Origin of the sequence: Flavobacterium silvaticum, assembly GCF_012911565.1 — a bacterium.
In the GTDB taxonomy this organism is placed as follows: Bacteria; Bacteroidota; Bacteroidia; order Flavobacteriales; family Flavobacteriaceae; genus Flavobacterium; species Flavobacterium silvaticum.
The window spans coordinates 1-57,443 of sequence record NZ_JAAMPU010000103.1 but is presented as its reverse complement, the minus strand read 5'-3'; the positions used below and the strand labels follow the sequence as shown (position 1 = coordinate 57,443).

57 protein-coding genes, 1 tRNA gene and 1 rRNA gene (1 of these 59 running past the window's edge) are annotated in these 57,443 nt (G+C 44.2%); 23 read left to right on the top strand and 36 right to left on the bottom strand.

Annotation, left to right across the window (positions count from 1 at the left end; all coding sequences use genetic code 11):
• The 5 genes in view from G6047_RS07330 to G6047_RS07310 are tightly spaced (at most 50 nt apart) and all read right to left on the bottom strand, a layout consistent with a single transcriptional unit that may run on beyond the window.
• Positions 1-1,647 carry the 5' portion of a tetratricopeptide repeat-containing sensor histidine kinase gene (locus G6047_RS07330; RefSeq protein WP_169526877.1) on the bottom strand. It extends 282 nt beyond the left edge of the window, so 1,647 of the gene's 1,929 nt are visible here — the first part of the coding sequence; it begins with the start codon at positions 1,645-1,647; the stop codon falls past the left edge of the window.
• Positions 1,648-1,697: 50 nt separating this feature from the next.
• A complete protein-coding gene (locus G6047_RS07325) occupies positions 1,698-2,411 on the bottom strand; it encodes a YqjF family protein (RefSeq protein ID WP_169526875.1) in 714 nt (237 codons plus the stop codon).
• On the bottom strand, positions 2,411-2,851 hold the full coding sequence (locus G6047_RS07320) for a hypothetical protein (protein WP_169526873.1): 441 nt from the start codon (positions 2,849-2,851) through the stop codon (positions 2,411-2,413). Before G6047_RS07320 ends, G6047_RS07325 begins: the two co-directional genes overlap by 1 nt.
• A gap of 20 nt (positions 2,852-2,871) precedes the next feature.
• Positions 2,872-3,384 carry a hypothetical protein gene (locus tag G6047_RS07315; protein ID WP_169526871.1) on the bottom strand — a complete coding sequence of 171 codons (513 nt, stop codon included), beginning with the start codon at positions 3,382-3,384 and terminating at the stop codon, positions 2,872-2,874.
• A gap of 6 nt (positions 3,385-3,390) precedes the next feature.
• On the bottom strand, positions 3,391-4,455 hold the full coding sequence (locus G6047_RS07310) for a DUF3810 domain-containing protein (RefSeq protein WP_169526869.1): 1,065 nt from the start codon (positions 4,453-4,455) through the stop codon (positions 3,391-3,393).
• 835 nt (positions 4,456-5,290) lie between these two features.
• Between G6047_RS07310 and G6047_RS07305 the strand changes: the two genes are divergently transcribed.
• Both G6047_RS07305 and G6047_RS07300 read left to right on the top strand, forming a co-directional pair.
• A complete protein-coding gene (locus G6047_RS07305; protein ID WP_317168279.1) occupies positions 5,291-6,751 on the top strand; it encodes an aminoacyl-histidine dipeptidase in 1,461 nt (486 codons plus the stop codon).
• Between the two features lies 1 nt (position 6,752).
• Positions 6,753-7,127: a hypothetical protein gene (locus G6047_RS07300; protein ID WP_169526867.1), complete on the top strand. Its 375-nt coding sequence runs from the start codon at positions 6,753-6,755 to the stop codon at positions 7,125-7,127.
• Between the two features lie 7 nt (positions 7,128-7,134).
• Here the strand turns inward: G6047_RS07300 and G6047_RS07295 are convergent, their stop codons facing one another.
• The 8 genes from G6047_RS07295 to G6047_RS07260 all read right to left on the bottom strand — a co-directional run bounded on the left by G6047_RS07295 (position 7,135) and on the right by G6047_RS07260 (position 12,085).
• Positions 7,135-7,722, bottom strand: coding sequence for an RDD family protein (locus tag G6047_RS07295; protein ID WP_169526865.1), 588 nt, complete (start codon positions 7,720-7,722; stop codon positions 7,135-7,137).
• Positions 7,723-7,739: 17 nt separating this feature from the next.
• Positions 7,740-8,498, bottom strand: a complete 759-nt coding sequence (locus G6047_RS07290; protein WP_169526864.1) for a TlpA family protein disulfide reductase — start codon at positions 8,496-8,498, stop codon at positions 7,740-7,742.
• 92 nt (positions 8,499-8,590) lie between these two features.
• Positions 8,591-9,403: a T9SS type A sorting domain-containing protein gene (locus G6047_RS07285; RefSeq protein ID WP_169526862.1), complete on the bottom strand. Its 813-nt coding sequence runs from the start codon at positions 9,401-9,403 to the stop codon at positions 8,591-8,593.
• Between the two features lie 27 nt (positions 9,404-9,430).
• Positions 9,431-9,940, bottom strand: a complete 510-nt coding sequence (locus tag G6047_RS07280; protein ID WP_169526860.1) for a DUF6265 family protein — start codon at positions 9,938-9,940, stop codon at positions 9,431-9,433.
• Positions 9,941-9,946: 6 nt separating this feature from the next.
• A complete protein-coding gene (gene gloA2, locus G6047_RS07275) occupies positions 9,947-10,339 on the bottom strand; it encodes an SMU1112c/YaeR family gloxylase I-like metalloprotein (protein WP_169526858.1) in 393 nt (130 codons plus the stop codon).
• Positions 10,336-10,767, bottom strand: a complete 432-nt coding sequence (locus G6047_RS07270; protein WP_169526856.1) for a GNAT family N-acetyltransferase — start codon at positions 10,765-10,767, stop codon at positions 10,336-10,338. Before G6047_RS07270 ends, gloA2 begins: the two co-directional genes overlap by 4 nt.
• Before the next feature lies 1 nt (position 10,768).
• Entirely contained in the window at positions 10,769-11,260 is a 492-nt protein-coding gene (locus G6047_RS07265; RefSeq protein ID WP_169526854.1) for an SRPBCC family protein, read from the bottom strand.
• 288 nt (positions 11,261-11,548) lie between these two features.
• Positions 11,549-12,085, bottom strand: a complete 537-nt coding sequence (locus G6047_RS07260; RefSeq protein ID WP_169526852.1) for an ExbD/TolR family protein — start codon at positions 12,083-12,085, stop codon at positions 11,549-11,551.
• Positions 12,086-12,305: 220 nt separating this feature from the next.
• Here G6047_RS07260 and prfA point away from each other — a divergent pair, with 220 nt between their 5' ends.
• The 3 genes from prfA (at position 12,306) to pyrF (ending at position 15,099) form a co-directional block, all read left to right on the top strand.
• Positions 12,306-13,382, top strand: coding sequence for a peptide chain release factor 1 (gene prfA / locus G6047_RS07255; RefSeq protein WP_169526850.1), 1,077 nt, complete (start codon positions 12,306-12,308; stop codon positions 13,380-13,382).
• Positions 13,383-13,503: 121 nt separating this feature from the next.
• Positions 13,504-14,223 (top strand): hypothetical protein, encoded by a 720-nt coding sequence (locus G6047_RS07250; RefSeq protein ID WP_169526848.1) that lies wholly within the window; start codon positions 13,504-13,506, stop codon positions 14,221-14,223.
• A gap of 60 nt (positions 14,224-14,283) precedes the next feature.
• Entirely contained in the window at positions 14,284-15,099 is an 816-nt protein-coding gene (gene pyrF, locus G6047_RS07245) for an orotidine-5'-phosphate decarboxylase (RefSeq protein WP_169526846.1), read from the top strand.
• On the opposite strand, the gene G6047_RS07240 is transcribed toward pyrF, so the two are convergent.
• Together G6047_RS07240 and G6047_RS07235 are read right to left on the bottom strand one after the other, a co-directional pair.
• Positions 15,096-16,184 carry a lipase family protein gene (locus G6047_RS07240; protein ID WP_169526845.1) on the bottom strand — a complete coding sequence of 363 codons (1,089 nt, stop codon included), beginning with the start codon at positions 16,182-16,184 and terminating at the stop codon, positions 15,096-15,098. The genes pyrF and G6047_RS07240 overlap by 4 nt on opposite strands.
• Positions 16,185-16,274: 90 nt before the next feature.
• The gene (locus tag G6047_RS07235; protein ID WP_169526844.1) at positions 16,275-17,459 is read right to left on the bottom strand and encodes a DUF4932 domain-containing protein; all 1,185 of its coding nucleotides are present in this window, start codon (positions 17,457-17,459) and stop codon (positions 16,275-16,277) included.
• 122 nt (positions 17,460-17,581) lie between these two features.
• Between G6047_RS07235 and G6047_RS07230 the strand changes: the two genes are divergently transcribed.
• Positions 17,582-18,382, top strand: a complete 801-nt coding sequence (locus G6047_RS07230) for an ABC transporter substrate-binding protein (protein ID WP_169526843.1) — start codon at positions 17,582-17,584, stop codon at positions 18,380-18,382.
• Between the two features lie 46 nt (positions 18,383-18,428).
• On the opposite strand, the gene G6047_RS07225 is transcribed toward G6047_RS07230, so the two are convergent.
• From G6047_RS07225 to G6047_RS07195, 7 genes are all read right to left on the bottom strand, one after another.
• Complete coding sequence (locus G6047_RS07225; protein ID WP_169526842.1) at positions 18,429-19,010, bottom strand: hypothetical protein; 582 nt, start codon at positions 19,008-19,010, stop codon at positions 18,429-18,431.
• Positions 19,011-19,028: 18 nt separating this feature from the next.
• A complete protein-coding gene (locus G6047_RS07220; RefSeq protein WP_169526840.1) occupies positions 19,029-20,501 on the bottom strand; it encodes a DUF3570 domain-containing protein in 1,473 nt (490 codons plus the stop codon).
• Positions 20,492-20,677, bottom strand: a complete 186-nt coding sequence (locus G6047_RS07215) for a DUF4266 domain-containing protein (RefSeq protein WP_169527103.1) — start codon at positions 20,675-20,677, stop codon at positions 20,492-20,494. Before G6047_RS07215 ends, G6047_RS07220 begins: the two co-directional genes overlap by 10 nt.
• 20 nt (positions 20,678-20,697) lie before the next feature.
• Positions 20,698-21,684 (bottom strand): FAD:protein FMN transferase, encoded by a 987-nt coding sequence (locus G6047_RS07210; RefSeq protein ID WP_211165400.1) that lies wholly within the window; start codon positions 21,682-21,684, stop codon positions 20,698-20,700.
• Entirely contained in the window at positions 21,681-22,124 is a 444-nt protein-coding gene (locus G6047_RS07205) for a thioredoxin family protein (protein WP_169526838.1), read from the bottom strand. The genes G6047_RS07210 and G6047_RS07205 overlap by 4 nt, the downstream gene beginning before the upstream one ends.
• A gap of 94 nt (positions 22,125-22,218) precedes the next feature.
• Positions 22,219-23,535, bottom strand: coding sequence for an HTTM domain-containing protein (locus tag G6047_RS07200; protein ID WP_169526836.1), 1,317 nt, complete (start codon positions 23,533-23,535; stop codon positions 22,219-22,221).
• A gap of 206 nt (positions 23,536-23,741) precedes the next feature.
• Positions 23,742-24,467, bottom strand: a complete 726-nt coding sequence (locus G6047_RS07195) for a DUF4197 domain-containing protein (protein WP_169526834.1) — start codon at positions 24,465-24,467, stop codon at positions 23,742-23,744.
• Between the two features lie 363 nt (positions 24,468-24,830).
• Here G6047_RS07195 and G6047_RS07190 point away from each other — a divergent pair, with 363 nt between their 5' ends.
• Positions 24,831-25,925, top strand: coding sequence for a helix-turn-helix domain-containing protein (locus G6047_RS07190; RefSeq protein ID WP_169526833.1), 1,095 nt, complete (start codon positions 24,831-24,833; stop codon positions 25,923-25,925).
• 633 nt (positions 25,926-26,558) lie between these two features.
• The gene (locus G6047_RS07185; protein ID WP_169526831.1) at positions 26,559-29,978 is read left to right on the top strand and encodes a methylmalonyl-CoA mutase family protein; all 3,420 of its coding nucleotides are present in this window, start codon (positions 26,559-26,561) and stop codon (positions 29,976-29,978) included.
• A gap of 336 nt (positions 29,979-30,314) precedes the next feature.
• Here G6047_RS07185 and G6047_RS07180 read toward each other — a convergent pair.
• Positions 30,315-30,389 (bottom strand) — tRNA-Val (locus G6047_RS07180).
• A gap of 238 nt (positions 30,390-30,627) precedes the next feature.
• Between G6047_RS07180 and G6047_RS07175 the strand changes: the two genes are divergently transcribed.
• The gene (locus G6047_RS07175; RefSeq protein ID WP_169526829.1) at positions 30,628-31,086 is read left to right on the top strand and encodes an SRPBCC family protein; all 459 of its coding nucleotides are present in this window, start codon (positions 30,628-30,630) and stop codon (positions 31,084-31,086) included.
• 5 nt (positions 31,087-31,091) lie between these two features.
• Here the strand turns inward: G6047_RS07175 and G6047_RS07170 are convergent, their stop codons facing one another.
• From G6047_RS07170 to G6047_RS07160, 3 genes are read right to left on the bottom strand one after another with little or no spacing between them, the layout of a single operon-like run.
• Positions 31,092-32,357 carry an MFS transporter gene (locus tag G6047_RS07170; RefSeq protein ID WP_169526827.1) on the bottom strand — a complete coding sequence of 422 codons (1,266 nt, stop codon included), beginning with the start codon at positions 32,355-32,357 and terminating at the stop codon, positions 31,092-31,094.
• Positions 32,358-32,361: 4 nt separating this feature from the next.
• Positions 32,362-32,580 carry a hypothetical protein gene (locus tag G6047_RS07165; protein ID WP_169526825.1) on the bottom strand — a complete coding sequence of 73 codons (219 nt, stop codon included), beginning with the start codon at positions 32,578-32,580 and terminating at the stop codon, positions 32,362-32,364.
• Complete coding sequence (locus G6047_RS07160; RefSeq protein ID WP_169526823.1) at positions 32,577-33,170, bottom strand: TetR/AcrR family transcriptional regulator; 594 nt, start codon at positions 33,168-33,170, stop codon at positions 32,577-32,579. The genes G6047_RS07165 and G6047_RS07160 overlap by 4 nt, the downstream gene beginning before the upstream one ends.
• A 180-nt stretch (positions 33,171-33,350) precedes the next feature.
• Between G6047_RS07160 and G6047_RS07155 the strand changes: the two genes are divergently transcribed.
• From G6047_RS07155 to G6047_RS07130, 6 genes are all read left to right on the top strand, one after another.
• Positions 33,351-34,415: a T9SS type A sorting domain-containing protein gene (locus G6047_RS07155; protein WP_169526821.1), complete on the top strand. Its 1,065-nt coding sequence runs from the start codon at positions 33,351-33,353 to the stop codon at positions 34,413-34,415.
• Between the two features lie 127 nt (positions 34,416-34,542).
• Positions 34,543-35,544, top strand: a complete 1,002-nt coding sequence (locus G6047_RS07150) for a sensor histidine kinase (RefSeq protein ID WP_169526820.1) — start codon at positions 34,543-34,545, stop codon at positions 35,542-35,544.
• 11 nt (positions 35,545-35,555) lie between these two features.
• A complete protein-coding gene (locus G6047_RS07145; RefSeq protein ID WP_169526819.1) occupies positions 35,556-36,293 on the top strand; it encodes a sterol desaturase family protein in 738 nt (245 codons plus the stop codon).
• The gene (locus G6047_RS07140; protein WP_211165399.1) at positions 36,290-37,063 is read left to right on the top strand and encodes a LytR/AlgR family response regulator transcription factor; all 774 of its coding nucleotides are present in this window, start codon (positions 36,290-36,292) and stop codon (positions 37,061-37,063) included. The genes G6047_RS07145 and G6047_RS07140 overlap by 4 nt, the downstream gene beginning before the upstream one ends.
• Positions 37,064-37,171: 108 nt before the next feature.
• On the top strand, positions 37,172-37,918 hold the full coding sequence (locus G6047_RS07135; RefSeq protein WP_169526817.1) for a hypothetical protein: 747 nt from the start codon (positions 37,172-37,174) through the stop codon (positions 37,916-37,918).
• Between the two features lie 2 nt (positions 37,919-37,920).
• Complete coding sequence (locus tag G6047_RS07130; RefSeq protein ID WP_169526815.1) at positions 37,921-38,298, top strand: hypothetical protein; 378 nt, start codon at positions 37,921-37,923, stop codon at positions 38,296-38,298.
• Between the two features lie 28 nt (positions 38,299-38,326).
• Here the strand turns inward: G6047_RS07130 and G6047_RS07125 are convergent, their stop codons facing one another.
• A complete protein-coding gene (locus tag G6047_RS07125) occupies positions 38,327-38,890 on the bottom strand; it encodes a DUF1543 domain-containing protein (protein WP_169526813.1) in 564 nt (187 codons plus the stop codon).
• Positions 38,891-38,988: 98 nt separating this feature from the next.
• Between G6047_RS07125 and G6047_RS07120 the strand changes: the two genes are divergently transcribed.
• Positions 38,989-39,534: a hypothetical protein gene (locus G6047_RS07120; protein ID WP_169526811.1), complete on the top strand. Its 546-nt coding sequence runs from the start codon at positions 38,989-38,991 to the stop codon at positions 39,532-39,534.
• A 56-nt stretch (positions 39,535-39,590) separates the two neighbouring features.
• Here the strand turns inward: G6047_RS07120 and G6047_RS07115 are convergent, their stop codons facing one another.
• Positions 39,591-41,954 carry a glycosyltransferase gene (locus tag G6047_RS07115; protein ID WP_169526809.1) on the bottom strand — a complete coding sequence of 788 codons (2,364 nt, stop codon included), beginning with the start codon at positions 41,952-41,954 and terminating at the stop codon, positions 39,591-39,593.
• A 181-nt stretch (positions 41,955-42,135) separates the two neighbouring features.
• Complete coding sequence (locus tag G6047_RS07110) at positions 42,136-42,393, bottom strand: hypothetical protein (RefSeq protein ID WP_169526807.1); 258 nt, start codon at positions 42,391-42,393, stop codon at positions 42,136-42,138.
• 252 nt (positions 42,394-42,645) lie between these two features.
• On the opposite strand from G6047_RS07110, the gene G6047_RS07105 reads away from it, so the two are divergent.
• Positions 42,646-44,835, top strand: a complete 2,190-nt coding sequence (locus G6047_RS07105) for a glutamine synthetase III family protein (RefSeq protein WP_169526805.1) — start codon at positions 42,646-42,648, stop codon at positions 44,833-44,835.
• Positions 44,836-44,903: 68 nt separating this feature from the next.
• Here G6047_RS07105 and G6047_RS07100 read toward each other — a convergent pair whose 3' ends face one another.
• Positions 44,904-46,013, bottom strand: coding sequence for a hypothetical protein (locus tag G6047_RS07100; RefSeq protein WP_169526803.1), 1,110 nt, complete (start codon positions 46,011-46,013; stop codon positions 44,904-44,906).
• A gap of 1 nt (position 46,014) precedes the next feature.
• Positions 46,015-46,458 (bottom strand): T9SS type A sorting domain-containing protein, encoded by a 444-nt coding sequence (locus G6047_RS07095; protein ID WP_169526801.1) that lies wholly within the window; start codon positions 46,456-46,458, stop codon positions 46,015-46,017.
• A gap of 81 nt (positions 46,459-46,539) precedes the next feature.
• Between G6047_RS07095 and G6047_RS07090 the strand changes: the two genes are divergently transcribed.
• A complete protein-coding gene (locus G6047_RS07090; protein ID WP_169526799.1) occupies positions 46,540-47,418 on the top strand; it encodes an OmpA family protein in 879 nt (292 codons plus the stop codon).
• Here G6047_RS07090 and G6047_RS07085 read toward each other — a convergent pair whose 3' ends face one another.
• Complete coding sequence (locus tag G6047_RS07085; protein WP_169526797.1) at positions 47,419-48,222, bottom strand: lysophospholipid acyltransferase family protein; 804 nt, start codon at positions 48,220-48,222, stop codon at positions 47,419-47,421.
• 32 nt (positions 48,223-48,254) lie between these two features.
• On the bottom strand, positions 48,255-48,899 hold the full coding sequence (locus G6047_RS07080) for an NUDIX hydrolase (RefSeq protein WP_169526796.1): 645 nt from the start codon (positions 48,897-48,899) through the stop codon (positions 48,255-48,257).
• 30 nt (positions 48,900-48,929) lie between these two features.
• Here G6047_RS07080 and G6047_RS07075 point away from each other — a divergent pair, with 30 nt between their 5' ends.
• The 4 genes from G6047_RS07075 (at position 48,930) to pafA (ending at position 55,522) form a co-directional block, all read left to right on the top strand.
• Positions 48,930-49,373 (top strand): DUF4268 domain-containing protein, encoded by a 444-nt coding sequence (locus G6047_RS07075; RefSeq protein WP_169526794.1) that lies wholly within the window; start codon positions 48,930-48,932, stop codon positions 49,371-49,373.
• 252 nt (positions 49,374-49,625) lie between these two features.
• On the top strand, positions 49,626-52,448 hold the full coding sequence (locus G6047_RS07070; RefSeq protein ID WP_169526792.1) for a TonB-dependent receptor: 2,823 nt from the start codon (positions 49,626-49,628) through the stop codon (positions 52,446-52,448).
• 32 nt (positions 52,449-52,480) lie between these two features.
• Positions 52,481-53,527, top strand: coding sequence for a phytase (locus tag G6047_RS07065; protein WP_169526791.1), 1,047 nt, complete (start codon positions 52,481-52,483; stop codon positions 53,525-53,527).
• A 354-nt stretch (positions 53,528-53,881) separates the two neighbouring features.
• Positions 53,882-55,522, top strand: coding sequence for an alkaline phosphatase PafA (gene pafA / locus G6047_RS07060; RefSeq protein ID WP_169526790.1), 1,641 nt, complete (start codon positions 53,882-53,884; stop codon positions 55,520-55,522).
• On the opposite strand, the gene G6047_RS07055 is transcribed toward pafA, so the two are convergent.
• Complete coding sequence (locus G6047_RS07055; protein ID WP_169526789.1) at positions 55,512-56,246, bottom strand: LVIVD repeat-containing protein; 735 nt, start codon at positions 56,244-56,246, stop codon at positions 55,512-55,514. The two genes, pafA and G6047_RS07055, sit on opposite strands and share 11 nt — an antisense overlap.
• 3 nt (positions 56,247-56,249) lie before the next feature.
• On the bottom strand, positions 56,250-56,753 hold the full coding sequence (locus G6047_RS07050) for a hypothetical protein (protein ID WP_169526788.1): 504 nt from the start codon (positions 56,751-56,753) through the stop codon (positions 56,250-56,252).
• A 73-nt stretch (positions 56,754-56,826) separates the two neighbouring features.
• Between G6047_RS07050 and G6047_RS07045 the strand changes: the two genes are divergently transcribed.
• On the top strand, positions 56,827-57,045 hold the full coding sequence (locus G6047_RS07045) for a hypothetical protein (protein WP_169526787.1): 219 nt from the start codon (positions 56,827-56,829) through the stop codon (positions 57,043-57,045).
• A 281-nt stretch (positions 57,046-57,326) separates the two neighbouring features.
• On the opposite strand, the gene rrf is transcribed toward G6047_RS07045, so the two are convergent.
• A 5S ribosomal RNA gene (rrf, locus tag G6047_RS07040) occupies positions 57,327-57,435 on the bottom strand.
• Between the last annotated feature and the right edge of the window lie 8 nt (positions 57,436-57,443).

The following is a 57,443-nucleotide window of genomic DNA, read 5'->3' as shown; positions in this document are numbered from 1 at the left end:
TCTGTTCCGGATTCCGTGGATTACGGCGTTTTCCACGAACGGCTGGATGATCATGGGCGGAATCTGGTAATCCAATATAGATTCATCTGCTGAAATCTCAAAAGTAAAACTGTCGTTGAGCCGTATCTTTTCAATGTTGAGGTAAATGTTTAGGAATGCTATTTCTTCCGATAAATCGACGCTTTCCACATCTGAAAAATCAAGCACTTTTCGTGAGAGTTTTGAAAAATCCTGTATGAGCCTTGACGCTTCTTCCTGTTTGTCCTGCATCACGTACGCATCTATCGTATTGAGGCAATTAAAGATGAAATGCGGACTCATCTTGGCACGTAATGCCTGCTGTTCCGCGAGTTGCCTGTCTTTCGCTTCAAGGTCTTTTTGTTTTTTGAGCAGATGGTTCCTGTTCCTAAGGATTATGGCTGCGGCAACGACAAGCGTGAGGATCAAAAGCGATACGATGAAGTTGTTGCGGTTGCGCGATGATTTCGTGTCAGATTCTATCAATTGCAACCGATACTTTAAGCTGTCGGCTTCTGACTTTTTCTCGTATTGGTATTTGATGTAATTGCGCTGTATATCGATGTCTTTGTTCCGCAGCAGCGAACTGTCCGAGAATTGATGGCTTTTCTCAAGCAACGCCAAAGCACCGCGATAGTTGTTTTTGGCCGATAAGAACTTCGATTGCAACTTGTAATGTTCCGACCGGAAGTTATAATCGTTCACTACCGTATCACATTTTTGGGACAAATCGAGGTATTTTTTGACTGAATCGTTGCGGTTCAATTCCTCATAAACACTCGCCATGAGCATCAGGTCTTTGCAGCCGTTGAGTGTCACGCCTGATTTATCGCGGTATTTCTCGGCTCGGTAGATGTAAAATAATGCCTTATCGAATTTTTTGAGGTTATAATAACAAAGTCCCTGGTTGAAGTTGACCTGGCAGAAAAATTCCGGCCTGTTGATACTGTCAGTATAAACGGAAGCCTTTTCGAAAAAAGCCAATGCCTTGGGGAATTCTTTTTTTGAGATGTAAATCGCGCCAATGTTGTTGAAGGCATGTCCGTAACCTTCCGGATCCTTTTGCTCTTTAAGCAATGCGAGCACTTTGAACGCGTATTCGAGGGCTTTGTCGTAATCGTTGAGTTCGTCATACGCATTGCCCAGATTGGAATAGATACGGATGAGCGCTTTTGAATTGTACTTTTCTTTTTCGGCCAGTTTCATGGCGCGGTACAAGGCTTCAAGCGATTTGTCGTACTCATTCCGGTATTGGTAAAAAAGACCGATGCGACCCAGCGAACCCGAGGCTTCCAGGCTATATCCGTTTTTGAGGTAAACATCCACGGCTTTGAGTTCAAAGGCGATAGCCTGATCGAGTTCATTCTGGTAAAAAGCAACCACGGAGTGCGAATCGAGGACACAACCTTCGAGATACGGATTCTTGTATTTTGAAACTATCTGTCCTGCCCTGAGCAGATTTTGTTTTGAATCCGACGGATTCGTTTCGGAGGAATCTTCGGCCGATTGAAGTAACGCGATTACCGAAAGACTGTCTTTTTCTACGGTTGCATCCACAGTTTTTTTATCCTGCTTTTTGGAACAGGACAACAGTAGGACACATGACAGGAACAGTAGATATTTTTGCATCGGCAGGAAAATTCCTTAGCCAATATACTGAATTTGATTGGGTTGGAGTTTTATAATTTCCGTCCGTGATTGACTTTGATTTCAGAACCTTCAGCCAGAAATACCGACGCTGGTTTTTCATCTTTCAGAAATCCGAAGTCACTTCCGTAATTCTGCTCAAAGTCAATATCTACAGTATAATCTTTGACTTCGTAAACCCGCCAACGCGGATGTTCGACCTGATATTCAGATGTTGTCTTTTGATTGATTCGGGTGTAACCCCAGAAATGTTCGGTGATGAATTCTTCGTCGCTTCCTTGAACAATATCAAGCTGGTTCAAATTCATATTGGCACTTATGGAACTCCATTTGCCCCGCTTTTTCCAGGCGTATTCCACCAACAGGTTGTCTGAGGAAGATTCCCATTTGTGAGACATGGGCAATGTTTCGTATTTCTCTCCATATACCGAATTCGCCACGAATGTCAATGCCGGCCGCGGAACGATTTCCTTGATAAAGACAACGCCTCTTTTCCACTCACCTTTGTCAAAATGCCTGACATAAAACCTGAGGTTGACTTCTTCAAAATTTACGTGTAACGGAATCTTTATTCCTTTTATGGCTGTATTCAGGAATAGGAATCCGACGACGCTGACGTAACAGTTCCCTTTCCATAAATCCAGTTCGGTTCCTACAGGAAGGTACTTTTGTAATAGTGATGGCTCAACGATATAATTCGCCATCAGCAACTTTCGCCATTCGGCCTTTAGAAATGCTCTTTCCATTAATGTGTCCCTTCTTTTACATTCCTGGCCTGCTCAATCAAAAAGGCTATTCTTTTCAGGATGAGTTCTTTTACATCAGGCTTTTCAAATATGAATTCCGTTTTCCATTTACTCTTTGTCGGGCCTTTTCCGCTTAGTTGGACTTCGATCGATTTGGTATCGGGAAATACCTCGATTTCATGGGGCGGCACATTGAGAACCTCAAATCGTAAATAGACTTTTTCGGTGAAATGTTCGAGCTGAACTTTAATGGTGAACCTGCCTAGCGAATCTGTAATGTCCGTATTGTTTTTATAGCCTTTTTCAACGACGATGACTTTGGGCAACGGACTTAGATCTTTGACGATTCCGGTGATTTCGATATGGGTTATGATGGTGTCTTTTGCGGCTGTGGCCTGTGCTTGTCCGCATAGTGGAACCAAGACGAACAGAAGTATCATACAGCAGTTGCGTATATTTTTCATTTTACCTTTTCCATATGTGTTTCTACTATCGGCAGGCAATCCGTACCAAGTGTTTCTTTGTCAATGTAAGCCACTTTTGCCTTATGTGTCTGCTTGTCCAAGATAACAGATAGTTTAAATTCCTTTTCTTCTTTCACAAATATTTCCAATGCATCTTGTATGTCAGAAAGACTATCTGTTTCAACCCGAAAAGCTTTTCCGTAATATTCCGTATCGCAAGGCAAGGTTTCGGTATACAGATAAAAATCGATGGTATTTTCATCCAGATACGTAACGCCTAATTGCTGGAGCGATTCTTCTTCGTCAAGGATGTCATCGGAATAAAAGAACACTTCGGAATACTGTTGCTTGAGGTAAGCAAGCATTTTGTCTTCGGCATTCTCTTTTTCGGCAGAAGTTTCAATGACCCGTTTTGGAGCAGATACCGCGACCTTTGGCTTTTCAATGACGTTTTCCTGTCTGCAATTGGAAAATAAAATGATGAGCAGAAGCATCTTTATTTTTTTCATGATAGATTATTTCAGTTCATGTCCATCATAATAATTCACAAGCAGATCCACGAAACGGTTATAACTTTCAAGGCCTTCATCTTGCTGATTCATCTTGAGGAAATTGTCGTAAAAAAACTTGAACCCTATTTCGAGGAATGACTCATACTTCTCCCAGAAATCCTTGCTTTCCTTAAAGTTGGCTCGTATTCCGGGATTGATACGTTTGAGCATTTCATCTGCCTTGTCCTTATCGTAAGCTGACAAACTGCGCAGGCAATATTTCAAAGCCATCGTATATCCGGAATAACGTATGTAATTGTCCTTGCTGTGGATGGCTGCGAGATAACCGACGAAATTCGCTTCACTCTCACTCGCATATCCAATCTGGTGTGCCATTTCGTGACAACTGGTTCCGGCAAACGAATACAAAGGCCCGAGTGAATTGACCTGTGCCTCATTCGTAAACGGATTCAGGTAACCTGAAAAGCCCATATAACTGAGCGGCAATGAAATCAACGAGTTTTTGATTGACGGATTATGCAGTGCAAAACCGGGATATTCCTTTTGAAGTTCCGAATAACCGGCGATGCTTTTTTCATAAATAACATTTCTTGAATACGGAACCCGTATGATACTGTCGGGATTTTGGGCGATGTCGAGCTGAAGCCCGTTTGTCTTTTCTATAAGTCGTGATGTAAAAGCGACCAACTCGTCCCGGTCATAATCGGTTTCGATATGAAGTTTTTGCGGTAACCGGACGCGATAATAATTCATCGCCCACGCCACATGAAAGAACAAATAGACAACGGATAGAACAGCCGTGATTTTACGCAGGTTTGTTTTCCACTGCAGCTTCCAGGTTTTTCTGGTTTTCCAAAACCAGCGGATGGCAAACGACGCCACGATTCCGTACACAATATCACCAAACGAAAACGGAATCCGGCCAAACAAGGCTCTTTCCACCAAAGAAGTAAGCGGATACAGACCATTGCTGTAATATTTTTCTACAATTTCCGGAAAAAAGGCAAACGCCTTAACCACCACGATTTGAACGGGAAGCAAAAGCGGAAGCAGGTATTTTTTCTTCATGAACCAATTTAGGTTTGGGATAAAGATAGTAAATGGTATTTTTGGGAGGTTGTTGATTTGGCGAAAGATGAAAGACGAAAGATGAAAGATGAAAGATGAAAGACGAATGACGAATGTAAAAATCACATTGACCGTATTTCAAAAATGATTTTTTGTTTGGTCTAGAAAAAGACCCGAGGCAGCATAGGATGAAGATTTAACACCCGAGGCTTTAGCCGAACTGAGCGAAGCTAATTGAGGTAGTTTTTCTGTACTGGCCGTATCGGTTTAAAGTTTAATTTGCCTTTGGGGAGGGGCCAATGGTGTCCCTAAGAAATCCCGAGAAATTTTAAGTACATTTTTTATGTATCATTTGTTAAAGTTTTGAAGGTCTTTTTTTTTTAATTGAGAAATCAGCGGGAAATGATGAATTATAGATCCCGGGAATAAGTCGAACCATTATAATCGTACCTAGCAATATGAAATGTCGACCTACGGATGTTGTGGGTTGTTTGAGCCGAAAAGGCATAACATAACTTACTAAAATGTTGGGTAACGGTTGTAATATGACAAATTATGGAATGTCGAACATCTAATGTTGATTAAGTAAACCAAGCCTAGCCCCGATGCAAGCGAATAGCCCTGACGCAGTTGCGGCCAGGTTTTTACCCGGCTAAAAGAGCGACTAACAGAAGCTCCTTTTAGCCGCTGGAAAAACCGGCCGGAACAAATCAGCTTATCTCAAAATCTTATATTTGTTTTTTATAGGATTCGATCAATTCGCTACGCTCGGGTGAAGCGGGCAGCGGGATCTGACTTCAAATAAATAATAACAATACTAATAAATAATAATCTTGTGTCTGAAATAAGAAACCTCGACCCAAAACCACTGTGGAATAAATTCGCCGATTTAAACGCCGTACCGCGTCCGTCCAAAAAGGAAGACCGTGTGATACAATTCATGAAAGACTTTGGAAACTCGCTTGGGTTGGAGACTTTTGAAGATGATATCCGAAACGTCATCATCCGCAAACCTGCGACGGCCGGAATGGAAAACCGCAAACCCATTGTGCTCCAGGGACATCTGGACATGGTGCATCAAAAGAACAACGACACCAATTTCGACTTTGACACACAAGGCATCGATATGTACGTGGATGGGGATTGGGTCCGCGCAAAAGGCACTACACTTGGTGCAGATAACGGGCTTGGCGTAGCGGCAATCATGGCTGTCCTTGAGTCCACAGACATTGCGCATCCGGCAATCGAAGCATTGTTTACGATAGATGAAGAAACCGGAATGACGGGTGCCCTGAATCTCAAAGGCGGCATTCTTCAAGGTGAGATATTGCTGAATCTGGACACCGAAGAAGACAACGAAATCGACATTGGCTGTGCCGGTGGAATTGACGTGACGGCAACCAGAAGCTACAACCGGGAATACACGCCTGTTCTTTTCCACGGATACAAAATCACGGCCAAAGGACTTAACGGCGGGCATTCGGGCATGCAGATACACGAAGGCCTGGGCAACGCAAACAAGATCATGAATCGGATGTTGTTCGAGACGTTCGATGAATTCGATTTGCGGGTTTCGACAATAGACGGAGGCAGTTTACGCAATGCAATCCCGCGTGAAAGCGTCGCTGTCATTGCGTTGCCTGTCACTAAAGAAACGGAATTCTTTGATGCGATACAGAAAACCATCAACGCTATAAAAGCGGAATTCCAGACCACCGAACCAAAGCTCGAAATTTCGATCGACAAGACGGAAACGCCTGAAAAGGTCATGGAAATCGCGGCCCAAAAACAATTGATAGCAGCACTTTATGCGGCGGTGAATGGCGTGTATCGCATGAGTGCCGATATGAAAGACCTTGTGGAAACCTCAAACAATATTGCCCGCGTTTTGGTCAAAGACGGAGATATTTTGATTGGATGCCTGACACGTTCATCTGTCGAATCGTCCAAATTTGACTTGGCGAATGCGCTCAAAGCAGCCTTTTCACTAGGTGGCTTTGAGGTGAAGTTCAGCGGAAGCTATCCGGGTTGGACACCGAACGTGAATTCCGAAATACTAAAAGTACTCGTTGGCATCTATAAAAAACAAAATGGTTCCGAACCTCATGTCGTCGCCTGCCATGCAGGGCTTGAATGTGGTATTTTAGGAACAAATTATCCGGGAATGGACATGATATCTTTTGGCCCGACAATTTTGGGCGCACATTCACCGGATGAACGTGCGAGCATTTCGTCGTCCCGGAAATTCTGGAAATTCTTTTTGGAGATATTGGAAAGTATCCCGGCGAAGAACTAATATGAAGCGAATCCTGGGAATACTTTTTCTGCTGATTTTACTCTCGGGTTGTGAAACTGCGATTGATTGTGCGACTTCTGATCCACCTGAAATCGAAGAAAGGGAACTTCCGGACGGAACCTTGTTCAACGGCTATTCGGCAACCATTGAGGTTTATGGGAATTCCGATTTCGCCTGGCAGGATTTCCGGGTAGAAGGCACATTGCCAAACGGCCTCGACTGCCACAGTTTTGGCGATGATATTTTTATATCCGGAACGCCTACGTTGCTCGGGGATTTTGAATTCACCATTAAAATCAAGGTCAAGCACGATGACGAAGAACGGAACGGTTGCGAATACACTATTTCACGCAACTTCCGGATTCATATCTCCTGAATAACTGTCAGTCTCTTATAACCGTCGTTTTTGAAAATTTGTCGTGAAACCCGTTTTTCGTGAACAGGAAAGATACATTATCGAACGGGATGAAGCGGCAGAGTGTCCGTATGAAGATATCGTTGAATCCGGGTCTGTTTCCTTCGATGGTAATTACTTTGGAACCGGTTATCAGTTTGCCAAGTGTCTTTTGAAACCGGCTTTCCAAAATGATGTAGTACAGTACAACGGTAGCCAAAAGTAGCAGGTTACTCAGCAACATTCTGACTGTTTGGCTGCCTATCCATAAAATAGTGTTTACGAAAAAGATCAGTACGAAAGCCAATATAAGTATGGCTACCGTGTCTATAAAGTAATTCGCCAAACGCAATCCGGAACCCACAGTAGCAGCTTCAATCCGCAGCGATTCAGCCATAGACGCTTCAAGATCTTGCTTTACATGATTGAACTTCTCCACCTCGATATTGCGTGATTCGATTTCTTTTCTTGCGGCTTCAAGAGCAGATTCCTGATAGCGATGGCTGTCCGTCGTGACTATCTGTATAAGCTCGCTATCGGAACGATTGCGCATAACATGGGTGAAATCATTTTCCATAGTTTTTCATTTTGGGATTACTTCACTTTATTTTTCGAAGAAATTTCATAGAGCTTTACTTTCAGGTTTTCAATCATTCCGGTTGCATCCTGTACAGCAAGGATATTTCCTTCTCTATCCAGAATCATTACCGTAGGGAAAAAATCAATATACTGTTTTTTGAGTTCGGATCCCGCGACTAATTTTGGCTGTGGTGTAATATGTGTTTTTACATATTTTTCCACTAATTGTTTGTTGTCCAGCGTTGGCGACACAAAGTTGAACCTGTCTTTGTATGTATTGTACAATTTATTGAATTCAGGCAGTATCTTCTCACATTCGGGACAATTCGTAAACCAGAAATAAAGTACGGTAGATTTACCTGAATTGGTCACAGAAAATGGTGTTCCGTCTAAATTCGTCAGCCCCATTTCCGGAAACGGTTTGCCAATAAGCGCATTGAGCTTTTCGTGCGATTCCGTTTTTAACTTGAGGTAATCTTCTTTTCGTTTCTGCAATTCTGCATCGGAGAGTTTGCGGCTTACTATAATACGAACATTCCCTTTTTTATCGCCGTAAAACAGCTGCTCGTATCCGCCATTGGCTTTCATCGCGGCTACGTCCTTGTTTTCAAGATACTTTCCGTCATCCATCAAAAAACTTACGCCTGTGTATGGTGGAACAAGTTTGGCTTTTTCTTCAGATGTCATCAGGTGATATTCCTTCGGAATGAAATCATATGGCTGGGCGTTCAATGCCGAAGCAAACACGAGTGACAACAAAAAAACGCGAATCATAAACTGTGGTTTGGACAAATGTAAACAATTGACCGGGCAGATTCAGGTTTGGCCGGCAAATAAAATACAATCGTGTATGCGTTATTTACGGCCTATTCAACCACTATTTTTGCAGCACATGTAACACTGAAATCATCAAGTAACTTAATAAAATATATTCCGCTATTCAGGCTGCCGCGATCAAATGGAACAGTACCGCCACTAATGCCCGTCGTCTTCCTTACGCATTGTCCAAGTGCATTGTAAACTTCCAATGAAGCATCTTTGACAGGATATCTTAACATAATAAAAGATTGTTGCCTGACCGGATTCGGAACCAATTCCATGGTATTACCCATATGTGAAGGCAACGATAATAAAGGTTGTATATTAAAGTTATCGATTCCGCCACTACCTAAAATATCATCAGAAACGGCATAAACCCGGAACGTAAAAAAATAGCTCGGCAGCGTTGCTGTAAAAACATATTGATGCGTTTGCCAGTTTGCGTCATGATGATAAAACGGAACGGTCTGGCTTACATCTGTAACTCCCTGGATAATGTGCCATTGTGCATATCCGAGAAGCGGGTCGTCTATATAATAGCCTCCTATAAAATCAAACGTAAGTACATAAGTAGTCCCTATTGTGAATCCGGTCACGAATTGTCCGATACCTTCACCCTGGGAAGTTCCTATGCCAAGGCCACCCCCATATTTATCTCCGTCAGATGCCGCTACGACAGTAAAAGGGCAAACATCTAACTCATACTTTTCAAGACCGCTGCTTGTGGTACTGTTTTGTGTCCATCCGTAAGGAGCCTGATCTACACTGCAAGGAATATCCCAGTTTTCGAGAGATCCATTCGTAAAATTCTGAGCCAGACATTGCAGACCTGATAAAAGTAAAAACAAACTCTTTTTCATCTCTATGAAAAAACTGATTCTATGTATTTAGTGAACTTTACCGAATTTGAAATACTGCACTTTATCGCCTTTCATAGTCGAAATCTTTGCCACCAATGAATCCGGAATTGGGTTTTGATAAATAATCCTCGCCGGAAAATCATGCATCGGATTTTCAAACCGCAGTTCGTCTTTGCGTGAAAGGCTCAATTTGAATTCTACAGGCTTTTCATCGTTCTGTCCTTCGACCGATACTACATAGAACAAGTCGCCTTTGCGTTGTTCAAGCAACATGGATTCGCTGAAAACCGTATCCTTGTTTTCAATGGCAACGGAATATCCTTTGAAAACCGAATCGTTTACCTTTTCCCAGTTTTCAATCAGCGGGCCTTTTTCCATTTGGTTTTCCCACCGGCCAATAAGCCAGGCAGCACGATCTATGAGTTTGGTTTGAGGTTTGGCTTCCGGGATTGCGGTTTCTTCTTTTTTCTTCTGGCAGTTTTGGAACGACAAACAAACGATTGTGGCAAACATGCCATATATAAAATAGTTTTTCATATTTTTCTATTGTGCCGATTCGTAAAATTCGATTGGTAAACCGTCCGGGTCGAAGATAAAGAAAAATCGCTTGTTGGTGAATTCGTCGATTCGGATCGGTTCGGCCTGCACCTCGTTTTCGACCAATTCTTCATAGGCAGATTGAATATCGGTTACAGAAAAAGCGATATGGCGCAAACCGGACGCTTCCGGACGCGAAACCCGTTTGGGCGGATCTGGGAATGAAAACAATTCGATACTATACGAGCCGTTGAGCGACAGATCGAGTTTGTAAGAAGCCCGTTCTTCGCGATACACTTCCGCCATGACCTCAAAACCGATTATGTCGGTGTAAAAGGATTTGGACTTTTGGTAATCGGAACAAATAATCGCCACGTGGTGTATGCCTTGGATTTTCATATAGGTAAAGTGAACTTTTTATGCGAATGTACAAAGCCTTCGCGTTCATAGAACCTGTGTGCGGCTTCTCTTTTGAAACTTGACGTCACTTCAAGTTGTTCGATTTTCATTTTACGTGCAATGGGAATCAAATTTTCGATAAGCAACTTCCCTATTCCGAGGCTTCTGGCATTTTCTGAAACAACCAATTCCTGGATTTCGCCAATCAAACCGGAATGATGCAATAAGTATTGGGCGTGGCAACTTAAAAAGCCCACTGCTTCGGAATCGAGGAACGCCAATAGATAAATGATTTGCGGATTACCAAGATTGCGATTGAAGATATCCAATTGTCGGTTTTTGTCCATCACTTGATTTTCAAGCAGATTGATCAGATTATAAACGATTTCAAAATCATCTGAAGCCACTTTTCGTATTGAAATTTCCATGTCAGTTGTTGAGTAAAAGACCGAATCGTTCGTCCTTATTGCGTAAATCGATGCCGCCTTCATAAACCGATTTCAAATTGAACAGGTAAAAACTCCAGCCGTCATGGCAACCCAGGCGGATATTCTTTTTCGAAACATCGTCTGCCGGGATATTGCTTTGGGTCAATTCAACGATCGTTTGCCCGTGTTCGCGATGGAATTTGACTTCAACGATGCAATCTCCGGCGAAGGTGAACGAAACGATGTCCGGTTCATCGGCCGCAAGGATTTTTCCTTTTTCGATCTCGGGATAGACAAACCATTTCCATTCGTAATCGCTTCCTGAAACAACATTTTCTGTAGATTCCAAAACCTTACCATCATTGGAAAAGAGACATTTTTCAAGAAACCATTTTTCGACTTCGGTAGATTGCGTCCAGGCAGCGAATAAGGTTTTTACAGGAACGTCGATTGCGATTTTAAGGGTAAAACGTGTCCAGTCGAAGTTTTGCATTTTCAGGATTTTTGGAAGGGTGATTGTGTTGATTCTTGCAGGGTTTTATAAACCGCAAAGGTTTCGGAAACCTGCAGGGTTTATAAAACCCGCAAGGTTTATTAAACCTGGAAGGTCTAAAATAAAGAAACCCAGAGAATATCCGTTACATTTTTTTACACTTCGTCCCATACAGTTCGGCTACACTTCGGGTCTGAAATCTTCTCATCCAATCAACAATTCCGACACTGGAAAGTTCATAAAAAAGGCGAACCTGAATTCGCCTCCCAACATAAAACATAGTATCTGTCATGGCACCTGCGCCAGCAACTTTTTCTCATCGGACATCAAATCTGTAATAGCATAAGTATCTACATCAGATATAGCCATTTCATCAAGTACATTGACCAAGTCTTCATACTTTGATTTTTCGGCAGGTTTTATCAGGACTATAAGTCCTTTTTCGGGAGTGCCTTTCGCCGATGAATAGGCGAATACTTCCTTTTTCCGTTTCGTGATTTCTTTACGTAGCTCGCGGCTGTCAGCCAGAGAGATTTCCATTGGCTTTTCATTGGCGAACTGTCCCATGTATGCTTTAAGTCTGTTGTGGTTATCGATTAGCAATGTCAATGTCCGATTCGGATCAATTGGAGATGAAACACCTTTATTATCCGGCATCACCAAATCCATAGCTCTTGGTTCTGTAAGCGATGTCGTCAGCATAAAGAAGGTAATGAGCAGAAAAGCCAGATCGACCATTGCGGTCAAATCGACTCTTGAAGTAAGTTTACGGCTTCTTATTTTTTTGGAATTGCCGTCGGCGGGAGTATTGTTTAATTCAGCCATGACTTAATTTATTGATTATTTTTATTTATTCGCTGCGCTTCATACAGTTCGGCTGCGCCTCGGGTGATATTGTTTATACGAAAACGATTTAATCCGAAGAATTATTGCTCTAAAGAAACTATTCCAAATGGGTTATCCGACTGATTTAAAAACCGATAGCACACTCATTTCCCATTGCCTTTTTATTCGTATTTTTGCATCCTGAAATCGAGAAAAGATTATGTTAGACAGACTTCAATACGTGAAACAACGCTTCGACGAGATATCGGACTTGATCATCCAACCAGATGTTATCGCCGACCAAAAGCGTTACGTGCAACTCAACAAAGAATACAAAGACCTCAAAGCGCTCGTCGAAAAGCGTGAAGAGCTCATAAATATTACCGGAAATATCGAGGAGGCCAAAGAAATCATTTCAGATGGTTCCGATGCCGAAATGACCGAAATGGCCAAACTTCAATTAGAAGAAGCCCAATCGCGCCTGCCGGAACTCGAAGACGAAATCAAGTTCATGCTCATCCCGAAAGATCCGGAAGATGCCAAGAACGTCATGGTCGAGATCCGCGCCGGAACCGGTGGAGACGAAGCGTCTATTTTTGCAGGTGACCTTTTCCGTATGTACACCAAATACTGCGAAGGCCGCGGCTGGAGAACATCCGTAGTGGATTTGAACGAAGGAACTTCCGGCGGATTCAAGGAAGTGATTTTCGAAGTAACCGGAGAAGACGTTTACGGAACCCTCAAATTCGAAGCCGGCGTTCATCGTGTGCAACGCGTTCCCCAGACCGAAACACAAGGCCGTGTCCACACCTCAGCGGCAACCGTAATGGTCTTGCCGGAAGCCGAGGAATTCGACGTCCAGATCGACATGAACGATGTCCGCATCGACTTTTTCTGTTCATCAGGCCCTGGCGGACAATCGGTAAACACGACAAAATCGGCGGTTCGTCTGACGCACATTCCAACGGGTTTGGTCGCTCAGTGCCAGGATGAAAAGTCACAGCACAAGAACAAAGACAAGGCTTTCACCGTACTCCGTTCGCGTCTGTACGAACAGGAACTGGCCAAAAAGCAGGAGGAAGATGCGGCGAAACGTTCGTCACAGGTTTCTTCCGGCGATCGTTCTGCTAAAATCCGTACATATAATTATCCGCAAGGCCGTGTCACGGACCACAGAATCGGCCTCACACTGTACGATTTGGACAACGTAATGAACGGTGCCATCCAGAAAGTCATCGAGGAATTGCAGTTGGTTAACAATACGGAAAAACTCAAAGAAGCGAGCGAGGTTATTTAAGGCTTACAAGCAATAAGAAAAACCGGGGCTTCATGTCTCGGTTTTTTTATTTGAAGCTCACCCAGTCATGATGTGTGGTTTGCTGAAACAGCTATATTTACCACCTACATCACACTAGGTAATGAAAACAATAACTGTAGTATTCTTCGTTTTGATATGCATCTCTACATCGGCACAAAGCCTGAATGGGAAGTGGTTTATGATCAATCGCAGTGGGCTTATTGAATTCACGATTTCCAACGACAGCGCCAAAAGTTGTAAACTTACACCTGAACTTGTCCAAAAGCCCCAATCGGAACAGAAATATGCCATTGAAAAAATCGTAGCTCTCAGCGATCGAACACTGGTTATCAGAAAACCAGAAAAGAAACCGGAATTATTTTCGGCATCGGTAATCATCGATATCAATCAGCCTAAATACTTCCAAACGGCATGGAACGTTCGCGACACTACCTTTGCAAACATCGATGAATTGGTAGCTTTCCATAAAAAAGACATTCGTAAACTTTTTGGCTATTACGCGTTTTCTGAAGATTATTTGAGGAAAGTGCAGCAATTAAAGCAACTTCCGGATATGACATTAGAAGAATTCCGCCAGTTTATAATTACATACAAAGAAAAACTTCAGGCCGTTTCTGCCGATGCCGAAAAATATGCGAGCTATCTCTCCGGTTTTTCCCTTAACATGCAGATTATTTCCCAGTCGCTACTGGATATTGGGTTCAACCCTATCCAAAATTCAGGATCAGTTGACATTATCTTCGAAAAATATATGGACGACCCGTCATTGCAGGATCTGATTCCGCAATCCGGCAGGAAGAAATCGCGAAAACCCCGTTGACTGCAATTATACATTTTTAATCATTCATTATTAATTATTTTTGCGTCACAAACACGACTCATGACCACCGAATTCCTTATTTCCGAAATCCGCCGCAAAAACTCCTTCCTCTGCGTCGGCCTCGATCCTGATTTAAACAAAATACCCAAACATTTACTGGCTGAAGAAGACCCGATTTTCGTCTTCAACAAAGCCATCATCGATGCGACCCACGATTTGATGGTTGCCTGTAAACCGAACATCGCATTCTACGAAGCCTACGGAATTCCGGGTTGGCGGTCGCTTGAAAAAACCATCAATTACCTCAACGAAAACTATCCTGAGATTTTCACGATTGCCGATGCCAAACGCGGCGACATTGGAAACACGTCGGCCATGTACGCCAAGGCTTTCCTCAACGATATGAAGTTCGATTCGATTACGGTTGCGCCCTATATGGGCAAAGATTCTGTCGAGCCTTTCCTGGCTTTTGAAGATAAGCATACCATTCTTTTGGCGCTCACTTCAAACGAAGGCGCTTTTGATTTCCAGACCAAAGATTTGGATGGGAAAGAGTTATACAAACAAGTCATAGAAACCTCAAAAACCTACAAAAATGCCGAAAACCTCATGTACGTAGTAGGTGCAACCAAAGCCGAATATTTTGAAGGCATCCGACGAATCATCCCAGACAGTTTCCTGCTCGTTCCCGGTGTCGGTGCGCAAGGTGGAAGTTTGTCAGAAGTCTGCAAATACGGAATGAACGAAAATGTCGGTCTTCTAATCAACTCGACGCGGGCTGTAATCTATGCATCGGCAGAAAAAGATTTCGCAGAAGCAGCCAGACGTGAAGCCCTGTCGGTACAAACGGAAATGGCCGGAATCCTTTCGCGTTAAAGTTTCAGTTTTTCGGTAAGGTAAGAATACGGAAGTATGCCGTGATGGACGAAAAGCGTGCTGTCATTATCCGGGAATTTCTTGTAATATTCTTCATCCGGATTTAAAATTACGGGTGTTCCGCAACGCGAATAATCGGTTGATTCGTAATAATTCTTAGGAGGTTCGAAGCCTTTGAGGTTTTTTGAAACCATCCTGGAAGCGACTCTTCCCAAAAACAACTTGTACTTTTTGAGTGCCTTTTTATTGTTCCGCGTCAATTGTTTATACAGATAAGACATGATGATGTTATTCGGAAACGGTGCTTCCTTGATCATTTTGTCGGCTAACTTAAACGGATTCGTCGTGCTGAAATCCTGGACGTTCTGAACCGTGACGGGAACTTCAGGCACCCAATCTGCGGGATTCACGACCGTTTGCGACCATCCGAACTGGGTCGAAGCCTCATAATCGTACGCAAAAAATAAATTCCCCGGTTTTGGGGCCGCACTGCAATAGGTCTTGAACCGTATATCTTTTGGAAGTTTGCCGATACGCTGGTAATACTTAAGCTGGGCCGTCACGAAATAGGCGATTCCCGCGCCCTGGCTGTGTCCGAAAATGATAAAATCCTTCCTGTTTTTACTGTATCTGTCATGAATCTTCCGGACAATATCAGGTAACAGGAAACAAGCCGATACCGCCCAGCCTATATGAACCGCGGCCTGCGGATGATCGGCGAAATGATAATCGAAAGACGTACTGTCATTGAGTTTCATGGTTCCTATGGCCGGTACCATGGCGCAGTAGAAATTCGCCATCCAAGAAATCTGGTCGCCCGTGGAACCGCGAATGGAAATTACGGTCTGTGAAGGTGTTTCATACATTTCCCAGCTGTTCATAAAACCGACTTCTTCCGAACGGTATTTACGCCCTTTCTTTTTGTACGTACGGCTTTCGGGTATTTGTTTGTAGTATGTGCTATCTCCCCATCTGGCATAAGCCCGCAACAATTGAAGATATTCGAACTGGTCGAAACCCGGTTTAAGTTCCTGAGCCTGGCTACCTAAAGAGATCAGGAGCAGCACCAGCAAAAATTTCTTCATCGATAGCTTTTTAGTTACCTAAAGATAGTATTATTGATGAAATTTGCAAGTGTTTGTAATATCATAAAACCTGACAGAATCTGGCGCTTTTCAATGTAATTGTTGGATAATTTCCGCAACTTTCTGTCCATAAGTCTTATTTGGAAACTCATTGGTATACCAGAAATCAAGTTTTTCCATGATTTGGGGCAGATAGATGAATGACCGGTTTTCCACATTGTCCTGCAAAATGGACTTTGCCTTTGTCTCATCTCCCAAAAGCCTTGCGATCATGACTTCATTGGCACGGTCGAAATGTTCGTAAAGGCAGATTTTCCATTGATTATATCCTTGCGCGGACATACTATTCTTTATCGGGTCGAACATATAGGCTTTGGAATCAATGATTTTTTGGTCAACTTTATCTATTGCCGGATTCACGAAAGGGTGCCCGAATTCATGGATACAAATAGTCCGAAGCGACAAACGGTTATTGAATCCCAAATCCAACTTACCCAGGTTATTGATTTCTTCCGGTATATCAAAACTGCCAAAAATATTCCCGATGCTGTCATCTGTACCCACAGCAAATCCGGAACTGAAAGGCATGGTCAGGCTCGGATATAGTCTGTAATGACCAACACTTTTGTCAAACAGATGCTCCATTTTTTCAATGAAATTTTCGGGGGGAATATTTTGGGTCACTTCCTTCTCCATCTCATCATAATACGGTTTGTATTTTTTGAGATATCGGTCAAATGAAATTTCTGTATATAGATTATTCAGGGCAGTTACGAACTTCTGTGCGCCTTCTATTGAGGAAAAACGATCCATGGATTTGGTTTCGGCAGAAACCGTAGCGTTCGGAAAATCATCAAGGCCAAGCACAAAGTTGGAATAATGCAGGTAGAAATCCTTATCGAAATACGATTTGATGATGGCAAGGTTCGCCGAACCTGAAAACGATTTGAACTCATTGGCGATTTTGAGGTTCAGTGCATAAAGATCTTTAACCCTGACCGGCTTTTCGTCAATCACGAAAGTCTGGTCGGAATTGAAATCGTCGTAACTGAGTAAAAGATTGCTCAGCAGCAGAAGCTCTATGTTTGAATTGTAGCCGACGTGAATCTTTTTGGATTGGTTTTTTGGCAGATTTGTGGCAGATTCGCGACTTCCTTCGCATTGATTTAATGTAAATTTGTGCCGATTGATATGGGAAGATGGAACAGATGGCGATTGATGATTCTGAATGGTTCCGGTGCAAAACAGAAAAACGGCGATGAATAAAGATGTCATTTTTGATTCGATTGATTTTCCGGAAAGACGCTTCGGAACCTGAAAGCGCTGCATGAAAAAATCAAAGTAAACCGATTCCGTTATTTCAAAAGACTCACGAGATTCAAATACAACACATTATAATGCCAATAACTTTTACAGACCAACTCGGCACTTTGCATTCGTTTGAACAAAACCCAAAACGGATTGTATCTCTTGTTCCTTCACAAACGGAATTGCTGTATGACCTCGGTCTGGAAGAAAACATCGTGGGTATCACCAAATTCTGTGTGCATCCGTATCATTTCAAATCGACCAAGAAGATAATCGGCGGAACCAAAAAAGTACACATCGAAAAAATCAGGCTGCTCGAACCTGACATCATCATTGCGAACAAAGAAGAAAATACAGAGGAAATCGTAAACTCGTTAAGCGAAATCTGCCCCGTTTGGGTCACCGATGTACGTGATATCGCCATGAATTCCCAAATGATTTCAGACTTTGGCGAATTGTTCAATTGCCGCACGGAATCCAAAAAAATCCTTGACAAACTTACTTTTACGTTAGCCGATTTTAACCGTTTCATGACTGGTAAGCCTTGGAGAAAATCAGCCTATTTCATCTGGAAAGATCCGTATATGGCGGCTGGCGGAGACAATTTCATCAATGAGATGATGCGGCTCAACCATTTTACGAATATCTATGAAGACCGCGGCCGTTACCCGGAAGTCATCGTTCCGAAATTGCGAATACAGGGCGATCCGGAACTGATCTTTTTATCATCTGAACCTTATCCGTTCAAAGATGAAGATGCGTTTGAAATAGGTCGGTCGACACATCACGCCAAAACCATTTTTGTAGACGGCGAAATGTTTTCTTGGTACGGATCGCGATTGCTTAAAGCCCTTCCGTACTTCCGTCAGCTCCAGGAAAAACTCGCATAAAAAAACCGCCGGATTTTGGCGGTTTTGGTGATTTCAATATTTTGTGTTACTGACGTTGAAAAATATAGCGAGTCGTTGTACCTCCAACGGTTACTTCATAATAGAAACGGGTATTGTTGTCTGTGAAATGAATCGGAAGATTTTGGGTGCTTCCATTTTGCTCCAACGTGTAAGCCGCGCCAGTATTTACCCAATTTCCGATTTGGGTTTCGGTCAGGACGCAAACACCGCCACCTGTACCGCCATCATCGGTTCCGTCATCTTCTCCATCATCTGAACCTTCGTCATCTGAACCTTCGTCGTCAGAACCTTCATCATCAGATTCCTCGTCGTCTGATTCTTCATCATCCGAATCCTCATCATCGTCGTCATCCTGTGCAACATTTGCATAACGTCCTGAAGCCGATGAATAGATTTCATGTGAAAACTGATCGCCCCCAAAGATGTACATCTCCATCAAATCACAGCTGCTAACCGCAACTTGCTGGCTATTTTGGGTTACTTCTACAAGTTTCCATGTTCCGATGACAGGATCGGCAGAACCATTGTCGTCGTTGCTGTTACATTGTACCAGGAAAATAGCGCTCAGGAAAACCGAGGCAATTATGGCAAGAACTTTTTTTTGCATGTTATAAAGAATATTTGGTTAGTGAATGAATTTTAAAGCGAGTGTCATGATATCGGCCGATAACCCGTCATTGCGTTCGTAATGCTGGTAGCGTAAATCGATGTTTTTGAGACCAAGATGAGCGATTTTGAACTTCTGGAAAATGTCGGTATACGTAAGCCCGCATCCGAGTTGATGGCTGTCAAAAGACGATAAGTCATAGTCCGATGTGTAGTATTGCTCAAATGAAAAATGACGGTCGGCAGCTGCGAAATAGTCGGATTTCGACTGGGTGTAAAACCGGTACATTGGTGAAAACGTGAACGATTGGCTCAGACGCAACGGCAATTCAACAGATGCCGTATGCGACAAAATTCCCCAATCGTCAAAGTAAAAACGGTAATAGCCACGCAGGATCAGAAAGTCGGTCGCATACCAGTTCATCCGGAGCCCGACCGGCAGTTTGAAACGGGTGTCCGGCAATCGTTCCACATCGTCCGCAAGCCTGTAAACTCCAAGATTCTGGCTGGAATCATAAACCGGGATATACCGGACTTTTCCAATATAATAATTGGCACGATCTGCAAAATAGATACGGTGATACGGCGTAGACAACAAGCCTTGCTGGTATAAGATGTCAACAAAAACCGAGGCTTGTATCTTCTTGGTCAATATTTGGCTAAAGCCGATCGAAAACGAATAAGAATTGCGGTTTTTAGCATCGAACTCTGTGAAATTAATCGGGAAATAATCGCGGTTAGCTTCCCCATTCTGGTCGTAAACGGTGACTCCGTTAAAATAACCGCTGTCGAGGAAGTTGCTTCCGTATGTGGCATATTCGTGGAGTTCAGTCGGATAGATCGGTTTCCATTTATCGAGATAAGCAGATGCATCAAAACTTAGTTCGCTATTCTTTTCATTGAATAACCTGGTGTAGCCGACGCCAAAACCGAACGAGCCGTAATCGTATTCCGTCGAAGCCGAAACATGGGCGCGGTAGACCGAATTCCTGTCGTCCGAACTATGGCTGTAACCCAACCGGCCTGAAACCAAAACGTCTTTGTTCGAAGCCCCGGTAGATTGTATCCACGGACTTCCGTATGGCAACGAGCCGTCCTCCGAACCTTCATAATCGTCGTCGTCATCACGATTCGCAGAATACATTCGACGTGATGCGCCTGTCGGATTCATATTGGTTCCATCGGTAAAAAACGGATTGATGTTTCCTGAAGAAGCAGACGTGTAAGCCGAAAAACCCGCGTTGAAAGTCAACACATCATCATCGTTTAGCGGAACCGAAATGACTATATCAGAAGTCGCATCGGTTAATTCTTCTGTCCCTAAACCGCCACCGACAGCTGAATGCACGCCTTCCTGTTTGTAATAACTGCCGAGCAATTCAACCTCGGTGGTTTCAAGCACACGCTTTTTAAAAACCACGGTAGAATCCTGCTGGCTATTCGCCCCTACAGTAAACAATATCAATAAATAATAAAAATAGTTTAATTGCATCCGCAGCCTCCACCTGTTTTTCCGCCATTAGCACCCGAAGCACCTTCGCGATATACCTGAAAATTGGTTTCATAACGAGCCGAATTCTTGTCGCTTAAAGCCATTTCCGGATCGTTCACATATTGCTTTTCGTATTCCTTTACGGCTGTACAAGAGCAAAAAAGTGCGGTTATCATTCCAAAGAATAGTAGTTTATTCACTTTTTGTTCGGTATTAATTCTACGTTGTCGGATCCGAAAACTTCACCTGTATCTGTCACCATCACACATTTAAGGTCGTGGAATTGGTTGATTAAAAACAATCCGGCTTCTTTTCCCATCACCATAAGTGATGTCGAGAATCCGTTGGCCATTTCCGCGCTCGGGCCAAAAACGGTCACGCTGCTTAGGCCGGTTGCCGGATAACCTGTCTTTGGGTTGATGATGTGGGCATATCGCTTGCCGTCTATCATGGCGAATTTCTCATAACTGCCAGAAGTGGTTACAGCATTGTCACGCAACGGCATGACGGCAAACACCTTATTCTTGTTCAGCGGATTGGTAATCCCGATGGTCCATGGTGTGCCGTCCGGTTGCGTGCCCCACGTATTCATGTCGCCCGATCCGTTGACGATTCCCGCAGGAACGCCTTTCGCCATCATGAGTTCCTTGCATCGGTCTGCGGCATATCCTTCGCCAAGCGCCCCAAACCCGATTTTCATTCCGGGAAGTTTGAGGAATATGGTGGAATGCTGCTCATCCAAAATGATATTCTGATAACCGATTTTCTTAACCGATTCTTTTACGGCTTCGGCAGATGGCAATTTGGTCATGGATCCGTCGAACTTCCAGATTTTTTCGGCGGCCGCAAAGCTGATATCGAAAGCACCATCTGTTATTTTCGAGAAATTCAAGGCCCGTTTGGTCAGTTCGAAAACTTCTTTATCCACCTTGACCGGCTTAATTCCCGCATTTCGATTGACTTCAGAAACCTGGGTGTCGCTTTTCCAATCAGATAACAGGTTCTCTATGCGACTTACCTCCGCGATGCATTCATCAATATATTTTTCTGCCGACAGCGAATCTTTTGCGGATATCGTGATATCGAACCGGCTTCCCATAAGCAAAACCGTACGTTGGCGAACGACCTGTGAAAAGCTGTTTGCCGAACATCCGACAAGAAAAAGAATCAGCAGTTTCCTCATTTTACAAAAGCATGTAATTGGGAAATATACGCCTCTGGCGAAACTTCTTTGTAGGCCGTCTTACCCAAAACCTTTCCTTCTGGGGTCAATATAACGACAAGCGGAAAATTGCCTTCAAGGTTGTATTTATCACACAACCCGGCATTTTGCTGTGTCAATTCGGGAGAAAGCGCATTGGATTTTTTCTTGGGAAAATCGGCTTTTACGAGAATCCAGTTTTCTGAATCGGCTTTGAAAGCCTCGGATTGCCAGATATTCTTATCGAGTTTGATACAAGGGGCACACCAATCCGAACCTGAAAAAACCAACAGGATATTTTTATTTTGCGCTTTAGCTTCTGCAGATGCCGATGCGAAATCGGTACTCCATTGCTGTGAGAACGCACTATCGGCACAAAATCCGACAAGCAAAACCAATAAAAGAAGACGCAGGGAACGCACGGTTGTTTTTATTTAAATCAATTCTAAATTGCGATGCAATACTACGTAAACTACAACTGTCGTGCAAGGGTGATTTAACTATTTTTTTGGAAATTTAATCCGACGTTTCCGGATAGAGCAAAATCCAGTCGCAATGCCCGAAATAATTCCAGTCGGCATGGGCCAGATCCACCTTTCTGTCTATCAACAGACGTGATGGCTGCTTGTTCACCGAGCAAAGTGCATCGACAAAAACCCTGACTTCCGTACCTTGTTTCTGGAATTCTGACTTAATATGCTGTGCCGTCTGCCAAATCATATCCGGATGCCCAAGCATATTTTTGAACTGGCGCGGTGTCAGATGGGCCGTGACATCATACGTAATCGGTTGTCCGGTCTTGGCATCGATTACATGGAAAACGATTGACCCCGTTCGATGACGTAACATCATGCGCCAACTGAGTCTGTGCCCCTCCTCTGTCCACAACACATCGCCTTTTATAAACCAATGACGTATCGGAAGGATAAGCTGGATGATGAAATACGGAAGGAAAAAGTACAGCAGGACGTTTTTGTTGCGGATGGAAATCGGCGGCTCAACATCTGAAACAAACGTCGGCTTCTTCCAAAAGAAAACCCGCCGGATCGATTCGGGCTCAAAAAAGAAAACGGCGAAACTGAGCGCCAGGAATGGAAAGATGCCGATTTTGAGCGTGAAGAAATTGAACGTATGGAAGAGAATCGAGGCCAAAAGTGCCAGCAATCTTGTCCGTCGGAACAAAAACATCGGGATTACGATGAGGTCGAACAACATTCCGGTCCACGCGATAAATACATGGAACCAGTGATCGGCGAAAAAGGAAAGCCCGGGCACATGTGAATACCGCGTCAAGACGATGGCGACATAACTTCCGTTGAGCCAACCCGGATATAATTTGGCGACCGATGCGAAAAAATATACGATTGCCATTTGCAAGATCATGACCCAACCGCACCAGGCAGGCATCGACAGGCTTTTAATTTTTGGATTTCGGGCATCGAGTGAAGCATAAGCGTTTGCCGGCATGAACAGCAACAATAATCCGATTAGTATCAGCAGGTAAAAATGGTTGTTGTAAACCGTCTTCTGCATAAAGTAAATACCGGACCAGAGAAACGTGAGCACGAAAATCGAAAATCGGTATCGGAAACCTATCGCCACGCACAAAGCCGAAATCCCCATGACGGCGAAATACCAGTTCATCCCGTTTCCGGGCAACGGCTGCAGCCACTCCATACCGATGTGGGAAAACGTGAATTCTGGCGAGGTAAGATTGCGTCGGATCCAGCCGTTCTGTAAATAACAGAACGATTGCCACGCCATGAGAATCCCGAAGCAAATGCGGAAAAGCACCAGGGCGGAATTATCGATACGTTTTTGAAAGAATGACATTGGGCCGAATCTGCCGGTAAAAGTATGAAGCAGACCGAACATTTCTAAAATAAAATTGCCGGCCCTGTTCCAAGCCGGCAATTTTTTCAACTAACCCAAACCAAATGAGAAAACCAGTTATTTCTCGGTGCAAATATCCGGCAACACAAAAGGGTTTAGGTTAAGCAGAGGTTACTATATTGTTTATTTTACCATTATTTTTATTGTTACTTTTTACTGTCCTGAAGTGCGAAAACTTTGCGCAACAAATCTGTCGATCTTGAATTCAGGTTGGTTCGGATGTCCTTTTCCTCCACGGCGATCATGGTAAAAACGCCTTCGAGCGCTTTGTTCGTGACATAATCATTGATGTCGGGATTTATTTTGGAAACCAACGGAAGCTTGTTGTATTGCTTGATGATGTTCGCCCAGATTTTATCGGCTCCTACTTTCCCAATCGAGTTTTTGACCACCGGATTGAACCTGGAATACAACTGTTGGGTCGTGGTATTCTGAAGATACTTTGTAGCCGAATCATCGCTTCCCATCAAGATATTTTTAGCGTCGGTGAACGTCATGTTTTTCACAGCCGATACAAAAACCGGAGTCGCTTCTTTGACTGCATCTTCGGCGGCGCGGTTGAGCGATTTGATGCCTTCGTCCGCCAGATTTCCCATTCCGACGCTCCTGAGAGCTTTGTCTACTTTTTTCAAATCTTCCGGGAACAGGATTTTTACAGCTTGGTTTTTATAGAAACCGTCTGTGGCCGTGAGCTTGGAGACTTGTTTGTCGATTCCTTTATCGAGCGCTTCTTTGAGGCCGGAAGCAATATCGAGGCCGTTGGTACTTTGGGTTGTTCCGGAAACCGCGTCTTTGGCTTTATTGATAAGCCCGTCGAGCTGGGCCACCGAAAATAACGGAACAAAAAGAAATGGGAGAAGGATTTTTTTCATGGGGTTATTTTTTCCGAAAATACGGCAAAGCACAAATGGATTCCAATAACTATATATTAAAATTATGATTTGAGATTGGGGACGATGATGTTTCATGTGCAAATCATTTGTAATCAAATTCTTATATAGAAACGATATAAACATCTTGGAATCAGTCAAAAAATAATTATAGATTCTGAAAATGAAAAAGAATTCCCATTAGATTTGCCGCTGCCAATCAATAGTTTATAAATCAGCGGAATTATCGAAAAAATTGACATCATACTTGAATTCGGGTCATTTGTACTTTCAGTCGTTGTAGGTTGTGTACTTTTATGGGCTAACAAAGACGGCAAACTCAGCACACGTTTATTGGCCTGCCTGATGTTTGTCCTTTCTGTAAACCTGCTCAACGGCTGTTTGCTGTATTCGCGATTCTATCTGGATTTTCCGCGTTACCACAAATTCCTGCTTCCATTTACGTTGCTTATTACGCCTTTCGCGTGGCTTTACATAAGATCTGTCGTAAAAAACGATTTAAGGTTCAACTACCGCGATTTGTGGATTTTTGCAGCGCCTTTACTTACGGCGATTGACCTGATACCGTATTATACGGCGCCTCTGGCACAAAAAAGAGCCTATCTGCTTCAATTGTACGGAAATACAGATTTCATCAACAGATTCAACGAAGGCATGCTTCCGTCCTATGTTTTTCCATTCCTCAGAGTCATTTGGTCGGCCGTTTTTGTGATTATGAGTTACAGATTGATCTGGCGCTTCAAAAAATCACTTCCCGATTCCGCCATAGCTACAAACAGGGAATTGATAAAATGGCTGCTGCTCATCAATACGGTCATTTGTGCCATTCTGGTATCGGCTCTGGTGTTGGCGGTTCTGGCGCCTTATAAAATCGGGCATATTTCCATAGTCGATTTCTGCACGGGCTTTTTTGTGATTCTGGTTTGCATCCAATTATTCATAAGACCTCAGTTACTTTATGGAGCATTTATTCCGCAATCTGCTTTTACTATTCCAAATGACGAATCAGAAGTAAGGGAAACGCTTAGTTCTACATCTGAAACAGAAATAACACCGTCACTTATCGGGCTTACGGTATTGGGAGTGGATTACGACTGCAGGAAAAAAGTAGAAGAGCTTTTCAATACCAATCAGCCCTTTCTCCATATAGATTATTCGCTCCAGCAAATGGTGACCGATACCAATATTCCAAGGTATGTCCTTTCGGCCTTTATCAACCAGGAATACGGAATGGGTTTCAGGGAATTCCTCAACCGGTATCGTGTTGATTATTTCAAGGAACATATAGACGACATTGGCTGGAAGAACCTTACGCTCGAAGCCATTGCCAAAGAATGTGGTTTCGGCAGCCGATCCACATTCATCAAATCCTTTAAGAACATTACGGGACAAAAGCCGAGCGAATACCTCAAAGCCCGCAATATTTCTGTGCCACACTGATCTTATTTTAGATTGGCAACCATGTCTTTTGACGTTGCATTCGGTTTGCAATCCTGTTTATCACTGCACTACAAGATGATTTCACATGAGTATTTACGACAAAAAACTTTCGTAAAAATTTGCAATTCAACAACTTACAAATCACTACAAATGAAACGACGTTTTGAAACATCCGATTCGTCGAACCATTGACACTTTTATATCGATATAGCGATCTTCGACCAGCGTTACCAAAACAGATATAGCAGCATCAGAAAAAATCCTTTCATAAGGAGAAAATAAGGGAATGTGGAAATTTGCCGTCTGCCACTGAGGAATGTCAGGCGGCTCCACTCCCATTACTATGAGTGAATAAATCGCTGTTTGTCATTTGACCCTGAAACAAGGATGGCCGCCGAGACATTGGCCATGACAGCGATTTTTATTGATCCCAACTATCTTCACAAAGAAAGAAAAACCATCTTCAAAAAATAAAAAGCAGTCTTTATTTAATTTATTTTGGGGTTGCGGAGTTCGGGGGGACGTCCGCAACCCCCTTTTTTTAATTGATAATCATTCATTGTTAATTCTAAATGCCCAATCTAATTTATCGTTTTCGTAAATTGCACCCCAAATTCTCCCATCCTCTTAAAAATGGAACAAGCAAAACCATATATTCCTGTCAATAAAGTAAGAATTGTCACTGCAGCCGCACTTTTTGACGGACACGATGCCGCTATCAATATCATGCGTCGGATCATCCAGTCCACTGGTGTCGAAGTCATTCATTTGGGACACGACAGAAGCGTCGAAGAAGTAGTGAACACGGCCATCCAGGAAGATGCAAATGCCATCGCGATGACATCCTACCAAGGCGGGCACAATGAGTATTTCAAGTATATGTTTGATTTGCTCAAGGAAAAAGGTGCCGGACATATCCGGATTTTCGGAGGCGGAGGCGGTGTGATTTTACCAAGTGAAATTTCGGAGCTTCACGAATACGGGATTGAAAGGATTTATTCGCCAGATGACGGACGCGCCCTGGGCTTGCAGGGCATGATAAATGATTTGGTGAAACGTGCCGATTATCCGGTTGGGGATTCATTGAACGGCGAAGCAAAGCATCTGACGGAAAAGAATGACAAATCCATCGCCCGCGTCATTTCATCGGCAGAAAATTTCCCGGAAATCGCAGCTCCGACCATGGATGCAATCCGCAAGGAAAACGAAACGTCGACCATTCCTGTTCTGGGAATTACCGGAACAGGCGGTGCTGGAAAATCGTCTCTCGTAGATGAATTGGTCAGAAGGTTCCTGATCGACTTCCCAGAGAAAACCATCGGTCTGATTTCTGTAGATCCGTCAAAAAGAAAAACCGGAGGCGCTTTATTGGGCGACAGAATCCGGATGAACGCCATCAACAACCCACGGGTTTATATGCGTTCACTGGCCACACGTCAGTCGAATCTTGCCCTATCAAAATATGTCGCCGATGCCATAGACGTACTCAAAGCCGCAAAATACGACCTTATCATTCTTGAAACTTCTGGAATTGGGCAATCGGATACGGAAATCATGGATCATTCCGATGTTTCATTGTATGTGATGACACCCGAATTCGGGGCCGCGACCCAACTCGAGAAAATCGATATGCTTGATTTCGCCGATCTCGTCGCCATCAACAAATTCGATAAACGCGGCGCACTCGATGCCTTGCGTGACGTCAAGAAACAATACCAGCGTAACCATAATTTGTGGGATGCCGACGTAAATACGTTGCCGGTTTTCGGGACAATCGCTTCCCAATTCAATGATCCGGGAATGAATTCGCTTTACAAGGCCGTGATGGATAAAGTCCACGAAAAAACAAAATCGGGGCTTGAATCTTCGTTTGCGATTTCTAAGGAAATGAGCGAAAAGATTTATGTAATCCCGCCGAACCGGACGCGTTATCTGTCCGAAATATCAGAGAATAACCGAAAATATGACACAACCGCAACCGCCCAGCAAAAAGTCGCCCAGACGCTTTACGGTATTTTCAAGACGATTGAATCGGTTGCCGGACAAGAAATTTCAATAAACAAGTTCGGTCTTGACTCCGACCCAATAAAAAATAACAATAAAGAGTTAATCAATCTGCTTTTAGCAGAATTCGACCGCGTCAAATTAAACCTCGATCCATACAACTGGGAAATCATCCTGGGCTGGAACGAAAAGGTCAACAAATACAAACATCCGGTCTATTCATTCAAAGTCCGCGACAAGGAAATCAAGATCGCGACCCATACCGAATCGTTGTCGCATACCCAGATTGCAAAAGTGGCCTTGCCGAAATACGAAGCCTGGGGCGATATCTTAAAATGGAACCTTCAGGAGAATGTTCCAGGTGAATTCCCGTTTGCGTCCGGTTTGTATCCTTTCAAGCGCGAAGGCGAAGATCCGTCACGTATGTTTGCGGGTGAAGGCGGGCCGGAACGAACGAACAAGCGCTTCCATTATGTCTCGAAAGGAATGCCTGCGAAACGATTGTCGACCGCTTTTGATTCGGTCACTTTATATGGAAACGACCCGCATTTGCGTCCGGATATTTATGGCAAAATCGGGAATGCCGGTGTTTCGATCTGTTGCCTTGACGATGCCAAGAAATTGTATTCGGGTTTTGATTTATCGCATCCGCTGACTTCGGTTTCGATGACGATAAACGGGCCGGCGCCTATGCTGCTTGCTTTTTTCATGAACGCGGCCATCGATCAGAATTGCGAGAAATATATCCGTGAACATAACCTGACGGATACGGTCGAAAACAAAATTTCCGAAATCTACAAGCTCAAAGGAACCGAACGTCAGCGCTATCAGGGCGAATTGCCTGAAGGGAACGATGGTCTCGGCCTTATGCTTCTGGGTGTTACGGGCGATGAAGTGCTGCCGGCAGATGTGTATCAGCAAATCAAGACCAAAACGCTGACCCAGGTTCGCGGAACGGTCCAGGCCGATATATTAAAAGAAGACCAGGCGCAGAATACCTGTATTTTTTCTACGGAATTTGCCTTGCGGATGATGGGTGACGTCCAGGAATATTTTATCGAAAAGAACGTCCGGAACTTTTATTCAGTCTCTATTTCCGGTTATCATATCGCAGAAGCGGGCGCTAATCCAATCACTCAATTGGCATTTACTCTTGCCAACGGATTTACCTACGTGGAATATTACCTCAGTCGTGGCATGAATATCAATGATTTCGGGCCGAACCTGTCGTTCTTCTTTTCGAACGGAATCGATCCGGAATATGCCGTAATCGGCCGGGTGGCGCGAAAAATCTGGGCCAAGGCGATGAAGAACAAATACGGGGCGAACGAACGTGCACAAATGCTCAAATATCATATCCAGACTTCGGGCCGGTCGTTGCATGCACAGGAAATCGACTTCAACGACATCCGGACGACGCTCCAGGCTTTGTATGCGATCTATGACAATTGCAATTCACTTCATACCAATGCGTATGACGAAGCCATCACAACCCCGACAGAAGAATCGGTGCGTCGTGCCATGGCGATCCAGCTTATCATCAACAAAGAACTCGGCCTTGCCAAAAATGAAAACCCGATACAGGGATCGTTCATCATAGAAGAACTGACGGATCTTGTCGAAGAAGCGGTACTTCAGGAATTCGACCGATTGACCGAACGCGGAGGTGTTCTGGGCGCTATGGAAACCATGTACCAACGCTCGAAAATCCAGGAAGAATCGTTGTATTACGAAACGTTGAAGCACAATGGTGATTTCCCTATTATCGGCGTTAACACCTTCCTGAGTTCCAAAGGTTCACCAACCGTGATTCCGGCAGAAGTGATCCGTGCGACCGAAGAAGAAAAGCAATACCAAATCCATATGCTCGAACAGCTTCATGCCGCCAACAAAGGCAAAGAAGACGAATTGCTCGAGGCGTGCCAGGAAGCTGCAATCCACAACCGCAATATTTTTGAACAACTCATGGAAACAGCTAAGGTTTGTTCGTTGGGACAGATTACGGAGGCGTTATTTGAAGTTGGCGGGCAATATCGACGGAATATGTAAAAGTTTTTCAGATTCTAATATTACAATGGCCTCAGCGATATTAACGCTGGGGCTTTTTTATTTCTTTAAACAAGCAAGAAAATGAGTTATAATCATCTGGAAAATTTAACATTATGTACATTTTTTCTGTACCAATATTTCCGCCGGTTTGTGTAGGGACACATCCGCCCCTTCCCTGAAGGTAAAATACATTTTTCTAGGCACATGCAATTACATGAAAAATGCCTCAATTGTTAAATCTGATAAAACGAACCTAAGACCTGCTTTCCCGCAATAAAAAAATGCAAAGCCAACATTGAAGCGGCTTTGCATTCGATAACTCTCAAACGGAGTTTGTGGTCGATACTGGGTTCGAACCAGTGACCCCCACGTTGTCGACGTGGTGCTCTGAACCAGCTGAGCTAATCGACCTGAGCGGATGCAAAAATACACCGCTATTTGCAATGTGCAAGCATTTGGACAAATTTATTTACAGTAACTTTTATTTCATTCTGATTAAACTCGTGCTCCTCTTTTAGCATATCCCAAAACCAACGAATTTATCAAACTGACTGTTTCATTACATGATTTTCAGGTTCAAGAACATTTTCCGAAAAAACCATAGGTTGTCCGAAATCCAGATTGTATTTTTAAGGAAACCCTAAGTATCATGGAACACAAAACATTTGAAATCAGCATAAACGCATCCCGCGAAAAAGTATGGAAAACCTTATGGAGCGATGAGACCTATCCAAAATGGACATCGGCTTTTGCTCCGGGCTCAACTATAGAAACCGACTGGCGCGAAGGCAGCCGTGTACTTTTTCTAGATGTCAACCGGGACGGGATGATTTCTGAAATTGCCCAAAGCCGCGAACCGGAATATCTGTCTTTCAAACATATTGGCGAAATGAAAGACGGAAAGGAAGATCTGGACAGCGAAAAAGTACAGGCATTCCAAGGCTCTGAAGAAAATTATACGCTTACCGAAAATGGAAACGGGACCACTCTCAAAGTAGAAATGGACATAGATCCGGAATACTTTGAATTTTTCGAAAAGACTTGGCCGCGCGCCCTCGAACATCTTAAAATGTTATCGGAAGCTGACGAAGAAGATATTCCCGAATAAAACGATTATTCGGGTTTTTCTATCGGATCTGCTTTGTGGGCTGCGATCTTGGCGTTGGCAATTTTGGCTACACGCCTCATCAGGAAAATGGTCAGTAATGTTGTGGATGCGATTACGATTCCAAGTGTCGGATAATTTTCCAATGGACTTGTTTTGGTTGGCTGATAGACAATATAGCCTGCAATAACCGCTGCTATTCCACCTGCAATTTGCTGCATTGACGATGTAACAGCCATATAAGCACCCCTGTCCTGCATATCCGGAATGGCTGTATTCAATGCTTGCGACGGAACGATGCGGCTCATGATTCCCATAAAAAGAACCATATTGATGACGATGATTTCCCATAGCGGACTCACCGAAAGATTTGTATAAATCAGTATCATAGTTACTGAAATCAAGGATCCGACAGTGAATAACGTCATCTTGTTGATCTTGTCACTCAGTTTCCCTACAATCGGCATGATGAACAAAACCGAGATACCAGTACAGAAAAATACGATGGGTAAATCGTGCTGGCTGATGCCGATGTTGTTGACGAGAAACGCACTTCCGAAAGGCTGCAGCATAAATCCGCCGACAGACAAAAGCGCCACAGTCCCGAATCCGATGCGGTATTCTTTCTTTTGGAGCGTATGCCATAAATGCAGCAACGGATTCTTCTTGTTTTCGACTTTCAAATGCGCATCGACCGGATGAAGCTTAAAGAAAACAGCCACGAAAATCAGCGACGCAAAAACCACAACCATCAAAAACGCCGAATGCCAGCCCCATTGGTTCGCAAAGAAAATCCCGATGGGAATTCCAAGAATCTGACTGGTCGCGAATGCCATCTGTACAAAACCCATAACGCGGCCACGTTGGTTGACTTCGAACAAATCGGCTATGATCGCGAGGGAAATCGACCCAATTACACCGCCAAAAAATCCGGTTACGATCCGCGCAATCAAAAGCATGATGTATCCGTTGGACAACGCACAGAACAACGTTCCGGCAATAAATCCGGCGTAAAAAAACAGTAGTAATTTCTTCCGGTCGTATTTATCGGCAAAACCTGCGGCCATCAATCCGGAAGCTCCGGCGCTGAACGCATAGGCTGAAACGACAAGCCCGAAATTGGCAGTAGACATATCGAGTTTCTTCATCAGTATATCTCCCAAAGGCGAAATAATCATGAAGTCAAGGATGACGGTAAATTGCAATAACGCCAATATGGCGATGACGAATTTTTGGTAACCTGTAAATTTTGTGATTGGTGCAGTTTCTTTCATCTTCTTAATTTAATTCTTCACACGAATGACCGAAACGCGCGAGCAACATAACCACATCGGCCATTTTTACGTCGAGCGGAAAAACACACAAGACTTTATCCTTGTCTTCCAGATCAATAGTCCATTTGGTTATTCCCGCATGAGTGTTCAATGCTTTTGCTATACCACAATCCTGACAGATGTGGTCTATGTCTGTTTTGAAAATCAATGGTTCTGCTATCATGGTGTCAAGGCTTTTATGACGGTTTCAAAAGTGGTTTTAATGTCTTCCCTGGTAAGTTTGTAGGGTTTTCCGCCCATACTTTGTCCTTCGGACTGGAAGCGCAGTAAGGTGTAAAGCGGGCCATAGGCGATGCTCCAGTAGACTTCGATTGGGAGTTCAGGGATTTCTTTCCTGTCGATGGCATTCTGGGTAAAACGGCGCATCTTATCTTTAAACACAGCCATATTGCTGTTGTCGAGCATGTCTGACCGGTGCATGGTTTGCCTGAGGATTTCAAAGCAAGCTGTATGTTGCGGATTTTCAAGCGTAAAATTCATGCGGTTTTGCCATTGGGTCCAGAGACCTTCGCGAAAAGACATTTCTGGCTCAAAGCCGTTGAGTGACGATTCGAAGAACTGACGCGACATTTCCGTTCCCAGATGACGTACCAAATCTTCTTTATCTTTATAATAGATGTAGAGTGTAGCGACAGAAATACCGCAGGCTTTTGCCAGTTTGTTCATGCTGAAACCTTCCACTCCATCTGAAACGATCAACTCGATGGCTTTGTCGATTACTGCCTTTTCTTTTCGTTCGTCCCGTTGCCGCATCTAATTTTTTTTGGCAAATATATAAATAAATGAATATTCGTTCACTTATTATTTTTATATTTTTTTCCTGTTCAGCCAACGAATTGTCCTATTCGTCGAAAATTGGTTTAAAAACAAATGTTTGAAAACAGAAATTGGCTACATTTCAGTTCTGAACCAACCCTTTAAGAAATCCGGCCTATGAAAAAAATTACGCTCTTCGGTTTGCTGATCACCGCTTTTGCATCGGCACAAACCACTTATAATTCCACAAATTTTGCCACCGCAGGCGAATCGTTCACTGTAAACGTGGCCGGAGATTTCCTCACGGCAGATTTTACACAGACAGGCGCCAACCAAACCTGGGATTATTCTGCACTTACGGCCGCATCGACCGACACCCAAACCTGGCTCGATCCGGAAAACACAGGATATAAAACCACGTGGTGCTTTCTTCATTTTTATATCTTCAACTGCAATTCACAGTTTTCCAATGCGTTTAATCTGGCGAACGATGCGACCGAAGGTTTCGATTTGTCGGCAGCAGGAGTCAACAACATCACGAATCATTACAACCTGACCGATTCGGTACTTCAAAGCAAGATGCTTGGCCTTTCGGCAGATTTGAACGGAACGCCCGTAAGTTTCACCGTAGATTATACAGATCCCGATGATGTCTGGCATTTCCCAATGAATTTCGGAGATGATTATTCTGATGACAGTACATTGAATGTTGACCTGAGCGCACTCGGTTTTCCTATAAGTGTCAACGGCTCGAACAACAGGCACAATGAAGTAAACGGCTGGGGTTCGCTGACGACGCCTGCCGGAACTTTTGCCAGTGTCCTTAAGGTTAAAACCACGCTTATTACAGACCAGACCATAACGTATGACGGAACCGAAATCCCAATCAACACGACAACGGTAATGTATTCCTGGTTCGATCCGGCTTCCGGAATTCCGGTTCTTCAAGCCACGGGAACAGAAGTCGCCGACGTTTTCGTGCCGACCCGCGTCACGTTTACCGGTGACGTTTTAAGTGCACCGCATTTCGATTCGTTCGCGGGGATTTCCGTATATCCGAATCCGACCGACGGTAAATTGCAGCTCAATACGGAAATCAACGTCAAAGGTGTCGAAGTATTCGATACGTTGGGACAAAAAGTCGGGCAAAGCCTTGATGTGACCGCGTTGCGTTCCGGTGTTTATTTTGTAAAGGTTTATACCGATAACGGAGATTTCACCAGAAAAGTCATCCGTAAATAATAAGAATAACAATAAATAATAAAATGGCTTTCTTACGAGAGCCTTTTTTTTGCCCGTTCACTTCTCTATTTGCACCGTTCAGGCAGAATCGAACGGACTCATTTGATTCGTCATATACTTTTGAGACATGAAAAATATTTCTTTAAAACGCGGAATCCTGCTGAGCCTTGTCGTCAGTTTCCTCGCGACCTCGCCACGCATCATGCGTCCGGGAGCCGAACATGTAAGTTATATTTTCATGCACCTGATTTATTTGTGGTTGTTGAGTTTTGTTTTCTGGATGTTAAGCCGATACGCCATCAATGGAAACCGGAGGATTTTAAAAGTGACCGTTTTACTTATCGCTTCCGGCTTCATATCGTACTTCTACCATAAAATCGCCGCTTATTTCTTTGTATCGTTCTCCCACATCTACGCCGACTTTCCGTTCATGGACCAATTGCCGTTGCGAAAAAAACAGATTGCGCTTTTTGCCCGTGGCATTGCGCTGAGCGGCGTAATCTTATTCGTTGAATACTACTTCAAAATATTGTTTGAAAAACAACGCGCTTCCATTGAAATCGAACAATTGCGTAAAGAAAAACTCGAGGCCCAACTCGATTCACTTCGGCAACAAATCAGTCCGCATTTCCTTTTCAATTCACTGAGTACATTGCAATCGATGGTTCCTGATGCAGCTGTGAGAAAATATATTTTACAATTGTCACAGGTGTATCGGTATTTGCTTGCGTTCAATGAAAACCATCTGGCTACCTTACGCGAAGAACTCGAATTCATAGAAGCTTATCTATATATTTTGAAAGAGCGTTTCGAAGATGGATTACAGGTCGAGATTTCAATCGATGAAAACCTTATGGACAAAAAACTGCCACCGCTGGTTTTGCAATTGCTCGTCGAAAATGCCATCAAACACAACGTGGTTTCACTTGAAGAACCGTTGCGAATTTCAATAATTTCATCAGGCGAAAACCTATCGGTCTCAAACAAAATCAAACCGCGTATTTCCGCCGAACCCGGAACCGGAAAAGGGCTGCAAAATATTTCGACACGGTATCAATTGTTATCCGATAAGGAAATAAACATCTTGGACGGCCCGACGGATTTTACCGTCAACATACCCTTACTTTAAATTCAACTGCCATGGAAAATGCACCGTATTTCAAATTCCTGCTGCTCATGGGCCTGCGTTATTTTATCATGACCGGCCTGGCTTTCCTGTTGTTTTACGTGTTGTTCCGAAATAAATTCGCGAGGCTCAAAATCCAGCGGATGTTTCCGAAGAACAAAGATTATTACAGGGAAATCAAATATTCCTGCCTGACTTTGGTGATTTTTTCGGCTTATGCAGTTTTGGTTTTCAGGTCGCCGTTGACAGCGTACACCAAATTGTATCAGGACATTTCACAGTTCGGCCTTGCCTATTTCTTCGGAAGCGTCATGCTGGCGATTTTGATCCACGATACGTATTTTTACTGGACGCATCGATTGATGCATCATCCGAAGTTGTTCAGGTATATACATCTAATCCATCACAAATCACACAATCCATCGCCTTGGGCCGCCTATTCATTCCATCCGCTTGAAGCATTGATCGAAGGCGGCGTAATTTTGGTCGTCGTTTTTTTGATCCCGATGCACCGCGGAGCCGTTGGATTGTTCATGCTTGCCATGTTCAGCTTTAATGTATATGGGCATTTGGGTTATGAAATACTTCCGAAAAAATTCTACCGTTCGCGTTTGGGCCGGATATTCAACACCGGAACCAATCATAACGATCACCATCATGGCGTGCGCGGAAACTTCGGGTTGTATTTCCGGTTCTGGGATTGTGTGATGCATACTGAAAAGGAACCTACCTTAAAAACAGACAGACAATGATATCGGTACTCATTATTGAAGACGAAATAAAGACGGCGCGCGAACTCAAACGAACCATTGAATCTGTAAATCCGGACGCGACTGTTCTCGATATGATCCAAAGTGTAAAATCGGGCACCAAATGGCTGCGTGAAAATCCTGCGCCAGATTTGATCCTGGCAGACATACAACTTGCCGACGGCCTTAGTTTCGAGATTTTCAGGCAAGTCGAAATCGAATCGCCTATTATTTTCTGTACGGCTTATGACCAATATGCAATCGAGGCTTTCAAAACCAGCAGTATCGACTATCTATTAAAGCCTGTCGATGAAGACAAGCTGGGACAAAGCATCGCGAAGTATGAAAAAATGAAACAGCTTTTCGGAACTGGAATATCAGATGAACCGCAACAAAAAATAGATCGGTTGCTCCAGCACATTGGCAATGAATACAAGAAAACATTGCTGGCTCATTCGCGTGAAAATATCATTCCTATCGCCACTTTGGACATCGCTTATTTCCAGTCCGAATTCGGAAATGTGTGTCTTTTTGGCTTTAACGGAAAAAAATATACCATGAGCCAGACGATGGACGAATTCGAATCCTGGCTTTCCCCTGTCGATTTTTTCCGTGTGAACCGGCAATTCATAATCAATAGAAAAGCCGTCGAAAGCCTGTCGCATTACTTCTCGCGGCGGTTGTTGCTGAAGCTTACTGTCACGGTTTCCGATCCCGTTATCGTCAGCAAGACCAAATCGCCTTTGTTCCTGAAATGGATTGAAACGAATTGATTCGGATCCAGGCCTGTTCGATTGGGGATTTGTCCGTTTCAGCCGCAAAAAATAAAAACGCCTGTTTCATGAAGCTACTTTTGACCCATAACCTTAAAAAAGAAAGACATGAAAACAGTACATCAAATTTTCAGAAAATCGTTTTTGGCCGCAACCGCAATCTTGGGCGGTTTCATTTTAAGCAATTGCAGCAACGACGATGCAGCGACTCCAGTCAACAATGAAGAACAGGACGCGGTAGATGCGATTACGTATTCGGTGAGTTCCGAAAGCAACGGCCTGGCCCGGACAATGGAATCGGCATCTGCTTACGCCGACGAACAAGCCGTATACACAGAAAATCCGGCTCTCGAATGCGGAATGCCTTACAACAGCAATTTCACCGATTCATTCAGCGGCACCAATTATTCCTATAATTATTCGGCGGCAAGACAAGCTGAATTAAACTGCACTACAGAAGGCGAACCGGCCACACTTTTATATTCGGCCACCTATTCCGGAACGTATGATACTCCGAGAATGGCGTCTGATGATTCGGCCGATGCCTCATTGACTATATCAGGTTTGGAAACGACCTCAGCGTCGGTGACGTTTACTGGTTCTTATGAGCGCAACGGAACACAGGTTTCCAAAATCCGCAACCAGAACACTTTTGAAAGTACGCTGACCTATTCGCTGGATTCGGTGGTTTTCGGAAAAACCTCCCATAATATCGAATCGGGTTCGGCGGCTGTAACCTTCATCGGAACTTCTTCTACCGGAAACACCTATAATTACTCAGGAAACATTACCTTTAACGGTGACGGGACCGCAACTCTCGAAATCAACGGAAATACGTATACCATAACACTTTAATCATGAAACGAATCAAAAATTTATTACTGCTTACCTTTGTACTTACATCGTCGTTGACATTTGCACAACAAAATACCAGTGCTGCTGCCTCCGCATTGACACAGAAAATGAAGGCATACATTGGCTTTAACGAGGCTCTCACGCCAAAAGTGCAGGAAATAAACGAAGCATTCATCACCAAAGCCGCCGCAGTAAAAAATTCACCCGAAGCCAGAAAGGAAAAAATGAGCGATGTGAAAGAAGCCGATAAAGAACGGACAGCTGCTCTTAAAGCCATTTTCTCTGATGAAGAATTCAGGAAATTCCAGGAATTCAAAAAGGAGAATCGTCAGGAATTAAAGAAAACCGTAAGTAAGCGCAAGACCGAGGTTCCTGAATAATCCAAAAGCACTCATGACGGGTGCTTTTTTATTTCAACAGGCTCGCGATTTTCACATAACCAATATGAAGTTCGTCCGGAAGAATTCCTGTCTTATGATGAAATTCGATGCTAAATGATTGTTTGTCTGATGCGGGCAGAATATCGATGACCTTGAAAACATCGTCCACATCGATTCCGTATTTGTCGTCGATATGTGATTCGGCTCCTTTAAAACCGCAATGTTTGTAGAAAGTCGTGGCTTTTGAGGTTTTGATTGCAGCTGCCATGGTTTCTGAAACGGTCAGCACCTTGTAATGATATTCCTCGAATTCGCCGTCACGATATCCGCCGAGGTTGAGGAAGAACAAATGATTGCCTGAAACCGAATCTGTTTTTGGGCTGACAATAACCTCAAATCCATCCACCGAAGTCACTTCGCGCCAGGCGTCGATATGGATGATTCCTTTTGCTTCCGGCCAGGATTCCTCCATTTTCGGAACGAGTTCTTTCAATGATTTTCCTATTCCGAAAAAGATGTCGTGCTGTTCCGTCAACCTGCCTTCCGGAGTGGCACCGAGCATAACCATAAAGAGTTTGAATCCTGATTCCATTCTGTAAAAATAATCCTAAATTTTAATTGAAATGGCTTCTTGGTTTTGGCAAGGTTTTAGAAAGGCGTATTTTTATAAATAACCTATAACTTATTCCCATGAAAAAGATATTCCTTTTTACCGCCTTAGCCGCTGTGTCTGTATTCCAAAGCTGCGAAGGCCCCGAAGGCCCGCAAGGTCCCGCTGGTGACGATGGCCTTATTGCCGAAGCATTTGAAGTAACCACTTCGTTTGTAGATGATCCCGATCCTTATTTTGCTTTCCGTTCTTTCTTTCCGCTTGATCCCGCCATTTATGCATCGGACAGTATATTGGTTTATGAACTTTCCGGAGTCGAGGACGGATTGGATGTCTGGAAGCCGCTTCCGCAGGTCTACTACACCAATACCGGAAGTTTCCAGTACAATTTTGACTTCACAACCAATGATTTCAGTATTTTCATTGATGCAACGCCAAATATCGACCGTAATACCATCGATTCTTTTTACAGGAATAATGTCACGTTCCGGATTGTAATCGTTCCCGGATACTTCTCAAGGACATCGGCCACTCAAAGGCTTAAAATACCTGAATACTATGATGTGATGCAGCAATACGGATTGGATGAGTCCGATGTGAAAACGCTTCCGCAGACACAGAAATAAAAATCTTATTCAAATTAAAAACCGCCATTAACCGGCGGTTTTTTTATGCTTATTCCTCAGATGGTCGCCAGCTCTTTATAAGACCGTGACTGACGACGGTGATACATTTCCTTTTCCTTGCCAAAGAATTTATAAACCGTCAACCGTGCCATCAAATAACTCACGGTCGATTCAGCGCCCTGGTTCAGGTTGACATTATGTTCTTCAAGTCCGTCGTAACATCCGCCGGTACACGGATTGTAAATGATCTGTTTCAAATGATTATTTCCGAGGAACCAATTGAACGCGAGTTCCATCTTCACGAGATATTGTCTTTCCTTGAAAATATCATGGAACTTACGCAAAGTTATTACCGTGTAAGCGATATCGATTGGTTGCTCGCCGTATTCTTCACATACTTCTCCTTTGATGAACCAGCTTCTGTTTGAAATCACCTTGATGCCGTCGTCACAAAACGTTTTGGACAACAAAAAGTCGAATGATTTCTTTGCTATATCGCGATAGACGAGATTTCCGGTCATGGCAAAAGCACACAATAACGCTTCCGGTAAAATACTGTTCGCATACGTGAGGTAACTCTCGAACCAATTCCATTCCGGGCTTGCTTCGTGTCGATACATTTGGACAAGCCGGTTCGAAAGTAAAACCACTTTACTTTCCATTTGGTTGTCTTTTTTATATCGGTCGTAATAATAAAAACCCTTGATCATGAACGACATGGCGCGTGGCGAATGCATATCCATAGCCATTGAAGCCGAACGTTCGAAAATTCCCGCAGCCTGCGACATCATGTCAGCAGGTAATTTTTTATGTTGTGAAAGCAAGTAACCCAACGCCCAAAACGCACGTCCGCTTGAATCTTCAAGATTGACTTCATTGTTCTGTTCCGTAAATCTTTTGTTGAAATCGACATAGTTCATGAACAGCGAATCTTTCCTTTCGCAAAAACCGATAAAGTCAAGGTAAATTTGAATCAATTTGAGATCCGAAGCATCAAGTGTCTGCTTGAAATGCTGGCACATGGCAATCATCGCACGCGCATTATCGTCTATGGTATAACCGGAATTTATATCGGGTTTATTGATGACCGAAAACTGGAGCATCCCAAAATCGGTTGTCATTTTTTTGATGTGGGACAGATTGATTTCCGGATTCTTATAATGAAGTTCCATTTTTCCATTCGTCAGCTGCTGGAAGAACTTCGCATGTTTGACTGCTGAATTCTCCCACGCTGTCGCCGATATTTTATGCATGCCGTCGAGGATAACGCTGTTTCGGAATTCAACATCGAAAATCAATCGGTTGACGGCTTTGGCAAGTCCTTCCGAATCGCCAAAACCGAACGTCAATCCGTCATGGCCCGAAAGGAATTCCTGTGCATGAGGGATTGGTGTGGAAACGACCGGGCAGCCACAGCTGAGTGCATAGGAAAATGTTCCGCTTACAGCCTGGTTCGGGTCTTTGGAAGTAAACAGATACACATCTGTGAGCTGTAAATATTCGAGTAATTTATCCAACGCAAGATATTCATTGACGAACTGGACATGATTGCCGATATTCAATTCGGAAATACGTTGTTTGAGGAAATCGCGATACGCTTCGCCTTCGTTCAAAACGACTGTCGGATGGGTTTTTCCAAGAATCAGGAACAATACGTCAGGTGTCGTCTTTATAATGGTCGGAAGCGCTTCCAATGTGGTTTCGATGCTTTTTCCGGAAGACAATAATCCGAATGTAGACAACACCGTTCTTCCGCTGACACCGTATTTTTTCTTGAGCACCTCTTTATCCAAGTGCTGGACTAAGTGTGTTCCGTGTGGGATTACGGCAATTTTTTCTTCCGATATGATGTAATCGCGGGTCAATATTTCCGACGCATTAGCTGTCATCACGATGATTCCATCGGCGTTATCGAGAATATGCTGGACGTTCTTTTTGAAAGCTTCGTCGGGACGCGGTAAAACGGTATGGAATACGACAGAAACCGGTTTTTTGATCCGGGTTAGGAAGTTGTTGAAAGCCGATACGTCATCTGCAAACAATCCGAATTCATGCTGAATGACTACAAGACTGACTTCCGGATCTGAATTCAACTGTAACAACAACGATTCATACGAATCAGCATCGCTGGTATTGAGTACGTATTCCATTTCTTCGGCTTCATAGCTGTGTTGTTCCTTATTCGTCTCAAGCGCACAGACCGACATCCGGAACGAATACACGAATTGATTCTTGAGTGCCTGAAGCAAATCCTGTGTGTACGTTGCAATACCACATTGACGAGGCGGATAGGTAGACAGGAACACAATCTTGGGAACGACTTCTCTTTCCCTTTGCCTGTTTTCGAGCAGAAAATTTTTTGGTATCGAAAAGGGGAAACCTGAATTTCCGAAATCTGTATATGCTTTTCTCGCTTCCATGTAGTTTTGGATATAAGTGTGAGTTAGTTTAAGTATGAATCGACATCGTTCTCACGAGGTCAATTTTGACGAACATGAAAGTAGTCTGATTACTGACCGATTAGCTTATACAATTCTTTTGTATTCTTGCAATATTCTGAAAGACATCAATAAAAAACGGCCCTTTTAAGGACCGTTTTTTTTATTGTAATCTGGCTTTATCTGCCCATTCCCGTGCTTTTCCGGCAAGGTCTTCGCCTTCATGGACCAGATTTTTGTATTCTTTACGCGCTTTGCGTTCGAGGGATGAAAGCTTTCCTTTGAAACGGTTTGCCGCATCATCTGCCGCAGAAAGGAATTTATCTTTTTTGGATTTCTTTTTATAAGCGAGTAAAATACCCACGGCCGCCAATGCGGCAACTCCTATTGCGACTCCGGCAATGATTCTCTTATCTTTCATAATGCTATAATTTAGATATTGATACTCCTAAAGTTACCATTACAAAAAACGCACGCCAACCCAATTAATATAGTTTTAACCTTGCGACCGGCCACAAATCAACAAATCCTCAAATCAACCCCATAAAACACCCAATTGTTGATAAATTTTCAAAATCACCCCCTAAAAAATAGGGTATCGATTACAAACAGAACCCAAAATATTTATCTTTGCAACCGAAATAACAGGGTTTAATTCTCTAAAAACAACTTTATGTCCACATTTCGTTTTCAATCTATTAAAGAAACAGCCAACAGAAGGACTGTTGAAGTAAAAGAACTTGACAAAAAATCGGTGATTTTCGGCAGCAATGTCTTCAATGACAAAGCGATGCGCCAATTCCTGACGCCGGAAGCCTATAAAGCTGTCCAGAGCGCCGTGCAACACGGAACAAAAATCGACAGAAAACTGGCCGATTATATCGCCATGGGAATGAAAGAATGGGCACTCTCTAAAGGAGTAACACACTACACACACTGGTTCCAGCCATTGACGGGAGCTACAGCGGAAAAACACGATGCGTTCTTTGAAACTTCTTTTGACGGAAGCGATCCAGTGGAAAAATTCGGTGGAAGCCAATTGGTACAACAAGAACCGGATGCATCATCTTTCCCGAACGGAGGAATCAGAAATACATTCGAAGCCCGCGGTTATACGGCCTGGGATCCGACTTCACCGGCGTTCATCTTTGGAACAACACTATGTATTCCAACCGTATTCGTTTCCTATACAGGAGAAGCGCTTGACAACAAAGCACCTTTGTTGCGTGCACTTAGCGCGATTGACGAAGCAGCAACCGAAGTAGCGAAATACTTCGACAAAAACGTTAAAAAAGTGACCCCGACTTTAGGTTGGGAACAGGAATATTTCCTTATCGATTCAGCCCTTGCCGCTTCGAGACCGGACATTACATTGACTGGCCGTACGTTGCTTGGACATGCATCGGCTAAAGGACAGCAATTGGAAGATCATTACTTCGGATCTATCCCGACACGTGTCCTTAATTATATGCGCGATCTGGAAAACGAGTGCATGTTGCTCGGAATTCCGGTAAAGACACGTCACAATGAAGTGGCCCCGAACCAATTCGAGCTTGCTCCTATCTTCGAGGAAACCAACCTTGCCGTAGACCACAATTCACTTTTGATGGACGTGATGCAGAAAGTGGCCGAGCGCCATTTCTTCAAAGTCCTTTTCCATGAAAAACCGTTCAAAGGTGTCAACGGATCAGGGAAACACAACAACTGGTCGATGGCTACGGACACGGGAATCAACTTGCTTGCCCCTGGCAAAACGCCAATGAGCAACCTGCAATTCCTTACGTTCTTCATCAACACCATCAAAGCGGTTTATACTTATGAAGAGCTGATGCGTGCCTCTATCGCATCTGCCTCGAACGACCACCGACTTGGAGCCAACGAAGCACCGCCGGCAATCATTTCCGTTTTCATCGGACAACAATTGACCAAAGTCCTTGAAAACCTTCAGAAAGTTACCGACGGAAAATTGTCTCCGGAAGAAAAAACCGACCTTAAGCTGAACGTAGTCGGTAAAATTCCGGATGTACTTTTGGATAACACAGATCGTAACCGTACCTCGCCTTTCGCCTTCACCGGAAACAAATTCGAGTTCCGCGCGGTGGGATCGTCTGCCAACTGTGCCGTTTCGATGACTACATTGAACTCTATCGTTGCCAAACAATTGAAAGATTTCAAAAATGAAGTCGATGCCCTGATCGAGAAAAAAGGCCTGAAGAAAGACGAAGCGATCTTCAACGTACTTCGCGAATACATCAAGCAGACCAAAGCCATCCTTTTCGAAGGCGACGGATACAGCGACGACTGGCAAAAAGAAGCAGCAAAACGCAAACTGAGCAACTTCAAGACTACGCCTGAGGCATTGAAGGCCAAAGTTTCTAAAAAAGCAATGGATTTGTTCGAAGAACTTGGCGTCATGAACCACGTTGAGGTGGAAGCCCGTTACGAAATCGAATTGGAAGAATACACCAAAAAAATCCAGATCGAAGGACGCGTTTTAGGTGACATCGCCCGCAACCATGTTATCCCGACAGCTATCCGTTACCAAAATACGCTGATCGAGAACGTAAAAGGATTGAAAGAGATTTTTGGCAAAGATTTCGAAAAGATTGCCAAAGAGCAAATCATCCTGATCAAGGAAATCTCCGGACACATCGAAGGGATCAACTCGAATGTAGACGCGATGACCGAAGAGCGCAAAAAGGCGAACAACCTGACCAGCGCCGAAAAAATGGCCGCTGCGTACTGCGACAAAGTGAAGCCTTATTTTGACGTCATCCGCGAGCATTGCGATAAACTGGAGCTTTTGGTCGACGACGAAATCTGGACATTGACCAAATACAGAGAATTGTTGTTTACCAGATAAGAACAATCCCTCAAATAAAAAAACCTGCCTCGAAAGAAGCAGGTTTTTTTATTGCGTTGTTTTGGGAATCAAATCTGGGTAATGGTGTAAGTACCGGATCCGTTCACATTTAAAGTTAGCTTAACGGAATAATTCTTAGGTGTCGAACTCGAACCGGGAAACGAAATGGGTGTTCCGCCATTGTCAATGGTACCATCGGCTAAATTATCACCCTGAGTACCTCCGCTTCCGCCTAATCCCGGACTTGGATAATCAAATAAAAATACATCGTTATTCGTAACACCGTTCACGGTAAACGTAAACTGATTCGTTCCGGCATTGTATGTAGCGGTATAGGAATCGGAACCGCCTTCTACCTGATTTTGAGTAATCAGCGTTGGAGCAATGGAATTTATTTCAACAAAATTGGAATCCCCGAAGTTCTGTATACTTATATAATAAAAGGCTGTCGAAGAGGCCGTATAAGCCGCACCGTTCAGCACCATATTTTGAAAACTGTCAAATCCATAAATCGCAGCACCTGTGACGTTCGCGGCCGTTAGCTTGATTTGAGAGCCGGACGTAAGATATTTGTATCCATAAAAATGATTCTGTATGTGTCCCAACAGATTTGCCGATGTTTGATTGAAACTATTATAAGAACCGAATAAATACAAATCACTCGGAAAGACAGAAGAATCGGAAGAAGTCGGAAGTGAAAGCTGGCCGTTGTCATTTACAGACAAGGTATATGGCGTTCCATTCGGGGAAGTCAGCGTGATGCCTTCACCTGGCGCACCTGCAAAACTTTTGGCCGCCAATGCATAAGGTACGGACAGCAATTGCGTGGTACCGACCAACGTATAATTCGTTCCGCCGGCAGCATCCATCTCGACCTTAAGGAATTTTGAACCGTTAGCCCAGTTTATTCCGGCAAACGTTCCGCTTACAACACTTCCCTGTCCAATCACCAAATTGAACAAGCCTTGTGTATTGGTCGTTTTGGTATGTGTTTCGGAATACACCACAGTTCCGGTGGCTGATGTGTTCAGGACAGACAGCCTTAGTCCTACATTCGAATTCACCACAGCGCTTCCCGCCCCGTTCAAGGCGATTGCCTGATACGAAATTCCCTGAGGCACCTGCGCAGAACCTAAGATTGTTATAAATAAGGAAACTAAGAGTAATAATTTTTTCATTTTAGTGTTTTACGATTTTAAAAGATTTGAATTTTTTGTTTTCAGATTGAATCAGGTAAACCCCGGAAGAGAGTGATGACAAGTCAAGTTGATAATCGGTATTTAGGATAGCAGATAAAAGTTTCTGTCCCGATTGGGCATAAACCGAAACCTTTTCGCCTACAAGCGGATTCCCGGATTTGAAATAAATACCGGAAGTCGTAGGATTCGGATAGACGGTGATATCAGCATAAACCTGATATTCCTTTACTTCCAGTACGGATTCCGTCAGAATGCCAATGATGCCGCTCTGTGACTGGATCTGATTTTCAGGAATAACGACAATCTCGCCCACAGAAACGGCTGACGATGCAGCAATGACGCTTCCCGAATTTACCGTCTGCAACAAAGCCTGTCCCTGCATTGCAACCGAAAAAAGAAGTGTAACAAATAGAGTTTTTCTCATAAAAAAAAGTTAGGCGGCAAATATAAAAATCGATTTCGCACCGACAAATTTTTTACCCGATTTCATCTACCTTTGAATCACATGAAGCACTATCTGATTTTATTCTTGCTGACGTTCCTGAATTGCCAAATTTGGGCACAGCAACAATTCCCGCTGTATTTCGAAACCAACAAACCAACGCTGAACAAAGCCGAGACGGACAAGCTCCAATCCTGGATCAAAGCCAATTCGCAGGTTAAAATCGTTGCCATAAACGGCTTTACCGATGAAGACGGAACTTCCCTTCACAATGACACGCTCGCCAAAAAACGCGTCGACCATATTTTTGGATTGGTTAACGGAAAAATCAAACTGCGCGAAGATTTCAAGACACGCAGCTTTGGTGAAAAACATGTGCAAAGCCCGAATAAAGCAGAGAACCGAAAAGCCGTTATTTTCTACATCACGCCGGACCAGTTTGCGTACGAAGACGAAATCCTCGGGATTGTCCCGCCCAAACCGCGTGAACGTGTCGTAACGTATCCGGAACGCCTGACGGTTGAAAATCCGGATGGAAGCAAATCGGAATACCGGCTCAACATCGATTTCATGAAAGAAGTCGCCACCGCCAAAACCGGTGACAAACTTACGCTGACGAACCTCAATTTCCTCATCAATACGTTTGCGATCGCGCCACCTTCCAGGGGAAAATTATTTGAATTGCTGCTCGTGATGCAAAAAAATCCGGATTTGAAAATCGACATCCAGGGCCACTTATGCTGCAGTACCAACGACAGGCTTGATCTTTCGACCAAACGCGCCAAGGCCGTCTATCAGTTCCTGATTGCGAACGACATCGATAAATCGCGCTTGAGCTACAGAGGCTTTGGAGTTTCTCAACCCAAGTTCGCCATTCCGGAACAGAATGAAGACGAACGGGCCGGCAATCGCCGCGTGGAAATCATGATCATGGCGAACTGATCAATAACGCCATTCGCGTTGCTTGTTCAACTGTTCTTCCACCGCACGCTCTTCGGCCGGGATCACTTTTAGGAAAGACGGATGCTGCTCTATGGCATATTCGATTTTTTCTACAATTTCCTCTATGGTTTCGTTATCGTAATCGATTTCCAAAGGCGGTTTGATGACGAACGATTGCAGGATTCCTTTCTTCTTCAACCGAAGCCCCTTCTTATCGAATGATCTGCGGAAACCGTCAATTACGATTGGAACTACGACCGGCTTATACTGTTTGATGATATGGGCCGTCCCTTTGCGCACCGGTTTGAACGAACGCGTCGTGCCTTGCGGGAACGTAATCACCCAGCCGTCTTCGAGCGCTATGCGGATATTCTCGGTATCGTTCGGGTTGACTTCACGCTGGATGTCCTTGCCTTTGTCGCGCCACGTCCGTTCGACGGTTATCGCTCCGGCATAAGACAGAATCCGCGGCAAAAGTCCGGCCTTCATGGTTTCTTTCGCGGCCACATAATACAAATTGAGCTTCGGGCGCCATAGATAGCCCATGTTCTTGATGGTGTCGTCACGACCTTTGAGGCTGGCGTTGAATACATGGAACATCGCGACCACATCGGCGAAATACGTCTGGTGGTTCGAAATGAAAAGTACGTTGGTTTCCGGAAGCGTTGGGATTATTTCAGATCCGTCAATCTGGAGTTCATTAAATCCATGATACCGTTTATGGGTCAGCGCCCCGAAAATGCGGATCATCCAGCGTTTCAGGAAAAGTAAGTGGCCAAACGGATTTCTTTTAAATAGACTCATGTATAAAATCAGAGGTGCAAATTTAGCAAACTTCAGCTTTTTATCAGTGTTTTTATAACTTCCTTAAACTCACTCAGGATCATGGCTGTCGCGCCCCAGACAATATGTCCATCAATCCGGAAAGCAGGTACTTTGAGTTCGGTGGCGTAAGAGGTAGGCCGAGTGACTTCGATCAGTGCCGAATCTGACAAAAAATCATCCAGTGAAACTTCCACGATTCCCGCAACTTCCCTCGGATCAGGCTTAAAAATCAATTCTTCCTGACTGATGCCGAGAAACGGATGCACCATGAAGTTGCTCGGCGGAATGTAAACAGCAGACAATTCGCGGACAATTTGAATATGGTCAGGTTCGATCCCGACTTCTTCATGGGTTTCGCGCAAAGCCGTCTGTCCAAAATCCAGATCGAACGACTCCTTTTTTCCGCCGGGTAAAGCCATTTGCGATGAATGTACGCCTTCATAACTATTGCGCAGGATCAGGACGAAACACGCTTTGTCGTTTCTGGGATATACCAAAAGCATCACGGCAGCCTCACGCGGTGAAATCGAATTGAAATCTATCGACTGCATCAGCCGCATACGCTCGGGTGGCGACAGTAATGCATGGGCCTTATCTGCCGGAAGTCCCGCCGACTTGAAATCTGGCAGCAGCGTGAGGAAATCTTTAAAATCCATATCGTAATATTGTACTTTTAAAGATACCGAATGTTCAGCAGAGAAGAAAGCCAACGTATCAAACATGAATTCTGGATCGCTTTTGCAGAAGCCTATCCGCGCAAATGGCTGTTGTACGATACCAAAATCAAAGATTTCAGCCTCAAGTTTTTTGTCGACAACAAACACGCTGAAGTCCTGATTGCTATCGAAAACCGCGACGAACAGAAGCGTTACGCCTACTTCGACAAATTACTGTCGCTTAAGTCCATCTTGCTCGAAGATCATTTGCCCGAAGCGATTTTTGAAAGAGACGTCTATCTGGAAAATAAGACCGTTTCAAGAATCTGGGTTGACAAATTCGGGGTCAGTGTCAACAAACGCGAAGACTGGCCTGCCATCTTTGACTTCCTCGCCGAAAAGATGGCTGCACTCGAATATTTCTTCCTTGAATTTTCAGATTACATAGCCGATATCGATAGTGCCTCTGAATAAACTTCAACATCTGTTTACAGAATTCCCGTTTACAAAAAAATGTAAACACAAAATCAGGAAACAACCTTTTGCGTCAAAGGGAAGAAGCATTCATTTGCAAATTGGGCTTTACATTAAAGAGACCCGCAGCACTTAACGCTAACATTCCCGTAACGCAATTCCTGCCAACCACAAAGTTTTGGTAACCCGTTGGTAAAACTGGCCCAATCTGCAAGCACTTATTTTGCAGCCAAACCAAAACTCCACAACACAATGAAAAATGTGACGCTAACTCTCGTCATGACTTTCCTATGCACCCTTGGTTTCGCCCAGAAAAACGGTGTCATTTCCGGAAAGATCACGGAATCACAAAACAACTTCTCGTTACCCGGCGCTTCGGTGACCATCAAAAGCGACAAACGCTACACTATTTCAGACCAGATTGGTGATTACGAATTCCTTAATATTCCGGAAGGAACGTATACCGTTGAAGTCGTATACATTGGGTATCAACCCAAATCGGCTGAAGTTACGGTCGTAGCAGGACAGACCGCCGTGCTTAACTTCAGCATTTCTGCCGGAGCCGAAGGTCTACAGGAAGTAGTGGTTGTCGGTGACCGCGTCCAGGGACAGGCCCGCGCGCTGAACCAGCAAAAGAACAACAGGAACATTACGAACGTAATTTCTTCAGATCAGGTCGGTCGTTTTCCCGATGCCAACATTGGAGATGCGCTGAAACGCGTTCCGGGAATTACGATGCAGAACGACCAGGGTGAGGCTCGTAACATCATCATCCGCGGGCTTGCGCCGTCACTGAACTCCGTTACGTTGAACGGCGACCGCATTCCATCTGCCGAAGGCGACAACCGAAATGTCCAGATGGATTTGATCCCGTCCGATATGATATCGACCATCATCGTCAACAAAACCCTGACACCCGATATGGATGCCGATGCGATTGGTGGTTCGGTAAATTTAATTACACGTGCCACACCTAACGGTCAGCGTATTTCCGCGACACTCGCCGGCGGATACAACCCGATTCGCGAAAAAGGCATTTACACGGCCGGATTGGTTTATGGTAACCGGTTCGTCAATGATAAATTGGGAATCGTTTTGAGTGGATCATATAACAGCAACGACTATGGTTCGGATAATATGGAAGCTTCGTGGAACCGGGATGACGCCGGAAACGAATATGTAGAGGAATCGGACATCCGCCAATATAATGTGGAACGTGTCCGCAGAAGTTTCTCCGCCGCCGCCGATTATAAGTTCAATGCGAACCACACCATCTTCTTCAATGCCATCTACAACTGGCGTGACGACCGCGAAAACCGTTTCCGAAAGACCTATGAACTCGAACCGAATTATGCAGATGATGCCGAAACGATCATAAACGGATACACCGGTACGGTAACCCGCGAAACCAAAGGCGGAATCGACAGCGACCGCAATAAAAGCCGTCGCCTCGAAACCCAACGCGTGCAGAATTACTCCTTGCGAGGCGAGCATTTGCTGTCTCCCAAAGTCGATCTCGATTGGGGCGTAAATTATTCGAAAGCCAGCGAATACCGTCCTAATGAGCGTTATATTTCTTATGCCCAGGAAAATCTCGACATTACATCGGACCTTTCCAATCCGGAACGTCCGTACTTTAGGGCTCCGGGTGAAGATTTAGCGTCGTTCGAACTTGACGACCTTTCTGAGAACCGCGACAATACCGAAGAAACCGAATGGGGCGCGAGAGTCAACGTGCGTTTCCCGTTCAGTATCATTCCGTCTGAAAAAGGCCGTATCCGCGTAGGTGGAAGATTGCGTATCAAGGAAAAAGAACGCGATAACAATTATTTCGCTTATTCGCCCGTAAACGATGGCATGGGAACTTTATCTGAAGTGCCACTGGTATCGTTCGATGGCAACGGATTCAATCCCGGAAGCCAATACGTTCCCGGAAGTTTCGCCGCTGCGGGTTTCCTTGGAGGATTGCAGTTGACAAATCCTTCTCTTTTTGAGGAAGAAAGCGACCCGTCTGAATTCCTTTCGACCAATTATAACGCAAAAGAAAACATTTACGCCGGTTATGTGCGTTGGGATCAGGATTTCAACGACAGGCTTTCGATGATTGTCGGTTTCCGTGTCGAGAGTACCAACATCGATTACACCGGAAACCGCGTGCTTGACGAATCGGAACTCGAAGGTCAGATCAACACCTCGAATTCCTACACCAACGTCTTGCCGAACCTGTCTTTCCGTTACGCGACTCCGAACGACTGGGTGTTGCACGCCGCATTCACGACTGCTTTGGCGCGTCCGGATTATTACAAACTGGTTCCTTTTGTAGACATCATTGCCGAAGACCAGGAAATCGTGACCGGAAATCCGAACCTCGATGTTACTTATTCGTACAATGTGGATTTCATGGTGGAGAAATATTTTAAATCCGTCGGATTGTTTTCGGCCGGAGCCTTCTATAAAAACCTGAAGGATTTCATTTATACGTACGCCAATTCAGATTATACAGCAGCCGATTTCTCTGCCGATTTCCCAAACCAGACCAACCCGATCGGAGCCGGCGAAGAGTGGGATTTTGTCCAGTCGCGCAACGGGGATAAAGTAAATATTTTTGGATTCGAAGCGGCTTTCCAACGGCAATTCGATTTCCTTCCGACCAAATTCCTCAAAGGTTTCGGGATTTACCTGAACTATACGTACACACATTCAAAAGCCGAAGGAATCACTGACGAAGACGGAAACCAGCGTGTCGATACCGAACTTCCGGGCACGGCACCGCATATGTTCAACGGATCTTTGTTCTGGGAAAACAAGAAATTCTCGGCCCGCGTCTCCGTGAATTATGCGTCGGATTATCTCGATGAATTGGGGTCGGATCCGTTCTATGATTCGTATTACGACGAACAGCTTTTCATCGATGCCAATGCATCTTACAAGATCACAAGGTATATGCGTGTATTCGTCGAAGCGAACAACCTGACGAACCAGCCATTGCGCTACTACCAGGGAATTTCATCGCGCACCAAACAAATCGAGTTTTACGAGCCGCGTTTCAACTTCGGTCTTAAATTCGACTTTTGATGTGTTGCGCTATCTTTGAAATGATGAACAGTATGAAGAGATTCACACGAATCGGTTGCCTAATCGGATCTGCAGTTTTCATAGCAAGCTGCGGATCCGGCCTGGCGCCGTTGCGTGCCGACGGAATCAAACCTACAGTAGTTACACAAAAAACGCCTCACGATACGGACGATCCCGCTATCTGGATCAATCCGTCTGACGCTTCAAAAAGCCTTGTCATCGGAACAGATAAAGATACCGATGGCGCATTGTATGTGTTTGACCTGTCGGGTAAAATCGTCGGCAAATCGGAAACATTGCAGCGACCGAACAACGTCGATATCGCCTACGGATTCGTACTCAACGGAAAAAAAGTCGATATCGCCGTCACGACCGAACGCGAAACGAATGAGATCCGCGTCTTTTCGCTACCGGACCTGAAACCGATAGACAACGGCGGAATTCCCGTGTTTGAGGGAGAACCCGAACGCGGCCCTATGGGAATTGCTTTGTATACCAAAAACGACGGAACCATTTATGCCATCGTCGGAAGGAAAAGCGGACCGAGCGGAAGTTATTTATGGCAGTACGAACTCGATGGAAAAAGTGGTTCGGCAACGGCCAATGTCGTGCGTAAATTCGGAAAATACAGTGGCCTGAAGGAAATAGAAGCGATTGCTGTAGACAATGAAAAAAACGTGGTTTATTATTGTGATGAAACTGTCGGAATCCGCAAATATTCCGCAGATCCCACTTCCGGTAATGAAGAACTTGCCTTTTTTGGCCAGACAGGTTTCAAAAGCGACCACGAAGGCATTGCCATTTATAAGACAAATGCATCGGATGGATACATTTTGGTTTCAAACCAGCAAGCCAATTCATTTATGGTTTTTGACCGTAACGGCGGGCCAAATGGAGATTATCCTTTGATTACCGAAGTTCCTACATCTACCATAGAATGTGACGGAGCCGATGCGACTTCGGTCAATCTCGGTGGCCAATTCCCAAAAGGAATGTTTGTCGCGATGAGCAATGGGATGATTTTTCACTTTTATGATTGGCGGGTGATTGAAAAGCAGATAAATGTTTCAAGGAAATAGAGCATGCACTGGCGAGATTAAATACTCTGGAATATGCCAACCTAACACTTGGGTTGCATTTTTTAACTTTTTGTACATTTTTCATGTAATCGGGTTTGTCGCGGAATGCGTAACTTTTCACAGGGAAGGGGCCGATGGTGTGCCCTACAAAATTTTCGACAAAACTGGGTACATAAAAAATGTACATTTTGTTAAATCTTTATCTTCCCGAAGCTATATTTTTAGTTCACTATTTTTTCTAAACAGGAATTAGTTAAATCCTTTTGACCGAAGCGAATCTTTAAATCATCTATCTAAAAAATAGAACTGGCCGTTTCAGCCGATGTTGCGTATCTTCGGGATAAATTTTCTTATATGTTTCGCTCCTTCTTTCTAGCTGTGTTTTTGTCGATGACCAGTTTGTCTTTTTGTCAAAAACAGCCGCGCCAGCCAAAACTTGTCATTGGTATTGTAGTCGATCAGATGCGGGCCGATTTTGTCTACCGCTTCGATCAATATTACGGCGAAGGCGGTTTCCGCAGATTCCTTTCACAGGGTTTCGACTGCCGCAACACGAACTATAATTACCAACCTACGATAACCGGTCCGGGACACGCCGCCATTTACACCGGAAGCGTTCCGGCCTACAACGGGATAGTCGCCAACGATTGGTTCGACCGCGGCTGGGGAAAAATGCGCTATGTGGTCAGTGATCCCGATGTGTTGCCTGTCGGAACCGAAGCATCGACGGGTAAAATGTCGCCGAGAAGTTTGCTGGCGACTACGGTTACCGATGAACTCCGGCTGTCGAATAACAAACAATCCAAAGTAGTCGGCGTTTGCCTTAAAGACCGGGGAAGCGTTTTGCCTGCCGGGCATTTGCCAACAGCTGCGTATTGGTTCGACAATAAAACCGGTAATATGGTCACCAGTTCGTATTATGCCAAGGATTTACCACAATGGGTCAAGGATTTCAACGCGAAGAAAGTTCCGGATTCCTATCTGTCAAAACCATGGGAAACATTGTTGCCGATTGAAAAATACAATCTGGGCCTTGCAAATGGATCGGCTTACAGAAAACCATTTACTAAAGAAACCGAAAATAAATTCCCACATGATTTGCCTAAGATAAAAGCCGATGAAAGTTACGAATTGCTTCGGAAGACACCGTTCGGGAACAGTTACACGCTCGATTTTGCCTTTGAAGCCATCAAAAACGAGCAACTCGGAGCAGATGATATCACCGACTTTCTGGCGTTGAGTTTTTCTTCTACAGATTACGTAGGACATCAATTCGGCATCAATTCAATCGAAATCCAGGACACGTACGCCCGCCTGGATCGCGACCTCAAACGCCTTTTTGATTACATCGATAAAAATATCGGTATGGAGAACGTACTTGTTTTTCTCTCTGCCGATCATGGTGCCGGACAAACACCAGATTATCTCGTTGCCAATGGAATTCCATCAGGTTTTTTTCCTGAAAACGGCCTGAAAGAAAAATTGAATGAAGTGGTTTCTTCAACATTTGGCAAAGCCGATTGGATAGAAGATTATGGAAGCCAGCAAGTCTACCTGAATCTCAAAACCATTTCCGATAAAAAAGCGGATAAAGCCGCCATCATCGAAACTTTGAGGACTTATCTGAAAACGCAACCAGGTGTCCAGGAAGTCTGGGATATTTCAAATCCGGAGGCATTGGTGACAAATGGCAATGAAAACCGCCAGCGTTTATTCAATGGAGTTCATCCGAACCGCTCCGGTGAAATTGCGATTGTGTTGCAACCGAGTTGGTTTGAAGGTGAATATTCGGCCCACGAAGGAACAACGCACGGCAGCGGCTGGACATATGACACCCATGTGCCACTGCTGTGGTTGGGCTGGAAAATAAAGAACGGTTCATCATCGGCTCCGGTCAGCATTAGCGATATTGCCGTAACCTTGAGTGATTTGCTCAACATATCAACACCGAACGCCGCTGTCGGGAAACCGATTTCGGATATGATCAAAAAGTGATTTCGCTCTGAAGTGATACATTGGAAATCATATCCGGATTGAGTTCATACCGCGCCAGACTTCCATCGCCGATTGCGTAAAGCGTATTTTCTTTTACGATTACGTCAAAGCAATTTTTTTGGATGGATGTGGCTAATACTGGCTCGGCTGGATTGCTGACATCGAAAATCTTTATTTCGTCGTCGCAAACAATCAGGAAATTATGATACAAAGCCAGTCCACGCGGAGACACAAGGTTTCTTTGATGGATCAGGGTTGGCGATGATGGATCCTGCGTATCGTAAACCTGAAGTACATTCAAGCTCCCTCCGCAACGCGATGTTGAATGGAGCGTCACAAAGCTGTGGGTTTGATTCGCAACAACCGGATCACATGACCTCAAATGTTGGGCACTTGAAAGATACTGAGGATTTTCAGGTTGTACGATTGAATAGATGTACATTCCTTCTTTGGATCCGATATACAGATTATCTTCAAAACTGAACAGTGTTTCAATATCCCAACCGACATTTATCTCGTTGACTTTCGCCGGATGATTCTGGTCGATTAGTGAAAAAATATTGAGCTTTTGATGATCCACGGTATATAAATAATTGCCTTTCAGGGCGAAAATGGCTAACGACCCACCGATTCCATCAACGTTTGAAGTGGAATTTTCTGTGGAATCAGACGAACAACCCAATAACGTCAGAACTAATACGGCACTAAAGAATAACTTTTTCATATATCAGTTTATTGGAATCCAGTTAATGATGATTTGATTGGCCGTAGGATTGGCCTGGCTGGCATCGGGAGATATTTTTTGAGGAAAAACATTGCGGTCCCGATCTTTAAATGCAATAGTATTTGTTACCTGATTGTACTCCAGTGTAACTAAATCGACTGCCTGGTTGATATAGATTGTGGAATTGCGAATGGCAATATCAGTCGCGCCGGGAATATTGAGAAAGGCAATCTCTACAGGTTGTGCCGGATTGGAATAATCGTAAAAATGAAAACCGCGATTGATGTCATTGACAACCATCAGATCATCCTGAATGTATATTTTACCCGATTTTTCCATGCCCTGAGGCGGTAAAAGCTGTACGGAACTTTCGAAGATGTCCCGAGACATGATTTGTGCTTCGTAATTTTGTGGCTGAGGATTAAAATCATCATCGCCTTCCATTGGAAAAATACAGCTGCTCAAACAGTAAGATACAAAGAGCGAAAGTAAAAAAGTTCGTTTCATAGGTATTGGTTTCCAGCACAGATAACACAAAGTCCATAAGGTTGCGTCTCTGTAAACCAACTAAAAGTAGATCTTGAAATATTTTTTTATCTATGGCGTGCCGTCGGCCATGGCCTTCACACAAAAACCACCTGCTGCGCGGCCGCCGTCGCGCTGTCCGCTGTATCCCTTGCCGTTCCGCCGGGTTTTGGAGCGTCCCGGCGTGGCTTCCGGTGGTCGCCCCGCCAAACCGGCAAAACCAGGGCGCTACGTCTGCGGGATGCCGCTCGCATCGCTCACGCATACTTCATAAAGAACTTCCCTTTCTTCAAAGACCCAAAAAGTAAGCCGCCCGATGTGGCCATTCCGATTCCCAAGCACATTTTGGCAACACCCAGATCCTCCCTTTCAATGGAGAGTGGGTTCTTTCCGTTTCACCAAAATCAGCCAATCATGGGGGCTGTGTCTTATCCCCTTGCGCAGGCGCCTCCGTAAACACGTCCAAAACAACTCCTTCGTGCCTTCGTGTCGGCACCGGGCGCAAGCGAACCACCACAAAACAAAAAACCCCGTCCGAAGGACAGGGTTTTCAAAAAAAGGCAGCGACATACTCTCCCACAAATTGCAGTACCATCTGCGCAGGCGGGCTTAACTTCTCTGTTCGGGATGGGAAGAGGTGAGCCCCGCCGCAATAACCACCTTAAGTCGTTA

What these genes read in the sequence shown, in the direction of transcription:
- G6047_RS07220 (WP_169526840.1), bottom strand. Translation starts at nt 20,501, where the DNA reads ATGCAATTAAACTATTTTTATTATTTATTGATATTGTTTACTGTAGGG.
- G6047_RS07320 (WP_169526873.1), bottom strand. Translation starts at nt 2,851, where the DNA reads ATGATACTTCTGTTCGTCTTGGTTCCACTATGCGGACAAGCACAGGCC.
- G6047_RS07125 (WP_169526813.1), bottom strand. Translation starts at nt 38,890, where the DNA reads ATGGAATCAGGATTCAAACTCTTTATGGTTATGCTCGGTGCCACTCCG.
- G6047_RS07100 (WP_169526803.1), bottom strand. Translation starts at nt 46,013, where the DNA reads ATGAAAAAATTATTACTCTTAGTTTCCTTATTTATAACAATCTTAGGT.
- G6047_RS07270 (WP_169526856.1), bottom strand. Translation starts at nt 10,767, where the DNA reads ATGGAAATTTCAATACGAAAAGTGGCTTCAGATGATTTTGAAATCGTT.
- G6047_RS07260 (WP_169526852.1), bottom strand. Translation starts at nt 12,085, where the DNA reads ATGGCTGAATTAAACAATACTCCCGCCGACGGCAATTCCAAAAAAATA.
- G6047_RS07170 (WP_169526827.1), bottom strand. Translation starts at nt 32,357, where the DNA reads ATGAAAGAAACTGCACCAATCACAAAATTTACAGGTTACCAAAAATTC.
- G6047_RS07160 (WP_169526823.1), bottom strand. Translation starts at nt 33,170, where the DNA reads ATGCGGCAACGGGACGAACGAAAAGAAAAGGCAGTAATCGACAAAGCC.
- G6047_RS07065 (WP_169526791.1), top strand. Translation starts at nt 52,481, where the DNA reads ATGAAGAGATTCACACGAATCGGTTGCCTAATCGGATCTGCAGTTTTC.
- G6047_RS07295 (WP_169526865.1), bottom strand. Translation starts at nt 7,722, where the DNA reads ATGGAAAATGATTTCACCCATGTTATGCGCAATCGTTCCGATAGCGAG.
- G6047_RS07095 (WP_169526801.1), bottom strand. Translation starts at nt 46,458, where the DNA reads ATGAGAAAAACTCTATTTGTTACACTTCTTTTTTCGGTTGCAATGCAG.
- G6047_RS07240 (WP_169526845.1), bottom strand. Translation starts at nt 16,184, where the DNA reads ATGAAGAAATTTTTGCTGGTGCTGCTCCTGATCTCTTTAGGTAGCCAG.
- G6047_RS07290 (WP_169526864.1), bottom strand. Translation starts at nt 8,498, where the DNA reads ATGATTCGCGTTTTTTTGTTGTCACTCGTGTTTGCTTCGGCATTGAAC.
- G6047_RS07075 (WP_169526794.1), top strand. Translation starts at nt 48,930, where the DNA reads ATGTTCAGCAGAGAAGAAAGCCAACGTATCAAACATGAATTCTGGATC.
- G6047_RS07200 (WP_169526836.1), bottom strand. Translation starts at nt 23,535, where the DNA reads ATGTCATTCTTTCAAAAACGTATCGATAATTCCGCCCTGGTGCTTTTC.
- G6047_RS07225 (WP_169526842.1), bottom strand. Translation starts at nt 19,010, where the DNA reads ATGCAAAAAAAAGTTCTTGCCATAATTGCCTCGGTTTTCCTGAGCGCT.
- G6047_RS07120 (WP_169526811.1), top strand. Translation starts at nt 38,989, where the DNA reads ATGAAAAAGATATTCCTTTTTACCGCCTTAGCCGCTGTGTCTGTATTC.
- G6047_RS07195 (WP_169526834.1), bottom strand. Translation starts at nt 24,467, where the DNA reads ATGAAAAAAATCCTTCTCCCATTTCTTTTTGTTCCGTTATTTTCGGTG.
- G6047_RS07085 (WP_169526797.1), bottom strand. Translation starts at nt 48,222, where the DNA reads ATGAGTCTATTTAAAAGAAATCCGTTTGGCCACTTACTTTTCCTGAAA.
- G6047_RS07150 (WP_169526820.1), top strand. Translation starts at nt 34,543, where the DNA reads ATGAAAAATATTTCTTTAAAACGCGGAATCCTGCTGAGCCTTGTCGTC.
- G6047_RS07090 (WP_169526799.1), top strand. Translation starts at nt 46,540, where the DNA reads ATGAAGCACTATCTGATTTTATTCTTGCTGACGTTCCTGAATTGCCAA.
- pyrF (WP_169526846.1), top strand. Translation starts at nt 14,284, where the DNA reads ATGACCACCGAATTCCTTATTTCCGAAATCCGCCGCAAAAACTCCTTC.
- prfA (WP_169526850.1), top strand. Translation starts at nt 12,306, where the DNA reads ATGTTAGACAGACTTCAATACGTGAAACAACGCTTCGACGAGATATCG.
- gloA2 (WP_169526858.1), bottom strand. Translation starts at nt 10,339, where the DNA reads ATGAAAATCCAAGGCATACACCACGTGGCGATTATTTGTTCCGATTAC.
- G6047_RS07175 (WP_169526829.1), top strand. Translation starts at nt 30,628, where the DNA reads ATGGAACACAAAACATTTGAAATCAGCATAAACGCATCCCGCGAAAAA.
- G6047_RS07185 (WP_169526831.1), top strand. Translation starts at nt 26,559, where the DNA reads ATGGAACAAGCAAAACCATATATTCCTGTCAATAAAGTAAGAATTGTC.
- G6047_RS07215 (WP_169527103.1), bottom strand. Translation starts at nt 20,677, where the DNA reads ATGATAACCGCACTTTTTTGCTCTTGTACAGCCGTAAAGGAATACGAA.
- G6047_RS07155 (WP_169526821.1), top strand. Translation starts at nt 33,351, where the DNA reads ATGAAAAAAATTACGCTCTTCGGTTTGCTGATCACCGCTTTTGCATCG.
- G6047_RS07265 (WP_169526854.1), bottom strand. Translation starts at nt 11,260, where the DNA reads ATGCAAAACTTCGACTGGACACGTTTTACCCTTAAAATCGCAATCGAC.
- G6047_RS07145 (WP_169526819.1), top strand. Translation starts at nt 35,556, where the DNA reads ATGGAAAATGCACCGTATTTCAAATTCCTGCTGCTCATGGGCCTGCGT.
- G6047_RS07050 (WP_169526788.1), bottom strand. Translation starts at nt 56,753, where the DNA reads ATGAAACGAACTTTTTTACTTTCGCTCTTTGTATCTTACTGTTTGAGC.
- G6047_RS07310 (WP_169526869.1), bottom strand. Translation starts at nt 4,455, where the DNA reads ATGAAGAAAAAATACCTGCTTCCGCTTTTGCTTCCCGTTCAAATCGTG.
- G6047_RS07165 (WP_169526825.1), bottom strand. Translation starts at nt 32,580, where the DNA reads ATGATAGCAGAACCATTGATTTTCAAAACAGACATAGACCACATCTGT.
- G6047_RS07080 (WP_169526796.1), bottom strand. Translation starts at nt 48,899, where the DNA reads ATGGATTTTAAAGATTTCCTCACGCTGCTGCCAGATTTCAAGTCGGCG.
- G6047_RS07190 (WP_169526833.1), top strand. Translation starts at nt 24,831, where the DNA reads ATGTTTGTCCTTTCTGTAAACCTGCTCAACGGCTGTTTGCTGTATTCG.
- G6047_RS07070 (WP_169526792.1), top strand. Translation starts at nt 49,626, where the DNA reads ATGAAAAATGTGACGCTAACTCTCGTCATGACTTTCCTATGCACCCTT.
- G6047_RS07300 (WP_169526867.1), top strand. Translation starts at nt 6,753, where the DNA reads ATGAAGCGAATCCTGGGAATACTTTTTCTGCTGATTTTACTCTCGGGT.
- G6047_RS07230 (WP_169526843.1), top strand. Translation starts at nt 17,582, where the DNA reads ATGCCAATAACTTTTACAGACCAACTCGGCACTTTGCATTCGTTTGAA.
- G6047_RS07315 (WP_169526871.1), bottom strand. Translation starts at nt 3,384, where the DNA reads ATGAAAAAAATAAAGATGCTTCTGCTCATCATTTTATTTTCCAATTGC.
- G6047_RS07325 (WP_169526875.1), bottom strand. Translation starts at nt 2,411, where the DNA reads ATGGAAAGAGCATTTCTAAAGGCCGAATGGCGAAAGTTGCTGATGGCG.
- G6047_RS07055 (WP_169526789.1), bottom strand. Translation starts at nt 56,246, where the DNA reads ATGAAAAAGTTATTCTTTAGTGCCGTATTAGTTCTGACGTTATTGGGT.
- G6047_RS07210 (WP_211165400.1), bottom strand. Translation starts at nt 21,684, where the DNA reads ATGAGGAAACTGCTGATTCTTTTTCTTGTCGGATGTTCGGCAAACAGC.
- G6047_RS07130 (WP_169526815.1), top strand. Translation starts at nt 37,921, where the DNA reads ATGAAACGAATCAAAAATTTATTACTGCTTACCTTTGTACTTACATCG.
- G6047_RS07105 (WP_169526805.1), top strand. Translation starts at nt 42,646, where the DNA reads ATGTCCACATTTCGTTTTCAATCTATTAAAGAAACAGCCAACAGAAGG.
- pafA (WP_169526790.1), top strand. Translation starts at nt 53,882, where the DNA reads ATGTTTCGCTCCTTCTTTCTAGCTGTGTTTTTGTCGATGACCAGTTTG.
- G6047_RS07115 (WP_169526809.1), bottom strand. Translation starts at nt 41,954, where the DNA reads ATGGAAGCGAGAAAAGCATATACAGATTTCGGAAATTCAGGTTTCCCC.
- G6047_RS07285 (WP_169526862.1), bottom strand. Translation starts at nt 9,403, where the DNA reads ATGAAAAAGAGTTTGTTTTTACTTTTATCAGGTCTGCAATGTCTGGCT.
- G6047_RS07140 (WP_211165399.1), top strand. Translation starts at nt 36,290, where the DNA reads ATGATATCGGTACTCATTATTGAAGACGAAATAAAGACGGCGCGCGAA.
- G6047_RS07135 (WP_169526817.1), top strand. Translation starts at nt 37,172, where the DNA reads ATGAAAACAGTACATCAAATTTTCAGAAAATCGTTTTTGGCCGCAACC.
- G6047_RS07250 (WP_169526848.1), top strand. Translation starts at nt 13,504, where the DNA reads ATGAAAACAATAACTGTAGTATTCTTCGTTTTGATATGCATCTCTACA.
- G6047_RS07110 (WP_169526807.1), bottom strand. Translation starts at nt 42,393, where the DNA reads ATGAAAGATAAGAGAATCATTGCCGGAGTCGCAATAGGAGTTGCCGCA.
- G6047_RS07280 (WP_169526860.1), bottom strand. Translation starts at nt 9,940, where the DNA reads ATGAAAAACTATTTTATATATGGCATGTTTGCCACAATCGTTTGTTTG.
- G6047_RS07235 (WP_169526844.1), bottom strand. Translation starts at nt 17,459, where the DNA reads ATGACATCTTTATTCATCGCCGTTTTTCTGTTTTGCACCGGAACCATT.